The 57,671-nt window shown below is 47.4% G+C and carries 52 protein-coding genes (2 of these 52 cut by a window edge); 15 read left to right on the forward strand and 37 right to left on the reverse strand.

Annotated elements, in window-relative coordinates:
• Nucleotides 1-1,395, forward strand: partial view of an ATP-binding protein gene (locus tag QNJ26_04845; GenBank protein ID MDJ0984850.1) — the 3' portion only. The gene continues 69 nt to the left of window position 1, outside the view; only the last 1,395 of its 1,464 coding nucleotides appear in the window; the start codon falls outside the window, past its left edge; the stop codon is at nucleotides 1,393-1,395.
• A 75-nt stretch (nucleotides 1,396-1,470) separates the two neighbouring features.
• Nucleotides 1,471-2,853: a sigma-54 dependent transcriptional regulator gene (locus QNJ26_04850; GenBank protein ID MDJ0984851.1), complete on the forward strand. Its 1,383-nt coding sequence runs from the start codon at nucleotides 1,471-1,473 to the stop codon at nucleotides 2,851-2,853.
• Between the two features lie 59 nt (nucleotides 2,854-2,912).
• Here the strand turns inward: QNJ26_04850 and QNJ26_04855 are convergent, their stop codons facing one another.
• The 8 genes from QNJ26_04855 to QNJ26_04890 all read right to left on the reverse strand — a co-directional run bounded on the left by QNJ26_04855 (nucleotide 2,913) and on the right by QNJ26_04890 (nucleotide 8,602).
• The gene (locus QNJ26_04855; protein MDJ0984852.1) at nucleotides 2,913-3,620 is read right to left on the reverse strand and encodes a tetratricopeptide repeat protein; all 708 of its coding nucleotides are present in this window, start codon (nucleotides 3,618-3,620) and stop codon (nucleotides 2,913-2,915) included.
• Between the two features lie 169 nt (nucleotides 3,621-3,789).
• Nucleotides 3,790-4,788 (reverse strand): adenosine kinase, encoded by a 999-nt coding sequence (locus QNJ26_04860; GenBank protein ID MDJ0984853.1) that lies wholly within the window; start codon nucleotides 4,786-4,788, stop codon nucleotides 3,790-3,792.
• Nucleotides 4,789-4,806: 18 nt separating this feature from the next.
• Nucleotides 4,807-5,244, reverse strand: coding sequence for an SH3 domain-containing protein (locus QNJ26_04865; protein ID MDJ0984854.1), 438 nt, complete (start codon nucleotides 5,242-5,244; stop codon nucleotides 4,807-4,809).
• A gap of 152 nt (nucleotides 5,245-5,396) precedes the next feature.
• Nucleotides 5,397-6,032: a metallophosphoesterase family protein gene (locus tag QNJ26_04870; GenBank protein ID MDJ0984855.1), complete on the reverse strand. Its 636-nt coding sequence runs from the start codon at nucleotides 6,030-6,032 to the stop codon at nucleotides 5,397-5,399.
• Nucleotides 6,033-6,140: 108 nt separating this feature from the next.
• Complete coding sequence (locus QNJ26_04875; GenBank protein MDJ0984856.1) at nucleotides 6,141-7,070, reverse strand: radical SAM protein; 930 nt, start codon at nucleotides 7,068-7,070, stop codon at nucleotides 6,141-6,143.
• Nucleotides 7,071-7,233: 163 nt separating this feature from the next.
• Complete coding sequence (locus QNJ26_04880; GenBank protein ID MDJ0984857.1) at nucleotides 7,234-7,929, reverse strand: transcriptional repressor; 696 nt, start codon at nucleotides 7,927-7,929, stop codon at nucleotides 7,234-7,236.
• Nucleotides 7,930-8,096: 167 nt separating this feature from the next.
• Nucleotides 8,097-8,342, reverse strand: a complete 246-nt coding sequence (locus tag QNJ26_04885; protein ID MDJ0984858.1) for a zinc ribbon domain-containing protein — start codon at nucleotides 8,340-8,342, stop codon at nucleotides 8,097-8,099.
• 134 nt (nucleotides 8,343-8,476) lie between these two features.
• Nucleotides 8,477-8,602 carry a hypothetical protein gene (locus QNJ26_04890; protein MDJ0984859.1) on the reverse strand — a complete coding sequence of 42 codons (126 nt, stop codon included), beginning with the start codon at nucleotides 8,600-8,602 and terminating at the stop codon, nucleotides 8,477-8,479.
• 113 nt (nucleotides 8,603-8,715) lie between these two features.
• Between QNJ26_04890 and QNJ26_04895 the strand changes: the two genes are divergently transcribed.
• Nucleotides 8,716-9,894 carry a GNAT family N-acetyltransferase gene (locus QNJ26_04895; protein ID MDJ0984860.1) on the forward strand — a complete coding sequence of 393 codons (1,179 nt, stop codon included), beginning with the start codon at nucleotides 8,716-8,718 and terminating at the stop codon, nucleotides 9,892-9,894.
• 126 nt (nucleotides 9,895-10,020) lie between these two features.
• Here the strand turns inward: QNJ26_04895 and QNJ26_04900 are convergent, their stop codons facing one another.
• Both QNJ26_04900 and QNJ26_04905 read right to left on the reverse strand, forming a co-directional pair.
• On the reverse strand, nucleotides 10,021-10,428 hold the full coding sequence (locus QNJ26_04900; GenBank protein MDJ0984861.1) for a DUF3568 family protein: 408 nt from the start codon (nucleotides 10,426-10,428) through the stop codon (nucleotides 10,021-10,023).
• Nucleotides 10,429-10,532: 104 nt separating this feature from the next.
• Entirely contained in the window at nucleotides 10,533-11,033 is a 501-nt protein-coding gene (locus QNJ26_04905) for a hypothetical protein (GenBank protein ID MDJ0984862.1), read from the reverse strand.
• A gap of 246 nt (nucleotides 11,034-11,279) precedes the next feature.
• Between QNJ26_04905 and QNJ26_04910 the strand changes: the two genes are divergently transcribed.
• Nucleotides 11,280-12,242, forward strand: a complete 963-nt coding sequence (locus tag QNJ26_04910) for a DUF2333 family protein (GenBank protein ID MDJ0984863.1) — start codon at nucleotides 11,280-11,282, stop codon at nucleotides 12,240-12,242.
• A gap of 150 nt (nucleotides 12,243-12,392) precedes the next feature.
• Here the strand turns inward: QNJ26_04910 and QNJ26_04915 are convergent, their stop codons facing one another.
• Both QNJ26_04915 and QNJ26_04920 read right to left on the reverse strand, forming a co-directional pair.
• Entirely contained in the window at nucleotides 12,393-12,689 is a 297-nt protein-coding gene (locus QNJ26_04915) for a PilZ domain-containing protein (GenBank protein MDJ0984864.1), read from the reverse strand.
• Between the two features lie 854 nt (nucleotides 12,690-13,543).
• A complete protein-coding gene (locus QNJ26_04920) occupies nucleotides 13,544-13,783 on the reverse strand; it encodes a DsrE family protein (protein ID MDJ0984865.1) in 240 nt (79 codons plus the stop codon).
• 169 nt (nucleotides 13,784-13,952) lie between these two features.
• On the opposite strand from QNJ26_04920, the gene QNJ26_04925 reads away from it, so the two are divergent.
• On the forward strand, nucleotides 13,953-14,399 hold the full coding sequence (locus QNJ26_04925) for a hypothetical protein (GenBank protein ID MDJ0984866.1): 447 nt from the start codon (nucleotides 13,953-13,955) through the stop codon (nucleotides 14,397-14,399).
• Here QNJ26_04925 and QNJ26_04930 read toward each other — a convergent pair.
• The 5 genes from QNJ26_04930 to QNJ26_04950 form a co-directional block, all read right to left on the reverse strand.
• Nucleotides 14,366-16,051, reverse strand: coding sequence for a M48 family metalloprotease (locus QNJ26_04930; GenBank protein MDJ0984867.1), 1,686 nt, complete (start codon nucleotides 16,049-16,051; stop codon nucleotides 14,366-14,368). The two genes, QNJ26_04925 and QNJ26_04930, sit on opposite strands and share 34 nt — an antisense overlap.
• A 244-nt stretch (nucleotides 16,052-16,295) precedes the next feature.
• Nucleotides 16,296-17,993 (reverse strand): DNA repair protein RecN, encoded by a 1,698-nt coding sequence (recN, locus tag QNJ26_04935; protein ID MDJ0984868.1) that lies wholly within the window; start codon nucleotides 17,991-17,993, stop codon nucleotides 16,296-16,298.
• 270 nt (nucleotides 17,994-18,263) lie between these two features.
• Nucleotides 18,264-19,826, reverse strand: a complete 1,563-nt coding sequence (locus QNJ26_04940) for an FGGY-family carbohydrate kinase (protein ID MDJ0984869.1) — start codon at nucleotides 19,824-19,826, stop codon at nucleotides 18,264-18,266.
• Between the two features lie 268 nt (nucleotides 19,827-20,094).
• The gene (locus QNJ26_04945) at nucleotides 20,095-20,808 is read right to left on the reverse strand and encodes a GntR family transcriptional regulator (GenBank protein ID MDJ0984870.1); all 714 of its coding nucleotides are present in this window, start codon (nucleotides 20,806-20,808) and stop codon (nucleotides 20,095-20,097) included.
• A gap of 302 nt (nucleotides 20,809-21,110) precedes the next feature.
• Complete coding sequence (locus QNJ26_04950; GenBank protein MDJ0984871.1) at nucleotides 21,111-22,118, reverse strand: NAD-binding protein; 1,008 nt, start codon at nucleotides 22,116-22,118, stop codon at nucleotides 21,111-21,113.
• A 537-nt stretch (nucleotides 22,119-22,655) separates the two neighbouring features.
• On the opposite strand from QNJ26_04950, the gene QNJ26_04955 reads away from it, so the two are divergent.
• The 5 genes from QNJ26_04955 (at nucleotide 22,656) to QNJ26_04975 (ending at nucleotide 29,256) form a co-directional block, all read left to right on the forward strand.
• Nucleotides 22,656-23,315 carry an XTP/dITP diphosphatase gene (locus QNJ26_04955; GenBank protein MDJ0984872.1) on the forward strand — a complete coding sequence of 220 codons (660 nt, stop codon included), beginning with the start codon at nucleotides 22,656-22,658 and terminating at the stop codon, nucleotides 23,313-23,315.
• 1 nt (nucleotide 23,316) lies between these two features.
• A complete protein-coding gene (locus QNJ26_04960) occupies nucleotides 23,317-23,898 on the forward strand; it encodes a nitroreductase family protein (protein MDJ0984873.1) in 582 nt (193 codons plus the stop codon).
• 107 nt (nucleotides 23,899-24,005) lie between these two features.
• Nucleotides 24,006-25,979, forward strand: a complete 1,974-nt coding sequence (locus QNJ26_04965; GenBank protein MDJ0984874.1) for a phosphoenolpyruvate carboxykinase (GTP) — start codon at nucleotides 24,006-24,008, stop codon at nucleotides 25,977-25,979.
• Between the two features lie 110 nt (nucleotides 25,980-26,089).
• The gene (locus tag QNJ26_04970; GenBank protein ID MDJ0984875.1) at nucleotides 26,090-27,349 is read left to right on the forward strand and encodes an AmpG family muropeptide MFS transporter; all 1,260 of its coding nucleotides are present in this window, start codon (nucleotides 26,090-26,092) and stop codon (nucleotides 27,347-27,349) included.
• A gap of 155 nt (nucleotides 27,350-27,504) precedes the next feature.
• Nucleotides 27,505-29,256 (forward strand): DUF6178 family protein, encoded by a 1,752-nt coding sequence (locus QNJ26_04975; protein MDJ0984876.1) that lies wholly within the window; start codon nucleotides 27,505-27,507, stop codon nucleotides 29,254-29,256.
• 42 nt (nucleotides 29,257-29,298) lie between these two features.
• Here QNJ26_04975 and QNJ26_04980 read toward each other — a convergent pair whose 3' ends face one another.
• From QNJ26_04980 to QNJ26_05020, 9 genes are all read right to left on the reverse strand, one after another.
• Nucleotides 29,299-30,444 (reverse strand): IscS subfamily cysteine desulfurase, encoded by a 1,146-nt coding sequence (locus QNJ26_04980; protein ID MDJ0984877.1) that lies wholly within the window; start codon nucleotides 30,442-30,444, stop codon nucleotides 29,299-29,301.
• Between the two features lie 188 nt (nucleotides 30,445-30,632).
• Complete coding sequence (locus QNJ26_04985) at nucleotides 30,633-31,184, reverse strand: HEAT repeat domain-containing protein (protein MDJ0984878.1); 552 nt, start codon at nucleotides 31,182-31,184, stop codon at nucleotides 30,633-30,635.
• A gap of 278 nt (nucleotides 31,185-31,462) precedes the next feature.
• Nucleotides 31,463-33,016, reverse strand: coding sequence for an ASKHA domain-containing protein (locus tag QNJ26_04990; GenBank protein ID MDJ0984879.1), 1,554 nt, complete (start codon nucleotides 33,014-33,016; stop codon nucleotides 31,463-31,465).
• Nucleotides 33,017-33,170: 154 nt separating this feature from the next.
• On the reverse strand, nucleotides 33,171-33,917 hold the full coding sequence (locus QNJ26_04995) for an NAD-dependent deacylase (protein ID MDJ0984880.1): 747 nt from the start codon (nucleotides 33,915-33,917) through the stop codon (nucleotides 33,171-33,173).
• A gap of 96 nt (nucleotides 33,918-34,013) precedes the next feature.
• Entirely contained in the window at nucleotides 34,014-34,853 is an 840-nt protein-coding gene (locus QNJ26_05000; GenBank protein MDJ0984881.1) for an MBL fold metallo-hydrolase, read from the reverse strand.
• Between the two features lie 222 nt (nucleotides 34,854-35,075).
• Nucleotides 35,076-35,897, reverse strand: a complete 822-nt coding sequence (locus QNJ26_05005; GenBank protein MDJ0984882.1) for a 50S ribosomal protein L11 methyltransferase — start codon at nucleotides 35,895-35,897, stop codon at nucleotides 35,076-35,078.
• Between the two features lie 34 nt (nucleotides 35,898-35,931).
• Nucleotides 35,932-36,609 (reverse strand): CBS and ACT domain-containing protein, encoded by a 678-nt coding sequence (locus tag QNJ26_05010; GenBank protein MDJ0984883.1) that lies wholly within the window; start codon nucleotides 36,607-36,609, stop codon nucleotides 35,932-35,934.
• A 42-nt stretch (nucleotides 36,610-36,651) separates the two neighbouring features.
• Nucleotides 36,652-37,608, reverse strand: a complete 957-nt coding sequence (locus tag QNJ26_05015; protein MDJ0984884.1) for a histone deacetylase — start codon at nucleotides 37,606-37,608, stop codon at nucleotides 36,652-36,654.
• Between the two features lie 149 nt (nucleotides 37,609-37,757).
• The gene (locus QNJ26_05020; GenBank protein MDJ0984885.1) at nucleotides 37,758-38,507 is read right to left on the reverse strand and encodes an AAA family ATPase; all 750 of its coding nucleotides are present in this window, start codon (nucleotides 38,505-38,507) and stop codon (nucleotides 37,758-37,760) included.
• Between the two features lie 308 nt (nucleotides 38,508-38,815).
• Here QNJ26_05020 and QNJ26_05025 point away from each other — a divergent pair, with 308 nt between their 5' ends.
• The 3 genes from QNJ26_05025 (at nucleotide 38,816) to QNJ26_05035 (ending at nucleotide 43,001) form a co-directional block, all read left to right on the forward strand.
• A complete protein-coding gene (locus tag QNJ26_05025; protein ID MDJ0984886.1) occupies nucleotides 38,816-39,970 on the forward strand; it encodes an acyl-CoA dehydrogenase family protein in 1,155 nt (384 codons plus the stop codon).
• Nucleotides 39,971-40,776: 806 nt separating this feature from the next.
• Complete coding sequence (locus QNJ26_05030; protein MDJ0984887.1) at nucleotides 40,777-41,241, forward strand: hypothetical protein; 465 nt, start codon at nucleotides 40,777-40,779, stop codon at nucleotides 41,239-41,241.
• 62 nt (nucleotides 41,242-41,303) lie between these two features.
• Entirely contained in the window at nucleotides 41,304-43,001 is a 1,698-nt protein-coding gene (locus tag QNJ26_05035; GenBank protein ID MDJ0984888.1) for an AarF/UbiB family protein, read from the forward strand.
• A gap of 11 nt (nucleotides 43,002-43,012) precedes the next feature.
• Here the strand turns inward: QNJ26_05035 and QNJ26_05040 are convergent, their stop codons facing one another.
• From QNJ26_05040 to QNJ26_05065, 6 genes are all read right to left on the reverse strand, one after another.
• Nucleotides 43,013-43,309 carry a PilZ domain-containing protein gene (locus tag QNJ26_05040; GenBank protein MDJ0984889.1) on the reverse strand — a complete coding sequence of 99 codons (297 nt, stop codon included), beginning with the start codon at nucleotides 43,307-43,309 and terminating at the stop codon, nucleotides 43,013-43,015.
• Nucleotides 43,310-43,523: 214 nt separating this feature from the next.
• Nucleotides 43,524-43,775 (reverse strand): DUF2845 domain-containing protein, encoded by a 252-nt coding sequence (locus QNJ26_05045; protein MDJ0984890.1) that lies wholly within the window; start codon nucleotides 43,773-43,775, stop codon nucleotides 43,524-43,526.
• Between the two features lie 59 nt (nucleotides 43,776-43,834).
• Complete coding sequence (zupT, locus tag QNJ26_05050) at nucleotides 43,835-44,647, reverse strand: zinc transporter ZupT (GenBank protein MDJ0984891.1); 813 nt, start codon at nucleotides 44,645-44,647, stop codon at nucleotides 43,835-43,837.
• Nucleotides 44,648-44,949: 302 nt separating this feature from the next.
• On the reverse strand, nucleotides 44,950-45,642 hold the full coding sequence (locus QNJ26_05055; GenBank protein MDJ0984892.1) for a sulfite exporter TauE/SafE family protein: 693 nt from the start codon (nucleotides 45,640-45,642) through the stop codon (nucleotides 44,950-44,952).
• Nucleotides 45,629-46,069, reverse strand: coding sequence for a hypothetical protein (locus QNJ26_05060; protein ID MDJ0984893.1), 441 nt, complete (start codon nucleotides 46,067-46,069; stop codon nucleotides 45,629-45,631). Before QNJ26_05060 ends, QNJ26_05055 begins: the two co-directional genes overlap by 14 nt.
• A 109-nt stretch (nucleotides 46,070-46,178) precedes the next feature.
• Nucleotides 46,179-47,852: an electron transfer flavoprotein-ubiquinone oxidoreductase gene (locus tag QNJ26_05065; GenBank protein MDJ0984894.1), complete on the reverse strand. Its 1,674-nt coding sequence runs from the start codon at nucleotides 47,850-47,852 to the stop codon at nucleotides 46,179-46,181.
• A gap of 327 nt (nucleotides 47,853-48,179) precedes the next feature.
• Here QNJ26_05065 and cysS point away from each other — a divergent pair, with 327 nt between their 5' ends.
• The gene (gene cysS, locus QNJ26_05070; GenBank protein MDJ0984895.1) at nucleotides 48,180-49,574 is read left to right on the forward strand and encodes a cysteine--tRNA ligase; all 1,395 of its coding nucleotides are present in this window, start codon (nucleotides 48,180-48,182) and stop codon (nucleotides 49,572-49,574) included.
• A 466-nt stretch (nucleotides 49,575-50,040) separates the two neighbouring features.
• Here the strand turns inward: cysS and QNJ26_05075 are convergent, their stop codons facing one another.
• The 4 genes from QNJ26_05075 to QNJ26_05090 all read right to left on the reverse strand — a co-directional run bounded on the left by QNJ26_05075 (nucleotide 50,041) and on the right by QNJ26_05090 (nucleotide 55,340).
• The gene (locus tag QNJ26_05075) at nucleotides 50,041-52,530 is read right to left on the reverse strand and encodes a vitamin B12-dependent ribonucleotide reductase (protein ID MDJ0984896.1); all 2,490 of its coding nucleotides are present in this window, start codon (nucleotides 52,528-52,530) and stop codon (nucleotides 50,041-50,043) included.
• Between the two features lie 642 nt (nucleotides 52,531-53,172).
• A complete protein-coding gene (locus QNJ26_05080) occupies nucleotides 53,173-53,712 on the reverse strand; it encodes a hypothetical protein (protein ID MDJ0984897.1) in 540 nt (179 codons plus the stop codon).
• Nucleotides 53,713-53,726: 14 nt separating this feature from the next.
• Nucleotides 53,727-54,818 (reverse strand): porin, encoded by a 1,092-nt coding sequence (locus QNJ26_05085; GenBank protein ID MDJ0984898.1) that lies wholly within the window; start codon nucleotides 54,816-54,818, stop codon nucleotides 53,727-53,729.
• A 117-nt stretch (nucleotides 54,819-54,935) separates the two neighbouring features.
• The gene (locus QNJ26_05090) at nucleotides 54,936-55,340 is read right to left on the reverse strand and encodes a response regulator (protein ID MDJ0984899.1); all 405 of its coding nucleotides are present in this window, start codon (nucleotides 55,338-55,340) and stop codon (nucleotides 54,936-54,938) included.
• A 287-nt stretch (nucleotides 55,341-55,627) separates the two neighbouring features.
• Between QNJ26_05090 and QNJ26_05095 the strand changes: the two genes are divergently transcribed.
• A complete protein-coding gene (locus QNJ26_05095) occupies nucleotides 55,628-56,278 on the forward strand; it encodes a response regulator transcription factor (GenBank protein ID MDJ0984900.1) in 651 nt (216 codons plus the stop codon).
• 68 nt (nucleotides 56,279-56,346) lie between these two features.
• Here the strand turns inward: QNJ26_05095 and QNJ26_05100 are convergent, their stop codons facing one another.
• Nucleotides 56,347-57,671: the 3' portion of a PAS domain S-box protein gene (locus QNJ26_05100; GenBank protein ID MDJ0984901.1), read on the reverse strand. The gene runs 235 nt beyond the window's last position; the window shows 1,325 of its 1,560 coding nt (coding positions 236-1,560); the start codon falls outside the window, past its right edge; the stop codon is at nucleotides 56,347-56,349.

Consider the following 57,671-nt stretch of genomic DNA (forward strand, 5'->3'; position numbering starts at 1 on the left):
CTGGTGGTTATTTTTTTGGCGACCATTATATTCTCAGCGCTTAATACGCATTGGGTAAAATCCATGCAGCGTAAAAAAAGCGAGGACTATGCGCATGTAATGATCGAAAATCTGAACCACCAGGTTTTTGTGCAGTTCATTGTTCCCGTGGGGTTGATGTACGGTAAAATCCGATTGAGCAACCGGGAGCAGTTTGAGCGCATGGACAACGTGGTGCGCAGCACAATGCATAGCTTTGAGGTCGACAAGATCAATATCTACAGTATGGACAATGAGATCTCTTATAGCTTTGATCAGTATTTGATCGGTCGTCAAAACTACGGTGGCACTGGTTATTTGCAGGCGCGGTCGGGCAAATGGAACCACAAACTGGTTCAACGGGGAAATTTTTTACAAATTTTGCTGGGTTTTCCTAAGAATGTTCAACTAATCACCTTTGCCCCATTGCGCTGGGAACCGCAGCTGGGCAAAATTTCAGGGCAGATCCTTGGTGTGGTCGAGATTGCGCAGGATCTGTCTGAAGATTATAAAACTATTTTTCAGATACAGATTCTGGTCGTCATCACCAGCACGCTGCTGATGGGCGCGCTTTTTGTGGTGCTGGTGTTTGTGGTGAAGAGGGGTGAAGGGATCATTCAACGACGGGCCATGGAACGGTTGCGTCTCAAAGAGCGCTTGGCCCACGCAGAGCGTCTGTCATCTTTGGGCGAAATGGCTGCCGGAATTTCGCATGAGATTCGCAACCCGCTGGGCATTATCAGAAGCTCTGCCGAACTGTTAAAGAAAAAAATAGCCAAAATCGATCCACAAAATACCTTTCCGGATATCATTGTTGAAGAAGCCAGCCGTTTAAATTCAATTATTACTGATTTTATCAATTACGCCAAGCCCAGAAATCCGAATATGGCGCCCTGCCGGGTGGAAGACATCATCGATAAAAATTTAGCCTTTCTAGCGGTCCAGAATAAGGAAATGGGCCACGTCATCAAGACTAATTTTCAAGACGACTTGCCGGAAATCATGGCTGATTCGGCCATGCTGTATCAGTCGTTTCTGAATATATTGCTAAATGCCATGCAGTCGATGCCGGATGGCGGCAGGATCCTTGTTGAGGTCAGTTCCAATGACCATCGGGTAACGATGCATTTTGATGATGACGGCCAAGGTATTCCGCCCGAGAATATGAATAAAATTTGGGATCCGTTCTTTACCACTAAAGAGCAAGGTACCGGCCTGGGATTGGGCATTGTCAAAAATATCATCGAGTCCCATGGTGGCAGCATACAGATAGTCAATCGACCCGTCACTGGAGCGCGGGTTACCGTTGAGCTGCCGCTCAAGCCAGAGACGAAAAATGAGGCACCACAGGGCGAAAAGGCTGCAGAGCGAAATTGATATTTGGCTTTAACTGAGGTCATATGTGTGACAACCACTAACCCCAAAAATGATTCAAACCAAAGCTAATTTGCCATGGAAACCATTCTTATTGTTGATGACGAAAAAAATTATCTGACCATTTTAAGCGCACTTCTGGATGAAGAAGGCTATGAGGTGTTAACTGCCCCCGGGGGTCAGGAGGCGTTGGATCTGCACAAAACTGCTGATTTGGATCTTATTCTCACCGATATGAAGATGCCCGGGATGGACGGCATTGAATTACTTGAAAAAGTAAAAGCAAATGATCCAGATTTGCCGGTTCTCATGATGACGGCCCACGGCACGGTGGATAAAGCAGTTGAGGCCATGCAGAAAGGGGCCTATACCTATATCCTGAAGCCTTTCGACAATGAGCGTTTGATCATTTATGTGAAAAAAGCCATCGCCATGTATCAGGTGGTCAAAGAAAACCGCCGCTTGCGCGATGCGGTTGAATCCCAATTTCGTTTCGATAACATTATTGGTAAAAGCAAAAAAATGCGGGATATTTTTGATACCATCCAGAAAGTGGCACCCTCTGGAGCAACGGTTTTAATTGAAGGCGAAAGCGGTACCGGAAAAGAACTGATTGCGCGGTCCCTTCATTTTAACTCAACCCGGCGTGAAAAACCTTTTGTGGCTGTAAATTGTTCGGCACTTGCTGAAAATTTGTTGGAAAGCGAGCTTTTTGGCCACGAAAAAGGCGCGTTTACCGGGGCGGTGGCCACCAAAAAAGGCCGTTTCGAGTTGGCCGACGGCGGGACTTTGTTTTTGGATGAAATTGGGGAATTATCCCCAAATTTACAGGTTAAATTGTTACGGGTATTACAGGAAAAAGTTTTTGAGCGTGTAGGCGGTGTCCGAACCATATCAGTGGACATTCGTATCATTGCTGCCACCAACAAGGATCTGAAACAGGAAATGATGAACAATCGGTTCCGGGAGGACCTTTTTTATCGACTCAACGTGGTTCATATTGTTTTGCCCCCCTTAAAAGATCGTAAAGAAGATATTCGACTGCTGGTGAATCATTTTATAAAAAAATATGCCTCTGAGCGCAAATCCGAAGCGCCGGTCATGGGTGTTGATCAGCAGGTTGACCGGCTTTTTTATGACTACAACTGGCCGGGAAATATTAGGGAACTGGAAAACGTCATCGAACGGGTGATGATCTTGTGTGCGGGTGACACCATCCGGGTTTCCGATCTCCCTAAAGGTTTTAAAGATAATGTTTACAACACATTGCATCTTGAAGGCATACCGGCTAATGCCAAACTCTATGACACGCTGGCCATGATTGAACGCACCATGATTGAGCGTGCCCTGAAAATGAGCAACAACGTTCAATCCCATGCGGCTGATTTGCTGGGGATTGGGAAAAGCGGTCTGAATCAGAAAATTAAAAAGTACAATCTAGAAGTGGGTGTTAAGCATTAAAGCGCTGCTACCAGGCAACTGAACGGTTGGCTTGAAATGTCGCTTTGTTGGAGCGGTCTTCAGGAGGATGATTCACGATTTTGAGCACTTAATTCCTCTTGAACCATGTCAAAATAAAATGAGTTTGGGTAGTCATCCAGGATTTTTTGAAGCGCTTGTTGGCTTTTAGCGGCTTCGCCTAATTTTTGGTAAATCCAACCCAGGTTTAACAACGCATCCTCCCGAACCATCGAATCCGTGTGTGTGGTGGCACGTTCAAAATAAACAGCTGCATTTTGCGGATCATCCATTTGTTGATAGGCATACCCCAGACTGTTCAAAATTAGGCTGTATACGGCGTTATCGTCCTTAAAGTCATTAAGGGACTGCTTGTAAAGTGTTATGGCCTTATCATATTGGCTCGCATCGTAACTGATGTTAGCGTAAATTACCCGGGCCAGTTTGCCCCCCGCATTGCCACCGTACTTTTTGATCAGATTCTGGAAAGCTTGCGACACTTTGGTGTATGCCTCTGCGGATGATGATGCTGCTCTCAATGTCTGATATTCAGACTGGGTTTGCTGCAGACTTGAAAAGGCCTTTATCTCGGCGCGCTCTGCAAAATAACGGTAACCCAGAAAAATTAAGACAAAGGCCGCAATTGCCAGGAGCGCGTAAGATAGGTGATTTTGATATTTTTTGACAAAGGCAATTGCCTTTCCGGTAAAAGTTATGAATTCATCCGGCTGTTTTAATAGCTCTTTACGGGTTTTGTACTTTGCGGCCATTTAGCCTCCCAAAATATCATTTTGTTCAGATCGAAACTTATATCATACAGCTATGGATAAGCGCACGCATTATTTCTAAAAATGGCAGGAGTAATGAAGTACTGGAGTGTTGGTTTAGCATAATTTGAAGTGTCATTGAATATCTATTTTCCAGTACTCCAGTACTCCATCACTCCAATAACTTCCGGATTCTTTCCCAGCCCGATTCGGGTATATTGGCGCCAACGACCTGGCAGACCTCAAAACCACAAGCCGAGCCCAGCTGGCCGCATCGTTCCATAGAGTATCCGTTGACCAGCCCATATAAAAAGCCAGCGGCCCATAGATCGCCGGCTCCAGTCGTATCAATCACAGCGGCTCCGGTTTGGGGTTGTATTCGAACGATCTGATGATCACTGGCAATGAAGCTGCCGCGCGCGCCGACTTTTAGGACAGCAATCTGGGCTTTTTCAGATAGGGCGCCAATGGCTCGGGACTCGTTTTTATGCCCGGTATAGGCCCTGGCCTCATCCTCATTGGCAATCAAAATGTCGACAAATGATTCAACAATATGGTCAACCAGCTCGCGGGATTCTCCAACCACATTATAACTGGCCAGATCCAGCGAAATTTTTGCACCGCACTGCTGGGCCGTATCTAAGACCTGTAAGATTAAATCTGGATTGAATAGCAAGTAGCCCTCGATATGAACAATGGCGGCGTTTTCAAAGAATTGCTTGGTTATATCTTGTGGTCTTGTTTCAGCCGAAGCACCCAGGTAGGTGAACATGGAGCGCTGCGCATCGGGTGTAATGATGGAAAGTACCCGGCCCGTAGGTGAGTCTGAACGCAATAGTAATGGCTCAACATTTTGACGCTTTAAATCGTTTTCAAAGAATCGTCCCATTTGTTCGTTGCCGCATTTGCCCACAAAGCGGGCTTTTCCGCCCAGTTTGCCTACCCCGACAACTGTATTGCAAGCGGAACCTCCCGGAACCAGGCTCGGTGGCTGCGTTGTAAGCGATACGGTTTCTTCAATGAATTCCTTACTGACATATGTCATGCCACCTTTGACGGCGCCGGTTTTCTGCAAAAAATCTTCGTCTTCATGGGCCAATATATCGACCAATGCCGAACCCACACCGACAATCAATTGTTTTTCTTTATCTATATTGCCCAATGGTTTCACGTATGTTGATCTACCCCTTTACCAGACCAATGCTTTATGGATCCAACCTTTATCCCCATCAGAATGCTCGATGTTTATCCAGCTGCCCTGGCGCTTGAGGACTTTAAAGGGTATGCCTTTTTCAACCGTGAAAAGCACATTGTGAGTGGTGCCGGGACCGGATCGAATATTGCATTTATCATTTTTTGTTATCACCGCCGGAATTTTGCCTACCAGCGACTTATGTACCCAGCCTCTGTCATCTTCAAAGTCTTTAAACTGGTACCATTCGCCGGATTTGTCAATTACCAGTAGCGGGAAAAATTTCTCTACCTTCCATAAAATGTTGTGACGCGTGCCCGGGCCGGAACGAATATTGGCAACCGGAGCCTTTACTGCCAGGCGCTCTGCAAATGCCGTGGCGGAGAACACCAGTACCAGCAGCAAGATAATGACGGATCGGACGTTAGCTGGCATCTATTTTCCTCCTCATTAATCTCCTTAGAACCCCGTCTCATATTGATGTTAGCATCATCGAATTCGGCTTTGAGCCTCTGTTTCCGGTACGAAAATGACTGATTGTTAAGCGATTCAGGTGCCGGTTGTCAAGCCCGAGCCACCAAAGCAGTCTATACAGAAAAAAAGATCATTTCCGGCAGCTGAACACATGTTAATTGGTTGCCATATACGGCGCCGGTATCGATACCGATTTTGTTGGTCTGTACTAAGGGCTCCTTAAAGGGCGTATGTCCAAATATAACGCGTTTGCCAAAGTTGTAGTCAGAATAAATGAATTCATCCCGGATCCAGAGCAGGTCTGCTTCTTTCTGAGATTCGAGTGGGATTTTTTCGCGAAGACCGGCGTGTACAAAGATATAATCTTCGGTTTGATAATAAAGACGTAACCCACTCAGAAATTCAAGATGCGCCGCCGGCACCGGGTAATCTTCAGATGCATCCCGGTTGTTCAAATAAGCGTCCAGGGTTTGTTGGCCGCTGTTTAGCAGATAGGTAAACCGATCTATACCGTCTAAATAATTTTGCAGCATATCCTCATGGTTACCTTTTAAGAAAATAATGCCCGGCGAGCGCTTTTTTAAATCAATCAAATAATCCAACACCTCGATGGAGCCTGGCCCCCGATCGATATAATCACCGATAAACAGCAACTGGTCCTGTTCCATATCTATCGGAATTTTATCCATGAGTGCACACAGCTTATCATAACAGCCATGAATATCACCGACGGCAAAAATTTTTTGCATATGTCCCATTATTTCACAAATTCACTGGCCAGACAAATTTTCAGGCGCTGAAAAATGAACCATACCGATCCTTGCTTGCAATTGACAGATTGTGCAGCCAACCCTTTCTTACATAAAGTGTCGTCTCGGTTGATCAAGACGGGTGATGCCCTCTTCGGTTGCGGCCTGCAAAGCCTTTTGGTAATCCACCGGCGAAAGGAAGGTATTCAATCCCTTTATCTCGGCAGCACGTCCGCAAGGTCGATACTGGGCCATGATGTTGACATAGCTGTCAGTTGATATTTCCCCGGCAATGAAACGCATAATTTCTCGCGTGCCTGCCATGCCACCGGGTAAAACCAGGTGGCGGATGATCAAACCTTTTTGGGCAATACCGGCATCGTCAGTTACCAGATCGCCGACCTGGCGGTGCATTTCCTTGAGAGCCTTACAGGCCACTTGCGCATAATTTCCTGCCTGACAGGCGCTTTCGGCAATATCCCGATCCCAGAATTTGAAGTCCGGCATGTAAATATCAAACACGTCTTCTAAAAGTTTGAGTGTTGAGGGGCGATCATAGCCGCCGGAATTATAAACCAGCGGGACATCAAGCCCCTGTGGTATGGCAATTTCAAGGGCAGCCAAAATTTGCGGGACCACGTGTGACGGTGTGACAAAATTGATGTTATGGCAACCCTGTTGTTGTAATGCAAGCATGATGGCTGCCAGTTGATCGTCCGTAACTTCCTGCCCATGGCCCTGGTGGCTGATATCAAAATTTTGGCAAAATAAACACATCAGGTTACAATGGGTAAAAAAAATGGTGCCGGAGCCATGGCTCCCCACAAGGGGAGACTCTTCACCAAAATGTGAGTTGTAGCTGGAAACCCAGGCCAGTGCGGCGGTATTGCATACGCCGGTTTCCCCGCCAAGCCGATCAACGTTACATTTCCGTGGGCAAAGGCAGCAGGAACTTAAAAGCTGTCGGGCGGCTTCAATTTTTTTGCTTAGGGCCCCATTTTTAAAAGTTTGAATATATGCAGGTTCAAAAGATTTCATATCGCAAGCGTTTATCTTTTCAACTTAAAATGACTATTATGCTGGATAATAAATAAGCTTTCACCACCAAGGCCCGAAGTTGAGAAAGGGATCTTAAAATTGATCTGTAACAATTTTGTGTCTGTGTTTATTTAATAGAGCTCAATTCTGCACGACCAATGGCTTATCGGATCTTTTCATTCGATCTTACTGGCTCAACGCGAATTTTTTGCGCCAAGCCCTTTCCGAGCACATAGCGTTTATAATCGGCTGCAATCGCGATTTGCCCCCGGTTATCGTTTGAGATGACTTCAATTTCATCGCCAAGCCGCAATCCCATCGACAGCAGCCGCATGCGGGCGCCGACCCCTCCATCGAAGTCTTTGAGTACCAGCCGTTCGCCGGGTCTTGCCATCATCAGGGGCATTAGTTGAATACGTTCTTTGAGGCAGGTGTCACAGATGCCATAGATTTCCATTTTGTGCTGCAGCATGTGGAATCCCCGAGACGCAGCAATTTTGATCTGTAACTCTTCCAGGTGCTTGTCTTCAAACTCGATAATTTTTTTGCATTTCGTGCAGACCATATGGTCGTGATGTTGTCCCAGATGGCGATGTTCATAGCGCAAATCGCCGTTATCAAACCGGCTTTTTTGGGCAAAGCCGAAACGGCACATCAGTTTCATTGTGTCGCGCACAAACTCAGCATCAAGGTTGAGGCCATGGGCGCCTAAAAGATCTACCATTTCCTCGACGGTGACATGTCTTTCGGTCTGTAAAAAAACTTCCAGTACCTTGAAGCGGTCTTCGAAATTATCGATTTGTTCCTGCTTAAACAGTTTTTTAAACTGTTCTTTTTCTTGAATGTGAACTTGTTTCATTTCAATTCCCCAAACGGGCTGCTGAATCATGCGTCGCGGGTTCTGGTGCAGATAGGCTCGCAGGCGCTATTGATCGCTATAAGTAAAAGCAATCAACTAGGCCCGATGAGTTGGTTTGTCATGAGGCAGGTACCGAATAACCGGGTGTTCTGGGGAGGTTATTGAAATCAGGCTTCGTGTCCCGGTATTTCATATGTGGTGCAACTGCCGCTGGGGCAGTTGCGCGTCTGTGCGCTCGCGCCTTCACTTTTACCCGAACCGCTTCCTATACTGTGGCAGGAGGCGCTCATGATTCTTTCAAATTCTTCAGAACCGCAGTGAGGGCATTTGAGCTCCACCTCTTCTTTTTTTTTCATGACCAATATTTCAAAACAATCATTACATTTCAGACATCTAAACTCATATAGTGGCATTTAGTTTCCTTTAATTGTTGATTTTTTTGAACGATTTTCGTTTTGGGGAGCGACTTGGCTATCGTTCGAAAATGACCGCACCGGCACACGTCGATACCGCAAATCATCGGGCTCTGCCGTGTTCCCAAACACCGCTATAATATGCTTTTCTTATCCCGATTGTCAAGCTGTCGGGTTAGGATAACACCGATGCCATAGCCCGCTGCGCTGATCTCTGAAAACCGGTAGCCAACCAGATGGTGGTGCACCGCACATATCATAACAGGGTCTTCAGAAAAAAGGTGACAGCGATGGTCTTTGATCTTAAGTTTAAGCAGGCAAAAAACATACGGGTGACCACCCGATAATTTCCAAGAGGATGTGCGGATTTAAAATGACCCAACCGCAACCGACATCATATGCTGTTGCCTGGATAAACAGCATTAGCGAAGTCGATCCGGTTCAATGGGATGCGCTGGCAGAGCCTTTGACGACACCATTTTTAGAATGGGAATGGCTTCGCGAAATGGAGATTTCCAAAAGCACAACCGCTGAGACCGGCTGGTTGCCGCAGCATTTAACGATCTGGTCAGGTAATCGCTTAGTCGCGGCGGCACCTTTGTACATCAAGGCACACAGTGCTGGTGAGTTTGTGTTCGATCATACTTGGGCGGATGTGGCGCGCCAGTTAAGCATCTCATACTACCCCAAGCTTGTGGGAATGAGTCCTTTCACACCAATGATTGGCTACCGTTTTTTAATTGCAGCTGATGAGGATGAGGATCAGATCACACGACAGATGGTTATTGAGATCGAGCACCTTTGCAGCCAATTTGGACTTTCAGGCTGCAGCTTTCTTTTCGTTGACCCGCAATGGCGAAAATTAATGATCCGTTTGGGGTTCATTAGCTGGCTGCACCAGAGTTTTTCTTGGCACAATCAGGGTTACCGTTGTTTTGATGACTATCTAGACGTTTTCAACTCAAACCAACGTCGCAATATAAAGCGGGAGCGCCGATCAATCGAACATCAGGGGGTCTATTTGCAAACTTTTGCGGGCGATGAAATTCCACCAGCTCTTTTAGCCGCAGTTTACCCGTTTTATGAGAGCACCAATGATAAATTCGGCCCCTGGGGGTGCAAATATCTCAAGCAGCCTTTTTTTGAGGGACTGGCAAACGGTTTTCTTCATCGGCTTTTGCTTGTGGCCGCGTTTAAAAAGGCGAATCCGGATACACCCATCGGGCTATCGCTTCTGGTCCACAAGCGTGACCGACTGTTCGGAAGGTATTGGGGCTGTGCTTACAAAATTGACTCTCTTCATTTTAACGCCTGCTATTACAGCCCGATTGAATGGGGAATTGCCCACGGCATCAAGCGATTTGATCCGGGCATGGGCGGATATCATAAAATACGGCGGGGTTTTAAGGCGGTTGGCAACTATAGTCTGCACCGATTCTTTGATGAGCGCCTTGAGCACGTTATGAATTCTCATATTGGGCACATCAACCAACTGGAACAGGAGCAGATAGATGAGTTGAATGCAGAACTGCCCTTTGCTCAAAACGTCTAATTGAGTAAAAACGCTCAATTCGTCGTTAAATGATCATACGCTGTGCGATATTCGCCATAATCGATTTACCAATAACCGATAACCAGTAACGAATAAAGCGTATTTGATTCTTGAATCAAATACGCTTTATTGCTTGATACGTTCGGCGATAAACTCATGAATTTGTTCGGAGATTTGCCTTTTCCAGACCCCAACGTGACCCGTTCGAACCGAAACTTCGGACCACTCAGGGTCAATGATGCGAACACGTATTGTCATCGGCGTACCATCTACGCGCTCGGATCTGATGGTGGTTTGGGTGCCGTCAGTTGTCTCTTCCAGAATAGGTTGGCTCAGGTCCGCTAAAATTCCTTGAACCACATTGAAGGTCTTCTCATACGATGCCTGATACGTGCGGCTCAGTTGGCCGTTCACATAAGCAAAAGTTCCCGCGCCAGCCCCTGCGCCGACAATGAGAGCGATGCATCCGGTTGTCAACAGCAGGTGCGCCAGGGTGATGAGTAAAATTAACCTTTTGCGGATTTTAAGCCTCATTTTCATTCCTCACATTCTGACCCTATCCAGATCATTGGTAGCTGCTGCAGGCAAGATCGCGGCCGAAGCACTCCGATCAGCTATTGATTTTATTGGCACGCGGCTCAGGGAACGCCCCTTAGTTCTGGCGGAAGGGGGGGGGTGACCACCAGTCGATTTGCTCTGTCGAGTCGCACTGGGGTATGTCGCTGGGCGGAAAACCAAATGCCAACTCGATCGCCACCGGGGCCCACGATATAAGCGCCCTGGGGTGCTACTAGATGAACATACCGCATGCGATACGTCCATTTTTTGAGTCTCTCATGGTTAAAATCGACCTGGCTCCACCTTTTTTCACGCAGATCATAACTAGAATGAATACCGATAATGGCATCTGGCACGCCCTCCAGTCCGCTGTAATAATACACATGGTCAGGTAAAACCTGAGCTTTCTCAAACATTTGGGTGATGTCATGACTGGACTGCAGCTTACCATAGTTGGAGGATCCACAAGAACAAAGTAGCCCTACCAGACTGAAGCCAATGGCAATTAAAAACCATAGGTGCATCTGACCTGTCGGTGTCTTGGTTTTTATTTTTTTCAGGGGCGAAGCGTTCAATAGCATAATTGATTTTCCTAAACGTAAACAGCATTTACAGCCCGGATAGAACTGACAAAATTAATCCTGAATTAAGAGTAGCATTTTCGCAATTGGTGTCAAGAGACAACTGAAATCCAATCGAGAGCATTGCGCTCTTTTCAGTCGGGCTGCGGATAGGGGGAATGTGTTGACACCAGGTTGCCAACCCGTTAATTATAAAAAATTCAAACTCGGCTTTCAAGACTTTCGACTTCAAACTGAGCAGGCATGATGAAAACAAAACTGTTACCAAAGATGACCACATTTGGCAAATGGGCCGTTATCATATTGCTGGCCTTTATTTTAATCTGGCCGCTGACGGTTTGCATTTACTGGGGAATTTATAAAGGCTATACCGCCATCGATGCAACACGGTTCCCATGGAACAGCGCAACAATTCATTCCACTCTCGATAAGGTTCAGCCGGACTCAAGCGAAGCCAAAAAGGGGATTGCGCTCAGTACCGCACTGACAAACCGGCTGGAGGCGGAGATGGCCTCCACTTTTGGCTGGTCGGTCAATGATTTGATTGTATCCCCAACCCGCTGGTTGGATAACCGTGCCAATCGGCAGCGGGGGGTGATATTTGCCACGCGGATGCTCATCAATTTTTATTCAACGAACCTGGCCAAATACGGCAAGGTCGATGCCGAAAATGCCTCACTTAAAGAAGCACGGGAAAAGTTTTTTGCCTTTAGTGAAGACAGTTGGTGGTTTCCATCTACTGAAAGCCAGTATCGTCATGGTGTTGAATTAGTTCGTAAGTATGAAGACGATTTGGCGGCTGGCAACGCGGTCTACAACATGCGTTCAGATGATATGTACAATATGCTCACCTTCATTATCGGCAATCAGTTTCTCGATCAGCCCCTTGGACTTTTGGTGCAAACCAACGATGAAGTGCCGTATACCCAGCTGGATGACCGCATTTACTATACCCAGGGAGTCGTTTTGGTTCTGCGGGATTTTATTCGATCGTTCGATACCCTTTATCCGGAGATAAAGGAAAAAGGCGGTGAAGAAAATGTGCGCATCGCTTTTCGGGATATGGAGCAGATTTGCACCTTTGATCCGCTGATTGTTATGCGGGGGGATCATGATTCAGTGACCGCCGACCACCGCGGCAAGGTGGCCCGCTACCTGATCTCACTCAGAGAGCGCATAAACGATTTGGCCCAATCCATCCGCAGATAGCTCACGCACATTGGTTTGCCGGTTGAGCCGGTTTAGCCCGTTGAGCCCGAATAAAGCGGAAAACCGCTTAATTCTATTTTTTAACCGGTAAACGGGCTAACCGGTAACGGGCTCAACCTAAGAATACCAGATGCATTTTTAAGGTGGGTTCTAGTAGTATTTTATGCCGACACCATAGTAATAGTACGAAGCGCCGTCGGACAATTTTTTGCACCACATGACTTGTGCCCGATAGACATCATGACCTGAAGAATAAGGAGAGTTTTCGATTCCTACAAAGATATCCGCCCCGACCCGGGGGGCAAAATCTGATTCAAAATACATGCCGCTTCGGCTGTAGTTGTACATCCGACCTTCATGGTACTGGCCGGCCGGATAATTCTCAATCAAAACCATTGCCTCATGTTCAAACCGGGGTGTATCTCTTCTTTCTGGATTCGGTTCCATCTAACACCTTCCGTTAGTGCTCATCCATGGTTTTCACAAAAGACATCAATCATCGTTGCCGATTTGCCGAACCCACCTCGACGATCGCATTTTGAAAGCATCTACCAAAAGGCACGTTGATTTTTTTGGCAATGTTTTATACGCCGATGTAGATGGCAAATGCCACGAAAATTAAAAGGGCACTGACGACGGCTAGGAGCAAGGAAATCAAACTTTGTTGCATACGCCAAATTCTCCGGTGGGGATTATCCTTATGGAAAAACGATTTTCCTTTATGCTTAGCATAAAACGTGCCGAAATGACGGTTTTGTGAGAAATTAAATAATACTCAATGAATGCGGTCGCTCGGCCTGCGCACGAAAATCAAAAGTACCTTTGGTTTGTGGAAATTTTTCCATAATATCTGGGCAACACTTTTCCTATTATCAGCAAAATTGCGGAGGCTAAATATCAAGCGGGTCATATGGTTTAAAATGCGAGTTGGATCTATTCAGACGGATCAGGGCAGGAGAGGGGTGTTCTAGGTCAAATAACACTTCCCAATGGACGAGGGTGATTCACGACGAATCACCCTCTGAGCATTGGGTGACAGTGTGTTAACACACTGTTGCCATAATTTATCGGCAATTATTTTTTAAACTTTACCGTTTTTGAGGCACCCGCCACTCGTCATACGGCATTTGGCTGACAGAGCGAAAGCTGGCTGCGTCTCATTTGTTTGATGCACATTTCAGATCTTAAAATGTGAACACTTTTGACTGTTTGGACAGTTCTATTAATTTAGGTGCGCCTGCAAGTTGTGCGGTCTCAATCAGCTCGTTTTCGCCGACCTGGCGATTTTGGGCACACGGGATTCAGACATAGAACGGAACTTCGTTTTTGACCAAATCGGCAAGATAGGTTGCCGCTTCATCACCAGTAGGGGCTGCCACAAAGTCCGCCATGCCCTGTTTCGCCAAAAATACCGCGTCATCGGTCAAGAAAATTGAAACCGCATTGCCATCCTCGCGAGCAACCTTTGCCAGCTGCAAGGTGCGGGTGACTCGGGTCGGATCTTCAAGGCCGCGCGTCAACACAAACAAAAATTTTTCCATATGTGATGTCCTCCTTTTAAGGTAAGCTGCGGTCAGACTACAAAAATTTGACACCCTTTGCAATCGTGAGAGGGATTGCTATATTTAAAACGGTTTTTCGGTATTTGCAATTATCTCCGACTAAACGGGGTACAGGGTGTTTCATCAAAGACAGAAAAGGGCTTAAGGAATGTTACGGCAAAGATTGCCGGTTTTTATTGGACTATTATGGCTGGGTATGATTGTGGGCATTTCTTTTGTGTCGACGCCGTTAAAATTTCAGGCTCCCGGTGTGACACTCGGAATAGGCCTTGAAATTGGTCGGCTGGTTTTTAGCGTATTTAATAAAATAGAAATTGCTTTTGCTGTTTTACTGCTTTTGCTGGTTATTGCCGGTCAAAGGAGAGATAAAACGTTTTTGGCGCTCGGGGTTGTTTGGTTGGCACTGGCACTTCAAACCTTCTGGTTGTTGCCAGCTCTGCTCGACCGTATCCAAATGGTCCTTGAGGGCCATCAGTTGCCGACGTCTTCGCTACATTCCATTTATGTCGGTCTTGAAGTCTTAAAGGTGCTGGCGCTTGCAGTCTATGGTTTTCAAAATACTTACCATTCTACCTTTCCAGGAACAAAGACGTAATCTCTTGCCGCTAGAGTATCTTTTTTTTCACTCGGCCCCCTGGCCGGGCCAACGGTCAGGATGATTTTTTCAGTACCCTGCAGCAACGGTTTGTTATTTCCGTATTTGGTGCTAAAGGTTAGGTGGGCCCCCCACATATCTTCGGTTAACAAATCTTTTTGATGCTCGAAACGGTGTTCACCGGCTTTATCGGTTATTAGCAGTTTCAAGGTCGCCACGCCATTTTTGACCTGGTCCAGCTGCAGTATGGATTTGTCATCTAAATAGACATACACATTATTTTCTTTTCCATAGATTTGATGATACTTCAGATTTAGCTGTACAGCTGGTTTTGCATTGCGACTAAAAACAAAATGGCTGCCGGCATTAAAATATCTGAACCGGGTTTTTTTGACGCGTTTGAGACGTGAGCTGTCCGGATTCGCTTGAGGGTTAAAACGCATGTCCGGATGCAGATTGACGGCCAACTGGCTAAATTGCAGCTTTTTAATCAATGTTTCAAGGCCCTTGCGGCTATTTTTGTGAATATCAAAATATAGTGCTACCATTGAATCGGCCTGATGGACATAATCATAGTGATAGCCGATCAGAGACTGAGGGCTGCAGGATTCGCCGGGCAGTGCCAAATTTAGTGCACCGGATATCCCGCCACCTGCAGGACCAGCCAGCGCGCCGGCCAAGGTCGTCAATTTTTTCATGGCCTCTGAATACTCTTCATCCTGGATACATTCATAATATTTTTTTAAGCTATGCCTTTGCTCGATATGCGCAATTGCATACGCCAGGAGCGCTTCCAGTTCGTCATCGTCATCCAACGAGTCAAAAAGGGCGGTGGTGATGATAATTTTTCCGGTGGGGATTGCAAAGGCATTGATATCGCTGCTGCTGGCCAAGAAAAAAGCGTAATTGTAGCCCAGCAGCTTAAACGGCCAGTTCTTCAGCACGTTTTTGCCAGTTTCAGAAAGATGGATTTGTTTCGGGGATTCCTTTTCAATGGGCTCGTAATTGCGCAACCGCATCGCCCACTCGGCCTCGATGGCTTTTTCTACAGCCAAATCGGGCAAATAAACAACTTTTTTAAAGCAAAATCCACTGGGACGGTAGCCCTGTTGATCGGCATCTTCGCGTTTCATCCGAGCCATCAGGGATGGATCGGGAAAATGATTGCATGACCAAAGGTGGTAGATCTTACTATCTGGATCTAAGACGACATACTTGTGGTTTTCATCACCCAGCGTTTCAAGTAAAATATGTTGGATAGCTTGGGGGGTTGATTGTTTCAAGAATTCCTTGCTGAATCCAAATCTAATGTTTCCGGTTCCCAGGGCGGGATGGGACAGCTCAAGCGTAACCTCCGAGGGATCAATATTGACGTCGATAATTGTGGCGCTTAGTTTTTTATCCTGGAAAAATATTCTGCTGATGGTTTTTTCATAAAAGTACTCATGGCCCCTGTGCCGGCCGAAACCGAAATTGAGTTTGTTCAGTTGGGGCATAATTTGAATATCTTTGTTTAGGACATCTCTGATGATTTGAGCGTCGGACGCTTGCGCTAAAGAGACTTCGGCGCTGGCGATGGTCGGCCAGGTCCAGTTGAACCAAAACAACATCAGGCTCAGCGCAAGCTTGCCAATAACCTTTTTATCTAGCACGATATTAACTCCTGCGGTATATAAGAAAATCTGCCGGCACCAATATAAAAACCCACCTCTTGATTGCAGAAATGGGCTTATTGCAATAAATGGCATGGGTATGGTGCTAAAGGGCAAAAACCGTTTATCAATCTCCATCATAAAAAATGCCAGGCTGCGGGTCAAGGGTGATGTTGTATTTTCCCTTGCAATGCCCCTGATGGAACGCAAAGCTCATATTTGAGTGATTTTAACGCTGGTTTGATCACTGCTCTAAAAGCTCTCGAGCATGGGCGAGGGTCTTCTGGGTAATTTTTTCACCCCCCAACATCCGCGCGATTTCTTTATAACGGTCCTCGTCGTTTAACAGCCGGATGGATGTGCGGGTCCTGCCGGCAGAGACGTTTTTTGAAATTCGAAAATGGTGTTGGCCGAATTTGGCTATTTGCGGCAGGTGAGTTATACAGATGACCTGATGATGTTTGGCGAGAGCGGCTAATTTTTTTCCCACCGCTTCAGCAACCCCCCCACCGATACCTGCATCCACCTCATCAAAAACCACCGTCTCAACCGAATCGTTTTTAGCCAGCAGGGCCTTTAAGGCCAGTATCACCCGCGACAGCTCGCCACCGGAGGCGATGCTGGTCAAGGCTTTCAACGCCTCTCCGACATTGGGTGAGATTAAAAATGTGGCCCGATCAACACCTGTTTCAGTGATCAAGTGTTTGTCAAACGTCAAATGAGAGTCGGTTTTTTGGTCTGCGCCTATGGGCTGTAAATCCACATTAAAATTGGTTTTGGCCATCTTCAGGGTGGCCAATTGATCCATGACCTTTTTGGCAAAGCCCTTGGCTGCTTTCTTGCGTTTATCAGACAACTTTAAAGCAAGATCTTTAAGCTCGGTGTGCAACTTTTTGGCTTCAGCTTCGGTCTGTTTTATCTGTTCTGTGATATTTTCAACGCTGGCCAGCTCTTGCTTAATGGCGTTGCTTTTTGCGATGACAGCATTCAATGTGCCGCCGTATTTGCGCTTGAGCTTATTAAGGATGTCAAGCCTTTCCTCGACAGCTTCCAGTTGTTGGTCATCCACTTGAATTGAATTAAGGTAGCTTCGCAAACCTTCAATCAGATCCTCGATTTGATAACGGGTATCTGAAAGGCTCTGGGCTTTCGATGCCAAATGGGCATCGATCTGACCAACGTTGGTCAGCTCCTTGCTGACAGCCACCAATTTTTCCATAACCGAACCGGGTTCACCATAAAGCGTTTCGATACTGCTGTATACGGTTTGATATAGTGCTTCAGCATTTTTTAATCGCAACCTTTCCTGTTCGAGGTCTTCATCCTCACCAATGACGGGGTTGGCAGCTGTGATTTCTTTGTCCTGAAACGTCAGCAGCTCAATGTGTTCTGCTTGACGATTCCCGACGGCCTTTAACTTTGCCATTTCTTTGAGCACTGCCAGCATTTTTTGAAAACACGTGCCGACCGCCTCGCGTAAAGCCAGCAGATCACCAAATTGATCCAGAATTAAAAGATGTTGTTCCTCTTTTAGCAGCAGTTGATGGGCGTGTTGTCCGGAAATACTGGCTAAATTTTCAGTGATGGTGTTGAGCAATTGAATGGTGGCCATGCGGTCGTTCAGGTAAACCCGATTGGCATCGTTGCGGGCTATGGTTCTTCTGACCAACAGCCCCTCAGAAGGATCATATCCGTGATTGGTCATTATTTGAGCTGCCCGGCTGGACGAGGCTATTTCAAAAAGAGCCTCCAATTCGGCATTTTCGGCGCCGCTGCGAACCAGATCGGTGGCTGCCCGGCTTCCCAGCAACAGATTGACAGCATTGAGGATGATCGATTTGCCCGCTCCGGTTTCCCCGCTGAGGATGGTCAATCCATCGGAAAAACCGATTCGCAGGTCATCGATAATGGCAAAATTTCGAATGGAAAGCTCTTTTAGCATGAATTGAACAATGGGATTTGGCGTTTCTTCTGGTTTCGGTCCTGCCAGAAGCGGTTTTGCCGTCCAGATGAACTGGAAGGATTTATGGCATAACCCTTAAAGTTTGTAAAGCGGATTGACGGGATATCATGTTGGGTTGTAACCAATTAAAATAACGTAAATTTTACAAATATTTACCGACACATAGATGCTTAGCAGCCGCTGGGGGTCAAGATGGCGGCCGCCACTGGGCCATCGGTGCGACCCAGAGCAGCATGAAACCCATTCCGACTATTTAGGATACCCGGTGATATCACGGATGCGCTCGTACAAGGGCTTTAACCGCCGGTACATTTTTTTGTAAACATCATGGTAAAGCGCATTATACAGGGCATGGTGTTGTTGATTCGGCGCAAAAACCTCGCCGACATGGGTCATGGCGCCCACGGCAGCTTTAAAGTCCGGATGAAGCCCCAGACCCACTGCCGCATCGATGGCGGCCCCTAATCCGGAGGTTTCATAAACATGGGGTTTGGCCGTCGGCAGGCCAAATATGTCAGCGGTCAGCTGAAGGGCACTGCGACTCTGGCTGCCACCACCGGAGACCCGCAACTCGGTAATGGGTGTTTTGCTGCGCTGTTCAATGCGTTCTTTTCCTTCACGCAGGGCATAAGCCAGCCCTTCTAAAATCGAACGGTACAGATGCGCACGCGTATGAATGTCACCAAAGCCGATAATAGCACCTTTGGCCTCCGGTCCCGGCATTTTAAGTCCGGGGGTCCAGTAAGGCTGCAGCATCAATCCCATGGAGCCTGGTGGAATGGCCTCCACCAGCTTATCGAATAGGGTTTCTGGCGCGATTCCCTGGCGCGCCGCTTCGCGCTGTTCTTGCTGCCCAAATTGTTCTTTATACCACTTGACCATCCAGTAACCCCGATATACCTGAACTTCGATGGTATAAAAGTTGGACACAGCTGATGGATAAGCGGGCAACAGCCGAATGGGTTCGATATATTTTTTATGGGTGACATTGATGGTGGCGGTGGTGCCGTAACTCAAGCAGCCAATTGAAGATTTCAGGCTACCGGAACCAATGACTTCACAGGCTTTGTCTGCGGCGGCTGCAATCAACGGCAGGCCCTGAGGAATGCCGGTATCGCCGGCCGCAGCTGTGGTGATTTCTCCAAGGGGTTTTGCCGGCGGGACCAGATCGGGCAGAATCGATGGATCGATACCCTCCAGAACCCGCCACCGCCAGTCCCAGCGGGAAGGCCAGCGCAGGCGTTTGTAGTCAAAAGGGATAAAGGCTACCTGGCAACCGATTGAATCGACAAATTTTCCGGTCAGTTTGTAAGTTAGGTAACCGGATAGCAGTAAAAATTTATGGGTTTTTTGCCAGATGTCGGGTTGATAGGTGCGGATCCAGTTGGCTTCGGATTCCTGCTGAAGATAGCCAATCGTATCTGTCAGGCGGGCAATTTTAAAAATGAATCCCCAAGGCCCCCTGACCGGCGGCAGGCCGTATGTTTTGCGCTGATCCAGCCACATGATCGCAGGTCTCAAGGGCTTACCATCTTTATCAATATTGACAACACTGCCACGTTGGGTGGTTAAGGCCACTCCGGCCACCCGGTTTTTATCGATATCAGGATGCTGCCATATCCGCTGACAGGCTGTGACCAGGGCCTGCCAAAATACCTCTGGATCCTGCTCCGCCCAGGTCGGTTTTTCTGAAAAATAGGGGACAAAGGTTACGGCCTCTTTGGCCAAAAGCTGACCGGCAGTATCGAAGATCATTGCCTTGAGGCTCTGAGTGCCGTTGTCAATGGCTAGGATCAGGTCTTTGGTGGGCATAATTCAAGGATTCGTTTTTGGTGTCAGGTTTCAGTGTTCAGGTGTCAGTTTTCAGAGGTCAGAGGCTAGACGGCAGATGGAGAGTTTGATTTACAGACGAACTTTCTGTCCTCTGTTTTCTGTTCTCCGTCATCTGTTTACTGACACCTGAAACCCGACACCTGAAACCTTTAAGCTGCGCTTCTCGCAACTTTATATGGATTGCGTGTGACCGCATGGACATTATTTTTGCAGAAATGGCATTGATACATTTAATAAATAGAACAATTTATAATGGCATCTTTGTATCCGACCCATGGACCTCATGCCAGATTTCGATACTTTTTTGCATGGCGAATCTGACAACTTCTTCGACCGTATCTGTATTTTGCGCCACCGCATCTGAAAGGTAGCTGTAATATTGAAGCGATGCATTGCGAGATATTTCGGATCTGAAGTAGAGGATGGCCATTTTTTTAAACACAGAAGCAAAATCATTGAAAATCAGCGCGTATACCGGGTTGCCGGATAAACGAGTTATCTGCATCTGCAATTCCCAATCATATTCTGCAAAGGTGGTCTCGCTGTTAGCGGGATTGGGATGATGGGAAAGGTAGTCTATCAGTTTTTGCGGCTGATACAGTGCTGCCAGACGGGCAACTGGGGGCAGCAGCGTTACCCTGACTTCCAATAACTTAGTTATAAACCCATTGGGAAGATATTTAGCGTATTTGGCCAGCGTGCCGATCATCCTTAGACCGCCCTCTAACCAGTAATCATTGACCACTGTGGGTTTGCCGTGGTGGATGGTAACCCAGCCTTCGCTGGCCAGACGCTGCAGCGTCTCCCGCAGCGTGGGGCGAGTCACGCCAATTTGACCTGCCATAGCCCGCTCTCCGGGCAATGGTGCTCCCGCCGGGTAAGTTCCATCCAAAATGGCGGTTACCAGAATACTTTCGACATAATGAGTAGCTCGTATTGGGGGCCCAAGCTTAGGTTCCATTATAATACCCTCCCTTATGTTTGATGCTTAAAAGCAATCTGGTTAGAGGTCATACCACTTATGATCGACCCTATCAACCTTTTTTATCGAGATTAATATATTGTAAATATTGTTAATATAAATTTTAATCGACTTAGGGTATAAAGCTATTCGATAAGAGGTCTTACCAGTAGGGGGTAGAAATAGGGCTATTTTTTATGTCCAAACTTAAATGGGGAGAAGGTGGATTTTACGGTGGCTTTGTATGAGTCGACCATAATGGGTGCGTAGAATGGCTTCAGCGTCCGGGGAGAGGCGGCATTTTAGAAAACATCCTGTGCCCGTGCAATCTCCTCAACCGCGCCCATGACGATCAAAGTTGTACCGGTTGTCAACAGACGGGTGGGTGGCGGGTTAAACTCAATATCTTCGGTGTTGTCTTTGGCACCCAGAACCAGCAAGCCATAGCGCTCTTTAAGACCACAGGCACGAATTTCTTTTTGGTTAAATTTGGATTTTTCCGAAACCGTTAATTCATGAATTCTCAGATTGCCCTTGCCGCTGCGCAGCATATGATCCAAAAAATCCACGGCTGTGGGTCTGATCATTTCAGAAGCCATCCGCAAGGCGCCGATCGCATTGGGGCAAACGACGGCATTAGCGCCGGCATTAATGAGTTTAGGGTGCAAATTCTGGTTGGACATGCGGCTGATAATGCGAATACGTTGATTCAGCATACGGGCGGTCATGGTCACATAAAGGGTATCTTTATCAGAAGGCAATGCGATCACTATCCCGGCAGCGCGTTCAATACCAGCCGCCATCAAGTTTTCATCCTCGGTGGCATCCCCTTCGATATACAGCAGCTCACAGATGGTTTTGCAGCGCTCAATTCTTTCCGGGTCGGTTTCGATCAGCACCGCCGTCTCGTTGTTTTTGCACAGTTCGGCAATGACGCCGCTACCGGTTTCGCCCCCGCCGCAGACAATATAATGATCTTTTAATTTGTCGATTTGCTTTGCCATTCTTTTTTTCCTTAAAAATCCTGAAAGTTCACCTTCCAAAAATAAGGCCGTCAAAGAACTGATACCGTACAAGATCATACCCATGCCAAAAGTGATCAACACCATTGTAAAAATTTGGGCTGTATCGTTTCCGGTCACCTCGATAATTTCGCCGTAGCCGACCGTGGTCAGCGACACCACTGTCATATAAAGGCAATCCAGAAACTCGGGCTCACCATCGAAAATAATATAATAGCCCAGGCTGCCGACCAAATGAACAACAATAATTAACGCCAGCAAAAAATATAATCGTTTACGAATGCCCATAAGTTTAACAATCGAAATTCCGGATATGGTCCTGTTTCCAGTATGCGGTGTTCATGACACGATAGCAGTCAAATTTCAAGGGGAAAGGATTTAAACCCAATTCCGCATTACTTTTGATGCAAGATTCAGCTGACAGCTGCGTCTTGCACGAGTTGGAGGCTTTTGTATGCAAGGCATTTAAGGGTGAGGCAATCCGCCTGAGGCGGACCGATGGACGCCTGAGGCTTGTCCGCCTATGGCGGACTCGCCCGCGGAGTGAAAATAAATGCGATAAAATAGTTTTTAACCATCTTGCCTCCTGTGTATAGACGTTAACGTATAAGTTTGTTTATTGGACCGGTTAATAAAGGGCAAAATAAATTTCGCATTAATTTTCATGCAAGATTCAGCTAAGATCTTTACAAAGAAGCCCCCATGCTTTAATCTAAAGAGCTACACCTTCCTGACCGTTGAAATCCGAAATTTTTCAACCTGAATATCAAGCGCCAAAAGCCCAACAAAAACTGCCGATGCAAGTTTGCCGGCAGCGAGGTTACCATGAACAAAGAAATACCGCTGGTGATTGCAACTGGAAATCCGGGAAAAGTCGTCGAGATAAACGATTTGCTAACCGGCTTTCCGATACAGATCAAAAGCCTTACTGATTTTGGTCCGATTCCGGAAGTGGAAGAAGATGGCGAGACCTTCGAGGAAAATGCCTATAAAAAATCCAGCTTCACGGCTAAAATACTGGGCATACCGGCCCTGGCCGATGATTCAGGTCTGATGGTAGACGCATTAGGAGGAGCGCCTGGTGTTCGGTCAGCTCGATATGCCGGCGCAAATGCCAGCGACGAACAGCGGGTTGCTAAGCTGCTCAAAAATATGCAAGGTCAAACCAATCGCAAAGCGGCTTTTGAATGCGTTCTTTCGATTGCTGTTCCATCCGGCCCAGCGCTTACCTACGAGGCGCGCTGTGAAGGGCAGATTGCCGACGCACCTGCCGGACATAAAGGCTTTGGCTACGATCCGATATTCTTTTACCCCCCCTTAAACAAGACTTTCGGTCAAATGACCATTGCCGAAAAAAGCCATGTGAGCCATCGCGGCAAAGCCTTGAACGAACTCAGACAAGAGATGGATAAAGTTTTGATCTGGATTCGAAGGCACATACCGCCGGAAGAAAAATTTTTGTACGAGCTAAATCCGGAGGAGTGAGATGATTGCTGATCTGATCAAGGCCAATCGAAGCTGCCGTCGCTTTTACGAAGAACAGCCGATTGATTTAGAGACGCTGGAATCGCTGGTTGATCTGGCGCGACTGTCGGCCTCGGGGGCTAATCTGCAGCCCTTAAAATACATTCTGACCTGTCGGCCCGCATTAAATGAGGAAATCTTTAGGTGTCTGGGCTGGGCCGCCTATCTAAAAGATTGGCCTGGACCGGAGCGTGGAGAAAGACCCGCGGCGTATATCGTAATTCTGGGTGACAGCAACATCAGCAAAGAATTTGGGGTCGACCACGGAATTGCTGCTCAGTCAATATTGCTGGGCGCCAGGGACATGGGGCTGGCGGGATGCATGCTTGGCGCCATTAATCGCAAGGATTTGCGAAGCGTGCTCGATATTCCGGCTCATCTTAAAATTTTGTTGGTGCTGGCACTCGGCAAGCCCAAAGAAGAAATTGTGCTTGAAGACGTTGGGCCCGATGGTAATATCCGCTATTGGAGAGATGAGCAATTGGTGCATCATGTGCCCAAGCGATCGCTGTCGGAAATCATCATTGTATCGCACGCAACTTAATTTGACGAATATTAGCTCGGAATTGCCTGGAACACCCTTTTTGACCATCCGGCGTTTCAATGATAGACTAAATATTACATTTAAATATTTAACAAAGGAGAAAGGGCATGGGACCTTTTAAAGACTGTATCGACATCGTAACGGAATTGGGTGGTGTCACTGATTCAAAAGCGGCCCAACAGGTGTTTGAAGATACGATCGATGCGGAAAACTTAGCAAAACTTAAACGCATTCAGAATCCGGACGTTCTAAAAAAAATTGCCAATGCCATCAAGCTCTGTCAGCCGGACGCTGTTTTTATCGATACGGGATCGGAGGAAGATCGTCAATTTATCCGGGAACTCTCCCTAACAAAAGGCGAAGAAAAACCATTGCCCATGAACGGCCATACCATTCACTATGACCTAAAAGAAGAGCAAGGGCGTATTATTGACCGCACATTTTACATTCACAATCAAGGCGAAGAGGTTAGCTCGCTGGCAAATAAAAAAGATCGCGCTGAGGCATTGGAAGATATCCGGCAGAAAATGACCGGCATCATGAAGGGTAAAAAGATGATGGTCGGATTCTTTCTAAGAGGCCCGGTGGGCGCCCCCGCATCCAACCCGGCGCTTGAAATTTCCAGCTCGACCTATGTGATGCACAGTGCCGCCATCCTTTATCGCAATGTATATGATGCCTTTGATCGGGAAGTCGAAAAGCTGGGGCATTTTTATGCCAATATCCACAGTGAAGGTCTGAACCGGCCCGAAGATCTGCCCAATGCCCGCGTATATATGGACCGCAGCCATCTGACCACCTATAGCTTTAACTGCACCTATGCCGGCAATACGTTGCTGATGAAAAAGGGCAATCACCGCTTTTCAGTGGACCGCTCTGTGTATGTAAACAAAGGCGAGCAGATTGCCGAGCATATGTTTATCACCGGCATCGAAGGGCCCGGCGGGCGCATCACCTGGATGGTGGGCGCGGCGCCCAGCGGCTGCGGCAAAACCACCTCAGCCATGGCCGGTGACCATTTCGTCGGGGATGACTTGGCGCAGATGTGGATTGCAGATGACGGCAGCGTGCGTTCCATCAATCCTGAATGCGGAATTTTTGGTATCGTTGAAGATGTCAACTGGGAGGGGGATCCTTACCTGATGAAATGTTTGCGTCATGAGGGCACCGAGGTCATCTGGTCCAATGTGCTTATTGATGAAAATAGGGTGCCCCAGTGGACCGGTAACGGGGAGGAGCCGCCACCGGCCAAAGGCCACAACTTCCAGGGGCCCTGGGAAAAGGGCATGGTCGATGAAAACGGCAAAGAGATTCCCATGTCACATCCCAATTCCCGCTGTACGCTTTCCAACAGCGCTCTGGAAAACTATTCGGACAAAAATGAGGCCGCTGAAGGGGTTGAAACCCGCATCTTTACATACAGCGGCCGTGATAGTAACACCATGCCGCCGGTCTGGGTATCAAAAAATCCCGATGAGGGTGTTGTTATCGGCGCCTGCATCGTATCGGCTGCAACGGCTACGGAAGTCGGGGCCACCGGTGTTCGCCGTCAGCCGTGGGCTAATGCGCCTTTTACCCCCGGATCATTGGGCGAGTACATGGATGCGCAATTTATTTTCTTTAACAGCGACAAAATAAATGATGATAAACGTCCGATTCTGGCAGGGCTTAATTATTTTTTAACCGATGAGGCGCGGGGCGGCAGCTCCCAAAAATTGCTGGGTGAAAAAAAAGATGTCAAAGCCTGGATGGCCTGGCTGGAGCGCCGCGCCCATAAGGAAGTGGATGCCATTGAAACGCCCATCGGCTATTTGCCCAAGTATGATGATCTAAAGCGGCTGTTCAAAGATCGTATCGACAAAGCATATCCTGAAGACCTCTATAGTAAACAGTTTTCATTATACATTGATAATATCGTAGCGCGCATTGATTTACAGCAAGAGGCTTACAGCCAAGAGCCCCATATTCCGGAGCACTTTTTTGACATACTTAAGAAGCAACGCTCAGAACTCATGGCCCTCAAAGAAAAATACGGGCCGATTGTAACACCGCAGCAGCTCGAAAATAATAAACCATCATAAACCTGGCCTCATTTATTTTTACCACGAAGTTCACGAAGGATACGAAATTAAAATCTTAAAATATTGACATCTATCTTCGTGGTTTTTCGTGTGCTTCGTGGTGAATGGGAATGCCCGACTTGAACCTGCCGATTCAACAATCCACAATTAACGTCATATTTAGCCGTCGCATGCTGGTGGCCTTGTTCATGGGGTTTTCCGGCGGGCTTCCGTTGCTGCTCACCTGGGGGGTATTACAGGCCTGGATGACGGAAAAAGGCATTGATTTAACCTGGATCGGCATGATCTCCCTGTTTCAGATTCCGTACGCCTGGAAATTTCTGTGGGCACCTCTTTTAGATCGGTTTGTACCACCGTTTCTCGGGCGTCGCCGTGGCTGGCTTTTAATCGCCCAGGTGGCGTTAATGGCTGCCATCGTGGGGCTGGGATTTTCAGACCCCGTCAGCAAACCCGGGCTGATGATTGTGGCAGCAGCTCTGGTGGCCTTTTTCAGCGCCACCCAGGATATTGTTATCGACGCCTATCGGCGTGAAGACCTGGCTGATGAAGAACTGGGTTTGGGCTCCTCAATGTACGTTTATGGCTACCGGCTGGGCATGCTGCTGGCCTCCGGTGGCGGTCTGATCATGGCTGATCACATCCCCTTCTCCCACGTTTACTTTATTATGTCCCTGTTCATGCTGCCCGGTATTTTAACGACGCTTCTGACACCGGAGCCGGAGGCGGTGGCCGGCATACCCCAAACCATGAAAGAAGCAGTGGTCGATCCGTTTGTTGATTATTTCAGACGTAGCGGCGCCATCTGGATTTTGGTTTTTATTCTGCTGTATAAGGTTGGTGATACCATGGCGAGCGGCATCACCATGCCGTTTTACTTGGAGACCGGATTTTCCAAAACAGAGATCGGGACCGTCGTCAAATTTTTCGGAACGGCAGCAACTCTGATCGGTGCATTTTTTGGGGGGGTATTGCTGTTAAAGCTGGGCATCAACCGCGGCCTCTGGATATTTGGGATCCTGCAGGCCCTATCAACCGCCGGTTTTGCCATTTTGTCCCGAATCGGTTATAACATTGCCATGCTTTCAGGGGTCATTGCATTTGAGAACCTGAGCAGCGGCATGGGCACCGCCGCCTTTGTGGCGTTTATGGCCAGCATTACCAATAAAAAATTTACCGCCACCCAATATGCTCTGCTGACAGGTATTATGGGTCTTTCCAGACAGCTGGCATCCTCGGTGACCGGTTTGATGGCCAAACATATGGGATGGCAAAGTTTTTTTGTTTTCTGCACCCTGATTGCGATCCCCGGTATGCTGCTGCTTTTAAAAATTGCGCCCTGGAATTCGCGACCCGAAGATGAGGGCGCTTAGCATTGGAGTGATGGAGTCATTAGCGTTCCGTGTTGCGAGTTGTAAGCCGAAAGACGCGTGACGCCCAACTCGCAACCGGCAACATCAGACGGATTCCGGCATTGCAATCTATCAAAAACGGCCCGACATTCTTAATGCATATTTGAAGGGATACCATGCCCAAAGAGCAACAAGACCATAAGACCCTTGAACGGGTGCAGCAGCTTCAGGAAAAAAGAAGACAAATCATGGAGCTGCCGCCTGATAAGGCTCTTGATCAAATTTTGAAAGATCGCCAGCCGGCAGCTTTGGTGCACTCGTTTCCCGAACAGGATTTTTATCTGATGGTCAATGAAATTGGGCCGCAGGATTCGCTGCCACTCCTTTCACTGGCCACCAACAAGCAGTGGGAGCACATTGTCGACCTCGAGACCTGGCAAAATGATCACATTGACCTCAATTCGGTCACACGCTGGATGAATTTGCTGATGGAAGCTGATGCACAGCGATTTATCAGCTGGATATTAAAGGATCAGCTAGAATTTATTGAGTTTTATCTGTTCAAAAATCTGGAGGTCAGAATTCGGGAACATGATCAGGATCCAACCGAATTTGGCAATGACTTTTTTACGCTGGATGATGTCTATTATTTAAGGTTTATCGCTATGCCCGCTGAAAGTGAATCCGAGAAGCTGCTCGATAAACAGCGGCGTAAATTATTAACCCAATTTGTGCAACACCTGGCCTCTACAGATCATCATATTTACCAAAACGTTTTTATGGAAGCGGCCCATGTCATACCTGCTGAAACTGAAGAAGATTGCTATCGCTGGCGAACCATGCGGCTGGCGGAAAAGGGCTTTTTGCCCTTTGACGAAGCGGTCGGCGTCTATCAACCGATTAAGCCTGGGGAACTTGAAAGCAAGCACAATAAATATTTACCGCACGCCTCCCAACAGATTTCAACTCTTCCGGTACCGGTCTCTCCGCTGCGTGAATTAAAGCAAGACAATTATTTCACGCGAGCATTACAGAAAATTGACGCCCCCAACATATTGCACCTGCTGCAAACCGAGTTCGCTCATTTGTGCAATCAGGTCGTCGTTGCAGACCGCAGAACCATTGGTGAACGTGATGCGCTGCAGGAAATTGTTAAAAAAACCAGCGGCTATGTGAGCATCGGCCTGGAGCAACTGTTAAAAGACCAAAAAGACGATGATGCCCGGGCCGCCGCACTGATCATTCGGCACCCGCTGCAGGACATATTCCGAGCCGGCTTTGGTGCGGCCTTGAAACTGAAGTGGCGGGCGGAAAAATGGCTGTCTAAATGTTGGTTTGCGCAAGCTGATTTGCGATTGACCTTTTGGGGTGAACGGTGGATGGGAGTTGTCGGCGGTCTTCTGGTCAAAAAGCCGCTGTACTACGACAATTATCAATCCGGCGTCTTGTACCGTGAATTTGCCACGGTCGACGATATCGACAAATCCGCAGCGATTTTTGACGAGGTAGTTGCTGTTGATGACCTGTTGTCTGTAATGAACATCGAGATGGATAAACCGGCCCAATATGGATTTTTAACGTACAAAAATCTTTTGCTAACCCTCTGGGCGCGGCATTATTGCCATATGAAGGGTGACAAACTAAAACCACTGGCGCTCAAGCAGTTCCTACCCTTCTTTGAGAAACTGTTGCCCCAAGGGGCTGATTCCGGCACCACGGCGGCCCGTAAGATTCCAGACGAAATGAAAACCACCTTTTTAAACTGGCTGGCGGCCAAGACCGGTTTAAAAGACTATGAGCTGACCGATCGTCTTGGCCAAACCTTTGAGGATCTTTTCAACGAGATTGAAAGCGAATATGGTCAGGTCGCCCCAGTAGATATTGATCCCCGTTTTGTGCATTTATTTCTGTTGTCGGCAAATAAGTAACTGTCGTATTTATTTTTGATGTGCCTTCTCAGTCCTCAGTCCTCATTGCTCAGTACTAAAGTTTTTTACGGCTGCACAGATCACCTGCAGCGCCGAGTCGATGTCGGTCGGGGTGGTTTTTCGCCCTGTTGTTAAGCGTAAGGTGCCCTTGGCCCACTCCAGTGGGACGTCCATCGCCTCGAGCACCGCAGAAACTTGCACGATATCCGAATGACAGGCGGCACCTGCCGAAGCGGCCACTTCATCTCCAATGGCGTCCAAAATGCGGTTGGCCTCATGCCCTTTGAAAGAAATGCTAAGGGTGTTGGGCAGTCGCAGCTGCAGATGGCCGTTCACGCGCACTTTGCCACAGTTTTTTTTGAGGCCCTCATAGAGCCGATCGCGCATAGCCTGCATGTGGGCCCTGTTTTTTTCCAGATCGCGCGCGGCAATTTCACAGGCCATGCCCAGACCGACGATTTCCAGCACGTTTTCCGTGCCGGGACGCACCGCTCTTTCCTGCCCGGCGCCATGCATTAATTTGGCGGGCACCAGTCCCTTGCGGATGTAAAGGGCACCGACACCTTTGGGGGCGTAAACCTTGTGCCCGGCAATGGACAGCAGGTCGACGCCCAGGCGGGTGACATCCACCGGGATCTTGCCCACCGATTGGGCCGCATCAGTGTGCACCGCTATATCGTGTTTTCGCGCCAGCTCAGCGATAGACTCAATGGGCTCGATAGTGCCGACCTCGTTGTTGGCGTGCATGATGGATATCAAAATGGTTTCCGTTTGAATGGCCGCCTCCACATCCGCTGGTTTTACTCGGCCGAATTCATCAACCGGTAGATAAGTCACCACAAATCCGGCGATTTCCAAAAAACGACATACTTCGATGACAGCGGGGTGCTCGATTTGGGAGGTGATGATGTGCTGGCCCTTTTGGCGCAGTGCTTGAGCGCAGCCGATGATCGCAAAATTATTGGACTCTGTGCCCCCGCTGGTAAATATGATTTCTTCCGGCTCACAATTGAGCAGAGCGGCGACCTGCTCACGGGCCCTGGCAACGGCCTGTCTGGGCTTGTTGCCGTAGTAGTGCGAGCTGGAGGGATTGCCGAATTCTTCTTCGAAAAACGGCAGCATGGCCTCAATGACTTCCGGGTCATGGGGGGTGGTGGCGTTATAGTCCAGGTAGATGGGTTTTTTCATAGGGCCTCTTGATTTGAAATTGACATATAAAATGGTAATGCGCTTTCTGGATATAGCAAAAAAAATCCTCGTTTTGAACGAGGATTTTGAGGATTACTTTTTGAGATTAGAAGCCCAACTTGGTACCTGTCTTTTAGAAATGGGCTATGGCGATGAGATTTTACGTTTTTTGGGCTCAGTGGATGACATTATACAGATGGCACCGACGGGCTGTGCAGCACATCCTGCAAGCAGGCCACATCCAGCGTCATTTTGGAGCGTTTGTTTTGCTGCAATTGTCTGACGATCAGACGGGCAAAATTTCGCACACACGCAAAGCGATTGGTTGCAAAAAAGTGCTCCAGGGCGGCCAGCACCTCCCGATCATCATATAACCCTGCATTCATGGCCGCTGCGATGCGGACCTCAGTGTTGGGATCCCGCAATCCGCTTAACACAGCCTCTCTGGCGGTTCCACATTCCATTAAACTCAGATTTACCAGGGCCCAGCGGCGCTGGATGGGGTCCGGCGAATGAACGGCATAATCGATGAAGCGCTTGTGGACTTCTTCTGCATTATTTTTCAAAATGTCGAGTAAGGCTTCCCTGAATTCATAATCTTTGGTTTCAACCGCATTTTGACAGAGCGCGTCCAAAACGCTGCTGCCCATGGTGACCGGTTGATTCTGGTCCTTGGTTGCCATATATTCTTGGCGGGTGGATGCCTTTTTCATACAACCTTTCAATTGCTGTTGATTCATGTGCCCCTCCTTTCTGAAAAATGGTCTTTTGCTGCCGTTATTTTTCTAATTGATCAAATGTTTTGCAGATATGATGCCACGGATGTGAAATGGTGATACGTCTGAGGTGAAATTTCGATAAGATATTAATATTAATTAATTTTTTTGTTTAATAGGGACCGCTTCGGCAACTTCTTGATAGGCGGTTCGGCCCGTTAAACTGTATATCAAATTGATACTTTGTGGTATAAAGCGTCTACTTAGTTGACAATTGCAATGAGGGCAGTTGTGCGGATTCTTTATCGAGGAAGCGAATGCTTAACGGTGGGAAAGAGACTCGGATTCGTATGCGGTAAAAATTTGGCGGCACTGAAGCGGTTCATAAATTCCTGATTGACATTTAGTTCCAGGTAGGTGATGCGCTCGCGGATCTGATAAATTTCGTCATGATAAGCATCGGATTGGAGGGCCAGGGTAGCGCCGCCCAAGGAGCTGTTTCCCAAAGTTTGGTACCGATCCCGCGGCAGGTCCGGCAGCATTCCGATGGCGATGGCCGATTCAGGATTGATAAACGAGCCAAAAGTACCGGCCACATAAAATTTTTCCAGTTCCAAAAGCTTCATGTTAACCGACTCGGTGATGGTTTCTAAAATGGTATACATGGCCGCTTTAGACCGTATGAGACTATCCAAATCAGCCTGGCTGATGGTCAAGTCAGCGCCGGTAGCCGAGGCTTCCGCCGGCACCACCACCAAATGTGACAGACCGTCTATTTTTTTTATTGCCGTGCCGCACACAGCCGGCAGCAATTTGCCGCGCACATCGATCATGCCACTGAGAAACAGCTGAGCGGCCAAGTCGATGACCCCCGAGCCGCAAATACCGGTGGGCGGCAAATCATCAATCGTATGAATTTTAAACGTATGGCTGTCGGGATCCACCGCAATTTGATCGATGACCCCCGGGCTGGCGGTTGTCCCCATACGCGTAACACCGCCTTCCAGTGCCGGTCCGGCCGCTCCCGCACAGGCAATCAGCCAGTTTTTGTTTCCGAGCACAACTTCAGCATTGGTGCCCACATCTACCAGGATAGAGGTCTGTTGGCTCTGGTAAATTTTGGAAAAAAGAACGCCGGCAATCAAATCTCCCCCGAAGTAGCTTCCAATATTGGGAAAAATCAACAGCCGCGCACGGGGATTGACCCGCAGGCCCAGTTCCTCGGCTTTGATGACGCCGGGTTTGTTGACCACCGGGATATAGGGCTCCCGGATAATCCAGCGGGGATCGAGTCCCATCAACAAGTGGGTCATGGTGGTGTTGCCGGCAACTGCCATAGCATAGATATTTTCCGGCTGCAGATTTTGTGAGGTGCACAGATCCATTATACGGCTGTTCAAACCACTGATGATCAGGTCATTTAAGTGTTTGAGCCCGTCTTCTTTTTCAGAAAAATGAATCCGGCTCAAAACATCCGGACCGATGCTTTCCTGGGGATTATCAAAAACAGATTCAGCCAGATACTTGCCGGTGGCCAGATCCAAAAGGCGCAACACCACCCGTGTGGTTCCCATGTCAACAGCTAAGCCAGCACATAACCGCGGATCCTTTGCATCTAGTATATCGGTCAATACCCAGTGGTGTTGCTCTTTAAAAAGAACACAACGAAGGTTAAATTGGGCTTGGCGCAAGATAGACGGTACGGTTTTTAAAAGATCCAGATCGATACAAATGTCGGGACTGTTGAGGCGGGGTGTTAAGGCTTGCACAAGTCGCTCGGTATCGGCAGTGTTATCTTTAAGGCGCGGTTCATCTAATTGAACAGTTTGAATCCAGGGAGTGCCGTTTTTACTCATGTTTTTCTTTGATTGTCCTTTAGGCAGGATTGTATTGAGGGGTGTAACCATAAAAGGTTTCAGGTTTCGGGTGTCAGGTGTCAGGGGATAACCAGATCTTCAATTCTCCTTTATTTCTTTCCTGACACCTGAACACTGACACCTAAAACCAAAATTAAATAAATTTTTCCAATTCCGCCACAATTTGGTTCATGGTATCACCGGCAGGTCCTTTGATAGTATAGTCGCTGATGTCACTGGTTAATGGGGTTTTTTCCGGATTAATTTCGATCACGATTGCCCCGGTCTCTTTAGCCACTACCGGCATAAGGGCGGCTGGTTGCACCATGGCCGAGGTCCCGATGACCAGCATGACATCGCAGTCAGTTGCTACCTGGCGGGAACGCCAAAGCGCTTCCTGTGGAATCATCTCACCGAAAAAAACGGCATTGGGGCGCAAAATGCCCCCGCATTCGCAGTGAGGCGGTATGTTACTAACATCAACATAGCGGGTTTCAATGTGCGTATTGCATTCCATGCACCGTTGTGAGGCAAAAGTCCCATGAAATTCAATCACGTCCGTGTTGCCGGCCATTTGATGCAGCCCATCAATATTTTGGGTGATGACCGTTTGCAGTTTTCCCAACTCTTCCAGCCTGGCGAGTCCTTTATGACACTCATTGGGCCGCGCTTGATCGATGACATCTTTCATATCTTTGATTAAAAGCTGCCAAACTTTGGCCGGATCTTGCACGAATGCATCAATATGAGCTACTTCCATGGGGTCCATTTTTTCCCACAACCCGCCCTTGCCCCGAAAAGGCGGAATCTTGCTTTCAATTGAAGCGCCCGCACCGGTTAAGGCAGTTACCATACTGGCCTGAGCCAGATCGGCCGCCGCTTTTTTGATCAAATCATCCATATATCGCTTCGCTTTAGTTAAATGGTCAAATAAAAATATTCGTTGAATAGGAAAAAACGATGTAACGATTTTACTAATTAACCAATTAACCAGCCACTATAAATTGAAAGTCATATCGGTGGCTATGCCGACGCACTGGATTTTAAAGCCCCTGCCATCGAAATGACGCCGGCAGCTATTGACCATCTCATCCATCTGATCATCGGTGCGCTCCTGGTTGATATGGAACAACCCCAATTTTTTAACCCCCGCCTCTTCGGCCAATTTGAGCACATCGGTGTAAACCGAATGCCCCCATTCAATAAACGTCTGGTACTCTTCAGGGGTATATTCACTGTCATGAATCAGAAGGTCAGCTCCGCTGCTAAATTCGACATAATCTTTAAACTGCCGGCCACCGGCATGTCGATACCCGAGCTCGTTGTCGGTCAGAAAGACAAAGGTTTTACCGTCTTCGACGAATTTATAACCGCTACCGCCATTGGGGTGACTGATGGGTATGGGCGTGACAGATAGTGATCCTATTTTAAATTCCTGGGGGCAGGCTTTTTCATAGGTTATCTGGGCCTTGATGTCGGCATATTTGACCGGAAAATTAGGGGGTGCCATGACAGTTGATAAAATGGCTTCGACAAACTGACTGTGGAATGGGCAGCCGTGCATCAGAAGTTTTGCATTTTTAGAATACAGCGGCTTGAAGAAAGGAAAACCCATCAGATGGTCCCAATGGGCGTGGGTGAATAGAAAATTGATATTGAGCGCACCTTCTTCAACCAGTTTGTTCCCAAATCTGCGAATACCGGTGCCGGCATCAAGCGCAATAATATCACCACTTTTGGTTCGAATCTCCAAACTGGTCGTATCACCGCCGTATTTCAGATACGATTTGCCTGAAACCGGAATGGAGCCCCTCGATCCCCAGCATGTGATCTGCATCTTGAACCTTTCAGGAAAAACGCAGTTTCCTTAATAATGATATATGACTCATTTTACTAAAGCATTTTGCGCCACAAAGACGCAAAGATCACAAAATTTTTGAGGTTAATCCACAAATATTACTCTTTGTGTCCTTTGTGACCTTGTGGTTTTAAAACATTCTATTCACAACCCTGAGGAACGCAAAACGATAAATTCATTCTTGCTCCCGCTCATTGTTCCTTAATTGTCAAATTCACCATAAAATGTATGCCAGATTCCTTTATGAGTCCAGCTTTTTAATATTTTGGCCGGCAAGCGTTCTAAGTCCATTTTTACCTGCTTGGCTTCACTGCGCATAAGACCGGAAAGTATAAAACACTTTTTGGTCCTAAACGCCTTCGATTGAATTAGCTTTTGCATGACCGCATAATGGACATTGGCCACTACAAGTTCCGCCGGATAGTCAATGAAGTCTTCGGCATACCCTTGCGTAACCAGTACCTGCTGTTCAAGGTGATTTAAGCGGACGTTTTTTGCTGCGGTTGTGGCTGCCAGCAAATTCAGGTCAACTGCCAAAATGAGTTTGCAGCCCAGTCGTGCGGCAGCCAAGGCCAAAATGCCGGTGCCGGTGCCTAAATCCATGGCGTGCGTAGGTGAATGCCTTCGGCAGGCCAACTGGAGCGCATCCAGGCAATCCCTGGTAGTGGGGTGGGTACCGGTGCCAAAGACCAGCCCGGGATCTAAGATGAGCGATAATTTATCCGACTGTTTCGGATTTTGGTTTTCCCACGGTGCCATAATCTGAAAAGGGCCGTGATCAAAAGAGCTAAATACCGATCCTTGCCACTGCGCATAGGGCATGTGATAACTGTCAATATAGGACAACTGTGGCTGGGTACGCAGAAGATCCTGGATATCTTCAAATGCGGGCTGAGAAAAGAAGAGAAATGAAAAATTATCTTCTTCCCAGTTGCCGATAAAATGTCGCTGTGGGATTTTTCTCTGTGAGGTTAAGCGGCCGTTCAGGTGGTAAATATACAGATCATCATATGGGCACGACATGGATTTATCTCGATGAGAGTGCGGGTATTGGGCACTAGTCATTTTTAGGCAACTGGTCTAGATACCATTCCATTGGGTCCAGCAGAGTAAAACCGAGGTTTTTTAATTTTTCTTTTATAAGCGCTACATTTTGGGTCAGCAGATAAGGAAATACGGCGCGCTTATTTTTTTCCCAGTACCGGGCCACCAGAACGCTGCCAAAAGAGATGTTTTCCTCGGTGATGGCATCGACGATTTTCTTCAACTGGCCGACTTTTTCCTCTACCAGGATACACAGCAAAGTGCCCGGCTCTCCAATTCCCAGCACATTGATAAAGGCCCGCAACAGGTCCCTAACAGAGATAATACCGGCAAGTTTACCCTGTTCATCAACAACCGGCAGGGCACCGACGCGGGCATCCTGTATCATTAACAGCGCATCTTGAATGGTGTAGGCCGGAGAAATGGTGATCGGATCTTTGGTCATAATGTCTTTTATTTTCAATTCTGCGAAATTCTTCTTTTCTTCCTCGCTGGGAACGGTCTTGAAAAATTTATAGGGCAGTGCACTTCTGATATCCCGATCTGTTACAACACCTATGAGACGGTTGTCGGCTTCGGTAACCGGCAGATGGCGTATCTTATTTTTAGCCATCAATTCCTGGGCTTTAAAAATACCATCGTCAGGTGTAACGAATATCACTTTACGGGTCATGGAGTTGCTGACGAACATAATCATTTCTCCTTACAAAGCCTTTAATTTCTGCTCAGTTAATCATTGAGCATTTAACAAAACCTTTACATGATTGCGGGCCAATTCCGGCAGGCGCCGGATTGAATAGCCACCTTCAAGTACCGATATCAGGCGGCCCTGAGCATACTCGGCAGCCATTTCAACCAGCTTTTCGATAACCCAGGTGAAACCGTCTGTGGTCAGCTTTATATCCGACATATTGTCTTCAATGTGGGCATCGAATCCAGCTGAAACCAGAATCACCTGTGGTTTGAAATCAGCAAAGACCGGTACCAAATCCCTTTGCAATATCTGCTGGTATTCGGTATCACCCTGTCCGGGCAGCATCGGTGAATTTTTGGTAAATCCATGACCGGCATCTTTGCCCAGTTCGAATTCACGACCGGTACCCGGATAGGCGAAAGTTGGATGTTGATGGATGGAATAGTAAAATACCGTCGGATCGCGTTCAAAAATGTGCTGGGTTCCATTTCCATGATGAACGTCAAAATCGACAATACCAACCCGCTCGATTTCCCATTGTTTTTGGATATAGCGGGCGGCAATCGCAATGTTGTTAAAATAGCAAAACCCCATGGCCTTGTCGATTTCCGCATGGTGACCGGGTGGCCGCACAGCACAAAAGGCATTATCCAGCTCGCCCTCCATTACCAATCGGACCGCCTCCAGGACACCGCCGACCGCCAATAAAGAGACTTCGTAAGTTGCCGAGCACATTTGATTGTCGGGGCTGTCAAAAATATTATGGCCGCTGCTGCATGCTTTCTCAAGTCGCTTGATGTAATTGGGGTCGTGCACGGTTTCAACCCATTTTAAATCCGCCGACACGGCCTTAATCAATGTCAACTGCTCAAGCAGACCTGCATCTTTAATGCCGCTATATACGGCTGGAAGCCGATCCGGAATTTCCGGATGATAGTTTCCGGTCTGGTGCTGCTGGTATCTTTCATCGTATAAAAAGCCGGTTTTATTGCTCATCGATTTTGGTCTCTGTGTCGCCCTTTCTTAATCAAGGCCACTGTGAAGTAATGCTGTGTCGATTATGGAATGCGCAAAGCCATTTTTGTTCTAATATAATCCTTTTTCCTTGACGACAGATTCGCTATGCGCTCTGCCCGATGCGGTCGTCAGGCAACGATTTTGTCAAAAATTTCAAATGCAGCCCTAACCGATTTGCTGTCTTCGGGCATTTCAATGGTCGGGCGTCCCTGGAAATCAAAGTCATAGACCAGGTCATCTGACGGAACGGTTCCGATAAGCTCAATATTGGCCTCTTTAAGTTTGTCCATGACCGGTTCAGGCGGTGCCTCTCGTGCCTGGTTGATCACCACATAACTTTTGCCAACACCGATTTTCAAGCAACGGGCCAGTTCTTCGATGCGCACTGCTGCCTGAAGTCCGCGTCTGGAGGAATCCGACACAATTAAAAGAATATCCACATCTTTGGTCGTTAGGCGGCTGATGTGCTCCATGCCAGCCTCGTTGTCCATGACGATGTAAGGATAATTGCCGGACAGACGTTCAAGGTAATTGGTGAGCAGGGTGTTAGCCGCGCAATAACAGCCGGCACCTTCCGGCTGGCCCATCACAACCAAATCAAAACCCTCGGCTTCGACCACGGCTTCTTCAAGCTTCATTTCCATGAAGATGTCTTTGGTCATACCGCTGGGGACATCCCCTTTTTTCATGTCCTCGCGGGCGTTTCCCAAAGTGTTGCCTAGTTTGAGTCCCAAAACTTCATTAAGGTTGGCATTGCAATCGGCATCCACTGCCAGAATCGGCGTTTTGTTTTTTTTCAATAAAAATTTTATGAGCATACCGGCCATGGTGGTTTTACCGGTGCCACCTTTGCCGGCAAGTGCGACTGAATAAGCCATTGTTGTCAACTTCCTTTCAAAAGAATTAGAGCTTTAAAAAGTAGGTTAAGTTAGTTTATGGCTCCAGTCAAGGGTGTATTTGAAGCTATCTCAAAAATAGTAGATTACGTCCAAGGGCAAGGCGAAAACCGATTCAAAAGTGGAGCATACACCACAGTATTCGAGCATTTTGAATCGGGTTTTAACACAGCTCTTGGGCGTTAGATGCATTTTTGAGGTAGCTTCCAAACAGCTTGAAAATCAGCCGTTGATATGATAATCCCAATTCTCGTTATTCTAACATAACAATCTGTATGCGGAGGATATATATGGACTTTGAACTAACCAAGTCTCAAAAAGAGATTCAAAAAGCAGCACGGGAATTCGCAAAAGGCGAATTCGATAAAGATCTGGCCCTGGAGTTGTCCCGCAAACATGAATTTCCCACTAAAATCTGGAAAAAAGCATGTGATTTAGGATTTGTGGGGGTCCATTTTCCTGAAGCCTATTCCGGGCAGGATCTCGGCGTTCTTGAAAATATAATCATTGCCGATGAATTTTGTGCTCGAGATTCATCCATCGGCGCTGCGATCATTCTATCCAGCTTTGCATCGGAATGCGTGCTGCGTTTCGGCAGTGAAGCATTAAAGCAGAAATTTTTACCTCCGGTTGCCGAAGGTCAGATGCTATCCAGCGGTGCCTTTACCGAGCCGGGCCACGGATCAGACATAACTTCCCTGGACACCACCGCAGTGCGTGAAGGAGATGAATGGGTCATCAACGGCACTAAAACCTTTATTACCAACGGGGGAATGGCAGGGTTTTATTCTGTGATGTGCCAGACGGATTCGGAGTGTCAGCCCTCCTATAGAGGCATCAGCCTGATCTTGGTGGAAGCCGAGCGTGAAGGTATTACAGCCGCCGATGTTGGCGATAAGATGGGCATCCACATGATGACCACCGCCGAGGTCAATTTCAAGGATGTGCGCGTGCCGCTTGACAATCTCATCGGTGAAGAGGGTAAAGGGTTTTACCAGGTGCTTGAATTTTTTGACGAAAGTCGCATTTTGGTGGCGGCTCAGGCGTTGGGCACAGCCCAGGGCGCTTATGATCGCGCTCTGGCCTATGTGAAAGAGCGCGAGCAGTTTGGCCGAAAAATTGCCCAGTTTCAGGTCACCCAACACAAACTGGCCGACATGATCACCAAAATAGACCTTGCCCGGCTGATCACGTACAAGGCCGCTTGGAACTTTGATAAGGGTCGCATTGATCCCAAACTGACCTCGATGGCCAAAATGTATGCTGCCCGAACGGCAGTTGAAGTCGCAGATGAGGCCATTCAATTGTTAGGCGGGTACGGTTATATGACGGAGTACGAAGTTGAACGTTTTTACCGCGATGCTAAAATCTGTGAAATCTATGAAGGCACTAAGGAGATCCAGAAGAATACTATTGCCAGCGCCATCCTCGGCAAAATCAAATAATTCCCATTTCCAGTCTGGAAACGGCTATTTTTTCCAATCTCTGCGTTAGACTCAAATTTTGATCCGCGATATACTATGTGTATGTCTGTGGTCAAAATTTGAGTCTGCCTTGACCTTGAAAAAAATATCTCGATTCCAGACTGGAAATACAATCTATTTACAAATTATCATTTCTCAGAGTAGCATTTTAAAAACATCAATTTACTTCCTACAATATCTCTCTTGTTCTTGTAGGTCACCAAATGCCTTTGATGTAATCTACTATTTTTGAAATAGGTTCAGATTTTATATTCAAAAAAATCTCTCAATTATAGCCGGAAATTCACTTAATTTTAAAATCCTCGAATCAATTTTTACCATCAAATATTGAGTCCCTCGCTGACCCATGTAAAATATGCCAAAGCACTTATCCCGCCTCTAATTAGAGTCAGCCTTGACCTTGAAAAAAATATCCCGGCTCCAGACAGGAAATTTACTTTATAATCATTCCTTTTAAAACACATCTACCGATCATTACATCGATTACTACAATAAGCGCGTTTGCTAACTAAGTCATTTAATCAGGTTTGCCAGTAGCAAGGAAAACAGACGGGTTCTGTTTAACAAAAAAAGTGTTTGATGTTATTTAGCCGGCAAACGGGATAACCTGCCAAAGGCTGACAAGCGGGAAACGGGTGCAACCGTTTTTGAGAGTTGTTTTTTAGCAATCCTGTTATATAATTGGGTATTATTTGCAAAAGATCTTTTCGGTTATGAATTCTATAAATTCTTAAATCGGATTCTACAGGAGAAGAAGGGAGTTCAGAATGTTTGAAATGTTAAAGAAGACGTATTTGGCTGGAGCAGACCTGGCGCACAAAACCTGGGATGAAGTAGAAGTGCTTTCCAAGGAACTCGTCAAAAAGGCAAAGATGTCTGATAAAGAGGGGTCTAAATTTTTGAAGGATATGAAAAAACGCTATGATGACACCCAGAAAAAGACGGGCAGTTACATAGAAAAAGTGGTTAAAGATATCTTAAAAAAGATGGATATCGCCACCGCTGCCGACATAAAGGCTTTGAAAAGGGACATCCGACAGCTCAAGAAAGCAACCGGAACGGCGAAACCTAAAAAACGTGCTACCAAAAAGGCCGCCAAAAAACGCAAGGCGCCTGCCGCTAAAAAACGTAAGACCACCGCGACCAAAAAGCGGGCCAAGACGACAGCCAGAAAAACCACCAGTCGTGCAAAAACCAAAACTCGCGCTCGCACCACCAGGGCCAAGAAGTAAACTGCCGGCAGCAACGCCAAGATGGCCAAGAAGCGCAAAGACGTGCGTCCCGAAGGATTCAGATGCTAAGTATTCGAAAAATAGGCGTCATCGGACGGACGTATCGACATTTGAATCGCTATCGGCAGATTCTAGCAATTCTGTTCAAGTATGGGTTCGGGGATCTGCTGGACCGGCTAAGTATTGACCAATACATTAGCGCCGGGCTGTCGGCCATTTCAAGAAAACGATCTGACCGGGTTGAAAAACTATCACGGCCCCAGCGGCTGAGAATGGCATTCGAAGAGCTGGGGCCGACCTATATCAAACTCGGCCAGATCCTTTCAACACGCCCGGATCTGGTGCCGGCAGATTACCTCACTGAACTTACCCGGCTTCAGGATGAAGTCCCGCCATTTGATTTTGAAGATGTCAAAACGGTTATTGAATCAGAATTTGGTGCATCCGCTGAAGAATTGTTCAATCAGCTCGATGATCAGCCGCTGGCATCCGCTTCCATCGGTCAGGTGCACAAAGCTGTAACTAAAGATGGAGAGTCCGTTGCCGTCAAATTTCAGCGACCCGGCATCCAGAAGGTCATCGAGGTCGATCTTGAAATTATGCTACATTTGGCTACTCTTGCCGAGCGCCACATCAAAGAGTTTGAAATCCATCGGCCGGTTAAAATAGTCGATGAATTTGCGCGTACCTTAGAAAAGGAAATCGATTATCGCATCGAAGCCACCAACATGGAGCGCATTGCCCGCCGATTTCTGGACCAATCCCATATCTACATCCCGGCAGTTTTCAGAGAGCTCTCTACATCACGTGTCCTGACGACCGAATTGATCGAGGGCATTAAGGTATCCAATATTGCTGGAATCGCAGAATCTGGACTCGATCACAAAATCATTGCGGACCGGATTGTCGGATTGGTGCTCAAACAAGCCTTCGATCATGGCTTTTTTCATGCCGACCCTCATCCTGGCAATATTTTTGTCCTGGCAGACAATGTTATCTGCCTGGTAGACTACGGCATGATGGGGCTTGTAGATCGCGCCACACGTGAAACATTTGTCGATTTGATAGACAGTGTGGTGCATCAGCAGGAGGTCAGAACCGCCCAGGCGCTGTTAAATTTGACCGATTGGGACGAAGAGCCGGATATTCGCTCACTTGAAAGGGAAATCGCTGATTTTATGGGGCGTCATTTCTACAAGCCTCTAAAGCATATGGAAATCGGAAAGCTGCTGCAGGATTTGCTGCACTTAACAATGCGCTTTCGCCTGCGGCTGCCGCCCGATATTTTCCTGATGATCAAAGCGTTGAGTTCGATTGAAGGAGTGGGCCGGGCGCTGAATCCGGAATTTGACCTAATTGCGCATGCCAGGCCCTTCATCCAGCAAATAAAGCTTGAACGTTTCAGCCCCAAACGGATGTCCACTGACGTATACGAGATGCTGTCGCGGCTGGTTCAATTTCTACAGCAGTTTCCCAAAGATTTGATGGATCTGACCGGCATGATCCGACAGCAAAGACTGAGTCTTCAACTGGAGCACAAAGGGCTTGAAACCTTGCTGGCCACCCAGGATCAAACCAGCAACCGTATATCTTTTGCGATCATCATTGCCGCTCTTGTGATCGGGTCGGCGTTGATTGTTATATCCGAAATTCCCCCGCTTGTTTACGGTATCTCATTGATCGGTATTATTGGATATCTGGTCGCTGCCATCATGGGAATCTGGCTGCTGGTGGCGATCGTTAGAAAAGGAAGGCTGTGAACATCTTCGGCCTAACAGAATTTGGCCCCAACACCAAACAAATGGGTCGACTGTTTATGGGTCAATAATTTTCGCCATACGACTTTAGCAAAATGTCCATTGTTACTGCTGCTAAAAGGCAGGTTGTCAGATGTGATGCGGATTTTGCGACCCGGTTGCTGGGCATAGGCAGATTCGAAATACAGGCCGCTTTTACTATAATTTTGCAGGGTGCCAGGATAGTGATACCCTGTACGCTTGTCTTCAAGCGTAATGGATGCCTTATATTTGATTCGCTTGTGTCTATTTTGGATAGTACGGTCAGCCATTCGTCACCCTGCTTATCTTCGCTTTTTTAATGAAATAATCTAAGACAGTTCGAACCGGTGTCAAAGACAAATTCTTAAAAACAAACCGCCCACAGCTATCCGCACACGAGATCTTTTGCTCTAAGACTGCTGCTGGCCTACCTATCAACCGGTTGCTGATAAGCAGGTGTTAGACGCCACCTCTAAAATAGGGAGCGCCCGAAATCAACCCCCATCAATGGCTTTCCAAGATACGCACGACCTTTCCATCTTTGAATATAACGGTGAAGGATTGGGAAGGACCAAAATCGTACACCCATTGGTCTGGTGTCTGAGTGTTGGGTTCACCGCAATCATCTCTTACATCAACAGTTGAATCCCCGATTCGCACCACACCTTCATCGCACATCATCGTCGGCGTTTCTTCAGCCGCAAAAATACACGTGGGATTGCTCAACATCATCATCATAAATGTTAAACTAATCAAATATATCTTTCGATTTATGATATTGCCCTCAACAATAATTATTTAATAAAAAGAAGGTATTACATAAAAAGCAGCAGGCTTAAAGCCATGACAGCCATCCCCAGGATGAGGCCGTAAATAGAAAGATGATGTTCGCCGTATTTTTGGGCGGCCGGCAGCAATTCGTCCAGCGAAATAAATACCATGATACCGGCAACCCCTGCAAACAGGACGCCGAAAATAAAATCGCTAAAGAAATTTAGCAGAATAAAATATCCGATGAGGGCACCGACGGGCTCGGCCACTCCGGAAAGAAAGGAATAGAAAAAGGCCTTCTTTTTGCTACCGGTAGCATAATAAATTGGGACCGATACCGAAATACCCTCCGGGATGTTGTGAATGGCGATGGCCACCGCGATGGACAAACCCAGGGCCGGATCAGACAGGGCGGCTGCAAATGTTGCCAGGCCTTCAGGAAAGTTATGAATGGCAATGGCCAAGGCGGTGAACATCCCCATTCGTAAAAGCTTGCGGTTTTTGTCATGGACCTGTTCCGAACCCATTTCTTCGATACCGCGGATTTCATGGGGATTTTCAAAAGACGGTACCAGCTTATCGATGATAGCGATTAAAAAAATTCCGCCGAAAAAGGCGGCCACCGTTATCCAGGTAGCCTTGGCAGGGTCGAACTCTTCAGCGAGTGCATCCCTGGCCTTGGCGAAGATTTCGACAAAGGAGACATATATCATTACGCCGGCAGAAAAACCCAAGGCCAATGAAAGAAATTTTGTATTGGTGCGTTTGGCAAAAAACGCTAAAGCGCTGCCGATACCGGTGGCCAGCCCGGCGAACAAGGTGAGACCAAAAGCAATTAATACATCTTCTTCAAACATAGCAAGGCTCCAGTTTTACGATGATACAAAGATGCCGATCAGAACTGGTTTTACTTCATTTCTCTAACTGTGTTTTCTAAGTATACTCATTTTTGAAATCAAGGCAATAATAGTTTTACGGTCTATCAAAGTGTAAATTTGACCGTATCCTGTGAAAACAAGAAGTGGCTGCAAAAGCCCAGATTAGGTTCAAGGGCAAGGCTTCCCGCGCATTGGAAGTGGAGCGTACACGGAGTACGTGAGCATTTCAATGCGAGGGAATACATCGCCATTGGGCCTTAGATGGGGTTTTGCAGCCACTTCTAAAAGTGAATGGCTTTAATGACAAATACAAGACCGACGATGATCATCAAAACCGCACCCACTTTGTAAATTAGGGCTCTTGATTTAAGCCAACCCATATCGGCCAGTTTGGCCACCAGAAACAGCGCCGGAACGGTCCCGAGCCCAAAAGCGGTCATCAACCCCATACCGGTCAAAATACTCTGCTGTGTGGAGCTAGCATCCATACCGGCGCGGGTGGCGCCCAGCAGCGCCGTATATACCGGGCCGCAAGGCAGCAACCCTAGCAGCAACCCCAGCGGCAGATAGACCAGGGTGGATTTTGCCTTTAGCAAGCTTCCAAATCCCTTGAGTATAATCCCCCCTGGACTGGAATGATCCCCGAAGACCCTGCCAAGTGGAATCCAGCCGGCCATGGCCAGCCCCATCATCATAATCAAGACGCCCGTGAGGATCATCACGCTTTTTTGAATTGTGTCGATGTGAGCCGTTACCATGGTTAGGGATCCGGCAGCGGCCACCACCCCTCCCAAGATGGCGTAGGTACAAATTCTGCCGAGGTGATACAGCAGCTGGGGGATGAAGATACTTTTTTCTTTGAGGTTGAGACTAAAGCTGACCACAATCGGTCCGCACATGCCAATGCAATGGCCAAAACCGATGGTAAAACCGGAGGAAAGATACAGCAGCAATAGGGTATCAGTAGATGACATCGAAGATAAATTGGGTTTGGCCCGTACCGGGGATGGTGATTGTTGCCTGCCAGGTTCGGCGGCCGCTGGGGCATTTGACGATAACACCATCGCCCGTATAGGTATTGTTGCCGGCGGGTTTAAGCTGCACGCGATTGGGGCCCATATTCATACCCGGCATACCCAGATCAATATAGGGCGCCTCAGTCGATTGAGATGGTTTTCCCGTTAGGGTAAGCTTAAACGACAGGTCCTGTAGCGCTTTTACAGGCCTAGGGGCTACCTCAAGAGTCACCGAATTTTCTGAAAGCGACTGCGTGCATGGCCCGGCATGTAAATCGCAATTGATCATCTGTTGGTATTTATCACCGGCTGAAACGATTTCTGGTAATGCCAGCAAAAAAGCGACAAAGAATAAGATGGCAAAATTAATAAAAAAATTTTTCATTTTTACAGCACCTTTCTGCTTTCCCTCAACAAAACATCCGCGGTTACAGCCCTGGCAAGCGCGGATGCGTAAAATGCATTTCTATCTGTCTTCTGACTTCTGTAATAATCTATAATAGCGTGTATCCCGGTCCTTCCCCGCCCTCCGGGCACGTCCAGGTGATATTTTCAAAGGGATCCTTAATATCACAGGTTTTGCAGTGCAAACAGTTGGAGGGATTCAATTTCAAGCGTTTATCGCCGGTTTTATCATCGGTTTCAATTTCATAGACTTCTCCCGGGCAAAATCGGGTGCAGGGGCTGCGATACTTGGGATAACAGGTGTTAATACAAAGATCAGTGTCGTGCACGATGATATGCGACGGCTGGTCTTCGCGGTGTTTGGTCTTGGACAGATAAACACTGGTAAGCTTGTCCACGAACAGCTCGCCGTCATAGATTTTGGGATCCACGGTCGTAATGTCCGCCTGCTCGCCATTGAGCGGTTTGAGCGTCGTATAATCTTCCTCCAGCGGCATTTTATCCACAAAACCGCGCCCGCCGGTAACGTATTGAGCGCCCAGGTGAATAAACTTCATCGGGTTGGTTTTTGAAAGGGCCTGGTAAAAATTGCGGCCCTCGTACAGCTGTTTTTTAATATAGCTGTTTTCAAACAAGTCGCCATAGGTTTGCAAAGTTTGCTCGTCAAAGTTTTGTTTCTCCACCGCTGAGATGATGGCCTCCGCCGCCAGCATGCCGGATTTCATGGAAATATGGATGCCTTTTAATCCCGGCATATACTGAATACCAGCGCTGGCGCCGACAAATAGACCCCCGTCAACTGCCAGTTTGGGCAATGTATAGTATCCGCCGGTGGCCACTGCTCTGGCACCAGCTTCAACAACCTTGCCGCCCTTGATGATATTGGCGACAAACGGGTGGCTTTTGAATTTGATAAAGGTATCATACAAATCCAGCAGGGGATCTTCATAGCAAAGTCCTGTCAGAAATCCCAAGGTTAGACGGTTGTCGGCCATCTCGTAGATAAACGCGCCACCGGGAATATACAGCCCGATGGGATAGCCCATCAGGTGAATATCGTTACCTTTACTGGTTTTAAAATAATTGGATTCCTCAGGCAGCTCAATGACCTCTTCGATGCCGGTCTCAAAAACCTGGGGCATCTTGCCTTTCATCAGGTTTAGCTTCTTATCGATTTCCTTGAAGAGGCTGCCGCGGGCGCCTTCCCCGAATACGGTAACTTTGGCTTTTAAATCGATGCCAGGCTCAAAATTTGATTTGGGTTCCCCGTCGGGTCCAATGCCCTGGTCACCAGTACGAACGCCGACAATGGTTTTTCCGTCTTCAGCGTAAAGGACTTCTTTGCCGGCAAACCCGGGAAAAATGTTAACCCCCATCTCTTCGGCCACCTGCCCCAGCCAGCGGGTGAAACGGGAGAGACTGATGATCAGACTTCCCGTGTTGTGCATAGGTTTGGGTACAAACGGCACCGGGATGGCTGAGGTTTCGGTTAAATAATAAAATTCATCTCCCCGAACTGTGGTTTCAACGGGGCACCCCTTGTCCGCGTAATCCGGCATGAGCTCATTGAGCGCAATTGGATCCATGACAGCACCGCTTAGGGCATGCGAGCCAATTTCGGCACCTTTTTCGATCAGGGCCACTTCCAGCTCCAGATTTTTCTCTTTGGCCAATTGCATCAGTTTAATGGCACCTGCTAGACTGGCCGGCCCGCCGCCGACAAACAGGACATCAAAATCGATACTTTCACGTTCTACGGTCATGTTTGATACTCCTATGTGTGCTAAATGGTTTATTTATGCTATTTATAGACGCTAAAGGTCTGCACGCAAAAACACAAAAAATGATGTTTAGCATACTCCGTTGTCTTTGTAAATTGTGTCCTGAGATTTTAATTTTCCTTTTGTGCCTTTCTGGTTCCATCGTTGAATAGATGTATTATGTTAATAATCAATCAACATTTTAGTTTGATTCAACCAAGATTTTCTCATTGAAACGATGAATTTTATTGAATCCGAATCGTGTTTTTTGCTAAGTAGCTTTCTCAAACATGCGAACAACTACTTTTTACTCATTTCAGTTCAAATGCCATGCATGTATATCTATACAATTCACTGACGCGTAAAAAACAGCTTTTTGAACCAATTGATACCGGTGCCGTTGGGTTGTATACCTGCGGCCCGACAGTGTATAATTACGCCCATATCGGTAACTTGCGGACCTATATTTTTGAAGACATTTTAAAGCGGGTGCTGCTCTACAATGGGTATGCGGTCAAGCATGTCATGAATATCACCGATGTAGGCCACTTAACCGGTGATCGCGATATGGGTGAAGACAAAATGGAAGCGGGCGCTGCCCGCGAAGGCAAGAGCGCCTGGGATATTGCCGAATATTACACCCAGTCATTTAAAAAGGACATTGAACACCTCAATATTTTGGCGCCGGACATCTGGGTAAAAGCCACCGATACCATACCCGAGCAGATTGCCCTCATTAAGACTCTGGAAGAAAAGGGCTACACCTACCAAACCGCTGACGGCCTATATTTTGATACATCCAAATTTAAGGATTACACCAAACTGTCCCATCAGGATCTTGAGGCCCTTAAGGAAGGCGCTCGGGTCGAACGCAACCCGGAAAAACGCAATCCCACGGATTTTGCCCTCTGGAAATTTTCCCCGCAGGGTTCAAAACGGCAGATGGAATGGGACTCCCCATGGGGCGTGGGCTTTCCCGGCTGGCATCTGGAATGCTCAGCCATGAGCATGAAATTTTTAGGTGAGCAGTTGGACATTCACTGCGGCGGCACCGATCATATTGATGTTCACCACACCAATGAAATTGCTCAATCTGAAGCGGCCACGGGCAAACCTTTTTTCAATTTCTGGATGCACGGCGCTTTTCTGATCATTCAGGGTGGGAAAAAAATGGCCAAAAGCGAGGGAAATTTTCTGACACTTGAAAATGCGTTTCTGAAAAAGGATATCAATCCGTTGGTTTATCGCTTTGCATCATTTTTAACCCATTACCGCAAACCCATGGAATACAGCGATGAGGGCATCGAAGCCGCCCGTAATGGCCTGCTGCATGTCCAAAATCAGGTGCGCCAAATAGCCGCTGCCGGCATCGACTCTGAAACTGGTATTAACACTGAATTTAAAAATAAATTTACTGAAATCATCAATGATGATTTGAATATGCCCCGGGCGATGGCCGTGATCCAGGAAATGCTAAAAAGCAAAATCAGTGATGCTCAAAAGTACCGCACGATAATGGATTTTGATCGGGTGATGGGATTGGGCTTGGATCAACTTGATCAAGCCGAAGCCCTACCCGAGGCAGTTGAAAAACTGGTTGCTGCCCGCCAGCAGGCCCGGCAAGAAAAGGATTTTGCAACTTCCGATCAGCTGCGCGCCGAGATCGAAGCCCTGGGCTATCAGGTCCAGGACACCCCAGACGGTATGAACGTTGTCAAAAAATAATCCCTCTTTGCCCTCATAACCAAACGGCAGCGCCTCTTAATGGCGCTGCCTTTTTAATAGGGTTGAAATGGTTTTAAAGCTTTAGCTATATCTACCTTTTAATTTAAGGTGCCTAATTCTGTATCTTGAACTATGTATCCCATCATGAATTATAAAAGTAAAACGGGTATCAGGGGCTTTAGATTTTGGAGGAAAAAAGTAGAAATGGCCTTAAAGATTTAGATATTGTTTGAGGGCTCCCGCATGCTGCGGGATTTTACATCTTGATTTCATGTATTAAGGTGTTCAAACGGCGTGAAATTTTCTGAAGAAAAGTTAAAGTAAAATGGGTATTAGAGGTTTTAGATTTTGTTCGATGACAAGGCGTATTTCAGTTTAATAACGGAGCGTACACGGAGTACGCGAGTATTTTAAACTGGAATATAACGCAGTCAGCGGGCAAAAGATGAAGCCTCTAATACCCATTTTAGCCGCATTTATTGAACCCACAGAAGTGGCAAAGTATACATCCTTCCTCAAAGCTGACGGTCTGGCCGCATTCAGGGCATTTTTCACCCAAAAGGCTGTGCTCGGTTTTGCGACTTCTAACGGCATTGCCGGACATATATCTGTTTTCCAGCACCCGGGCGATGGCATCGGGTATGGACAGCACCAAACCACCGTTCTGGAAAATCGGATGTTCCCCCCCGATTCCTTTTAACTGGTCCACGATGTCATTGACTTTAACACCTGATCTAAGCGCCAAAGATGCCAGACGCCCAATGGCCTCTGTTTTAGCGGTGGTCGAGCGACCGGATTTACCGATGGTGGCAAACACTTCAAAAGGCTGGCTGTCATATTCAGTAACAGTTACATAAAGATGGCCGTATCCGGTTTTCATTTTGGTCGTAAAGCCTTCAAGCGTATCAGGTCGTTCTTTGACGGCGGTCAGGAATTTGCTGTTCAGCTTTTCGTTGCGAGAAAAGGACAGCACCTGGTTTTCTTTGCTGCCGTCCCGATAGATGGTGACCCCCTTACAGCCCAGCTCATAGGCCAGGTTGTAGACCTTCATAACGTCGTCTTCGGTGGCATCATGAGGTAGGTTGACGGTTTTGGAAACGGCATTATCGGTATATTTTTGAAATGCTGCTTGCATCCGAATATGCCATTCCGGTGAAATATCATGGGCCGTGACAAAGACCTTTCGGACCTCTTTGGGTATTTGTTTAATTTTTCTGATACTGCCTCTTTTGGCAATTTCATCCATTAATTCGCGGCTGTAAAAGCGCTGCTCATTGGCCACTTCTTCAAAATACGGATTGACTTCGAGCAGTTTATCATTGTCCATGACGTTGCGCACGAAGCTTAGCGCAAACAGGGGCTCAATGCCGCTTGAGCAGCCGGCGATAATGCTCAGTGTGCCTGTGGGCGCAATGGTGGTTGTGGTGGCGTTGCGCAGTTTGATGCCCTGGTCCTTGTAGATGCTGCCTTCCCAATTGGGAAATGCGCCGCGCTCTTCGGCCAGATGCTGGGAAGCTTCGTGGGCATTTTCCTGGATGAATCGCATGACCGATTCGGCAGTTTCCAAAGCTTCTTCAGAGTTATAGGGAATTTTGAGCTGATACAGCATATCGGCAAACCCCATCACCCCCAGGCCGATTTTGCGATTTCCGTGAACCATCTCATTGATTTCCGGCAGCGGATATTTGGATTTGTCGATGGTGTTGTCTAAAAAACGGACGCTCCAGCCGATAACTTTCTTTAGACCCTCGAAATCGATCTTCGGCCCATCACCATTTTCGAGCACAAATTTGGCCAGGTTGATCGATCCCAGATTACAGGCCTCCATGGGCAGCAATGGCTGCTCACCACAGGGGTTGGTGCTTTCGATATCACCCAGTTGCGGTGTGGGATTGTCGCGGTTGATGCGGTCCAAAAATATGATACCCGGATCGCCGTTTTTCCAGGCCTGCTTTATCAGCGTTTGATAGACTTCAGCAGCATTTAAGCGATTGACGGCTTTTTGATCGCGGGGATCGATCAGATCATAGTCTTCCTGTTTATCGATGGCTTCCATAAAATCATCAGAGACCCCCACGGAGATGTTAAAATTATTGAGCTCGCTGTTGTCTTCTTTGCTGAAAATAAATTCCATAATATCCGGGTGGTCGACCCGTAAAATAGCCATGTTGGCTCCGCGGCGTGTGCCGCCCTGTTTGACCTGCTCGGTGGCGGTGTTAAAAATCTTCATAAATGACACTGGACCCGAGGCCACACCGCCGGTGGTGCCAACCGTGCTGTTTTTAGGGCGCAACCTTGAAAATGCAAACCCGGTACCACCGCCGGATTTATGAATCAGGGCTGCATGATGCAAGGCCCCAAAAATGCCCTCCATGCTGTCTTCCACCGGCAGGACAAAGCAGGCTGCCAGCTGTCCCAACCGGCGTCCGGCATTCATCAGCGTTGGTGAATTGGGTAGAAACTGACCATCGGTCATCATGGTGTAAAAGATTTCCTCCCACTTTTCGACCTGCTCGGCAGAGGGCGTGCCATATTTTTTTTCAGCTTTGGCAATGTGTCTGGCAACCCGCCGAAACATTTGCTCAGGGGTTTCGATCACTTTGCCTTTGCGGTTCTTTTTCAAATAACGCCTTTTTAACACTCGCTTGGCGTTGTCAGAGATGTTCAGACGGTTTTTTATAAAAATCGATTTGTCCAGTCGAATCGGCGATGGTTTTGTCAGCCCGAATTCCATTAACTTGGCTTCAATCATTTTTTCGATGAACGAAACCGGAATGGTGCTGATTTCCAGATTCGATATTTCTTTGCGTAGGGAGCGACTGATTCCCATGGCCTGATCGCTGTCGATTGGGTTTTCACGGATGAGAATGTCGCTAAACAGCTGATCGTCCCAGGTGTAGGTGCCTAGATCAAAACTGCCTTCGTTGGTCACTAAAAATTTGCCTTTACGCCCCATTACGCTGCTCCTGATTCAAAGATGATGTTTGATGGAATTGGGTATGGCCTTCTTTGCTAAAAGAATAAAAAACCCCCAGCTATCGGAGCGATAGCTATCTTACCCGGTATGGCAGTGAGGAGTTTTATTCTTGTGATAAGATGCGACTCGGCTAAATGGACATCGTTTCGGTGTAACAAATGTGGCTGGACATCACCCGTTTAGGTTTAGCTCTGGTCAGAGCCTAAGGTCACCCGGTTTTCCGACTTAGCCTATCATTTAGTGCAGTTAACATTTATCTCATACAATATGTTGTATGTCAAGGGAAATATAGCCGCATTTCACAGGTACTAGTCATTTTTCAGATTCAACAATAAGTACTCGATCCGAAAGGTAAATGGGTTGGCAAAATCTTTTTGTAAGATGTTTTTATATGATGCGACTAAAGCCGGTATCCAAATTGGGACAAAAGACGATCGGCCGGTATAAAATTTATGAACTAAAAAATTTTGGAATACAAAGACCGAAGGTTGGATCTAACCGGTAAAAAGTAAGGCAGGGTCTTTTTCAGGCCCTGCCTATAGGCTAAACCCCTATTGTGAATCACCTGAATGCCCTGACGGGTCGTTCAGGAAAAACAGCAAAAACGATTTGCAGTACAGCTTATTGTCCCTGTTGTTTTTTCCATTCCTGGTAGGACTTCCACTCTTTCCATTCCAGGAATTCCTTGTATTCAGCCGCACCCTGTGATGTTTTTTTCCATTCCTGAAATTCCCGGAATTCCTGTTGCTCTTTTTTCCATTCCTGAAATTCCTGAAATTCCCGAGCTGCTTCCGGCGTGACCTGCTTTCCAGCGGATGTCTGTCCGGCAGCTATTTGCGGCGACTCGGCAGAACTGTCCGATGCTGTCGATGCATCTTGATCGGCTTTCTTAGAAGCTTGCTGCGATTCTTCATCTTTGTCATCTTTTTCAGAAGCGTCTATGGTTTTATTGCCCTTAAATTGCGGGAAGGCCCCACCGCGTTTGGAGTCATAGACGACCAGAGCGCCTTCTTCACCGGTGAGAACGCCGGGGCCTTCTTTCATTTCACCCGCTGTTTGATTGAATTCAGCGGGCCGGCCTTTAGCCCCGCAGCCCATCAAGATGGCAATTGCCAGACCCATCAATATAAGCATCCACAGGATTGAATTGTTGTTAACCATATTCACCTTTCTGACTAGAATTTTACCCGGCCACCGATCATGACCGCATGGAGATCTTCGGCATTACCAATTCCAGGGCCGCGTTGGTCATCGTCACGGTCCAGATCATGCCAGCGGTAAGATCCGTAAAGCTCGACGCTTTCCCATACGTTCCACACCGCGGCAACACCGACGGAGGTGGCTTCATCATCTTCTACATCCACATCCTCAGAGTAGGTATAGTCGACCGAAAAAGCCCATTTGCCGAATTTATAACCCACTTTGCCGTAAATGTTCCAGGGTTCCTCATCTCCGGATGTATCATAGCGGTTGGCACCGGAAACGGTCAAGTTGATTCCGGAATTGTGCAGAAAAGAGATCGAGCCGCTGTATTGCTTAAATGGATCGCGATTGGTGTCGGCGGGCAACCAGCTGGCAGCGGCCGCCAGTTTACCAAATCCATCCCATTCATAGGCAAAGCGCCCGGCCAAGTCCCAGGATTGGCCGTTCATGTAACTGGCCGAGAAATAGACCGGCCCGAATTTGGGTGTATCATAGCGCACGCGGTCCCGGCGGCTGAAGCCGTCAAAATTGCTGAAAGCACTGCCGACGGATGTGATAATATTATTATCATCATCGCGGAAATTGAAACCACCGGCCATATCTTCGATGGAAGAATAGTTGACCACAGAAGTGCCGGACAGATCTACTTCAGAGGTGCCGTTGGAGGCCGTGTCTCCCTGACCGAGCCAGAGCCGGCCGAAGGTGTTGTGATTCACATAAAACTCAATTTTACGCTCGTTGAAATCCACATCAGAGGTATCATCGTTTTCACCGATATCGATGTCGGTATCGTTTGAGGCGTTGGACTGCATTTCAACTTCCCAGACAATGCCGACGCGCCAGGCATCATCAAAGTCATTGCCGCCGGTGAAACGAAAGCGGGTGGACGAGTTATCGTTGTCGACAAATTTGATATCGTCATCTTCGCCGTTGTCACCCCAGAGGGCGGCGCGGTTGATCTGGCCGGAAATTTTAAAATCCACCGCCTGGGCGGCAGGTAAGATTAACAGCATGGTCAGGGCGATTGCCAATGTAAAAAGGCCTAATTGTGAACAATTTTTCATCTTGAACTCCTCCTTGGTTAAGGTGTTACAGGCGTATTGTTTGATTTAAAATGCATTAGGTGCTTTCGACCACCTCCTTTCATTTTTACTAAGTTTTTTATAAAACGCAGTCACAGTTCATTTTTTGTTGAAATGGATACGCCGGGATGTGCCGGCATCCGCTAAAATCGATTCAAGTAACGTAAGAATATCCGCGCCGGTCCAATCGTCTTTTGGAATCAAGTATTCGACACCTGAATCATTTGCAGCCGCCTGATATTCCGGCGAATCGTACATGGCAAAAATAGCAATGATGATTTCCGGGTACACAGCCTTGATAGTCTTGGCTAAATCAAGGCCATTTTGATCGGGCAAATAAATATCGATAAAGACCAATGCGGGTGTGGTCATTTGCAGCCTGATCTGCCCCTGGTCACCGGTCGAGGCTTCATGGATCTCAGTACGAGGAAAACGATCATTGATGATTTTGCTGAGGGATTTTCTAAACGGGATATTCGGATCAATGATTAGGATTCTAAACATGCAGGACTGGCTCCTCTGTTGAGTGAGGTTACTGGTCGATTATCCCTCAAAAAGATGGTGTTCTCAGATTCCTATATCGGACAAACCGTCGACACCATGGCATCTCATATGTACTAAAGATTGCCGGCTTGATAAATTGGCGAAACAATGTATATTGGGCAAAATAAAGCTGTATTTTGGGTTGAATCGGCCTGTATACTGAGGTCTATAAAGTCTTTATAATTGTCTGAAAAAGACGGTATACACAACTGATTGGGGTAGGGTAATACAGTATCCAGGTAGGCGATATGGATAAGACAATCAGAATTGTTCTGGTAGAAGATCATACGATTCTCAGGGAAGGATTACGGGCCCTTTTTTCTGCTGATCCAAAATTTGAAGTCGTCGGTGAAGCCGCCGATGGTCGCGAAGCAATACGCCAGATTGAAAAGCTGGTGCCGGAACTGGTGGTGATGGATCTGTCGATGCCGCGTATGACCGGTATGGATGCCATCAGAGAAATCAAACGGAAACATCCCGCCATAAAGATCATTGCCCTGACCGTTCATAAAGCGGAAGAATATCTGCGGACTACCCTGCAGGCGGGAGCTGACGGGTATGTCCTCAAAGATGCCACCCATGTAGAGCTCATGCTAGCCGTCCAAAACGTCATGAAAGGCAAAACATATTTGAGCCCCGGTGTTTCCGAGCAGGTGATTGAAGGATACCTGGAAGGTAAAGACAGCCGGACACCCAGCCCAAGGCTGAGTCTACTTTCACCGCGAGAGCGGGAAATACTAAAACTGATAGCGGAAGGTTATAAGAATAAGGAAATTGCATCCGATCTTTTCATCAGCTTAAAAACGGTAGAAAAACACCGGGCAAATCTGATGAAAAAACTGGACCTGCACAATGCCGCTGCGCTGACCACATTTGCCATCGAGCAGGGACTTGTGTAGCGCTAAGGGGGATTGGGGTGGTGGCCACTTGAGATGATCTTACCCGAACACATCTGAAATCCTAATTCTCAACGCTCATCGGCCCAGACAACCTGTATGGTTGTACCTTTCTCTGCTGTTGAACTAATCTCAAAACGTGCGCCGGACATTTCGGCTCGCTCCCGCATACTGGCAAGACCAAATCCTCGCAAAGAAGTTTGAATGTCCATGGCCTGGTGCAAATTAAAGCCGCGACCGTTATCCTGAATGGTCAAATGGATAGCGGGATCGGCTTTTTGTAGCTGCAGATAAACGACATTGGCCTTGCTGTGTTTGGCGACATTATTCAAGGCCTCCTGCATAATACGGTAAATTGTCGTTTTCAGATATAGGGGGATGTCGGTTTCATCAATGTCAATATTGGTCTCAATCCGAATTATAGGGTAAACATTTTGAAATTCGCGGCAAAACCATTTGATGGTTGCCAGAATACCCAAATCATCCAGAATGGAAGGGCGTAGGTCTTTTACGATTCTGCGGACTTCTTCAATGGTTTTCTGCGTCAAAGGGATAACGGCCTCCAGAGATCCAAGGTCCACGGGATTGGCTACGGAACGCAGTTCGCGCATCGCGTTTTCCACACTGAATTTAATAGCGCTGAGAGCTTGCCCAATACTGTCATGTAACTCCCGGGCAATTCTTTTTCTTTCCTTTTCTTCAGCCGATAAAAGCTGGTTGGACAAAACCCGCAATTCCTTATCTGATTTGCGTAATGCCTCTTCAGCTCTGCGGCGCTTACTGATGTCGGAGACAATTCCTGAAATGGCCGGACGCCCTTTATAGGTAATCTGGGACAAGCTTCGTGCGACCCATATGGTATCGCCGTTTTTTTTCAGGCCTCTGCTTTCATATTCAACCGGCACTTTTTCTCCATTAAGGCGCTTTTCTCTTAGTTGTTCGACCAGCTGCCGATCGTCCGGGTGGACCAGATCCAGGGTGTTCCGGCCGATGAGTTCGTCCTTTGAATAGCCGTAGATATCGGCAAATCTGTCATTGGCAAATTCAATTCTATTGTCCTGGCTGATATAGACGCCGATCAAAGCGTCCTCGACCAGGGTGGCATATTTGAGCTCGGATTCGTACAAAGCCAGCTTGGCCTGTTCGCATTCTGATATTTGATTTTTTAAGCTCACATTGATTTTTTCCAGTTCGGCGGTGCGCTCATTCACACGGCGTTCCAAATCATCACGGGTTTCCTGCAAGGCGCATTCGGCCTGCTTACGATGGGTGATATTTGTTATGGCGGTGATGAATTGGTGTCCGTTTAATTTTGTTCCGACAGCCGGCTCGACGATACTTTCCAGCTGTACCCAAAAAGAAGAGTGATTGTTGACGGACAATTGCAGATCATAAA

The organism is Desulfobacterales bacterium, from assembly GCA_030066985.1.
GTDB lineage: Bacteria > Desulfobacterota > Desulfobacteria > Desulfobacterales > JAHEIW01 > JAHEIW01.

Bases quoted from the DNA above. Each gene is read 5' to 3' on its own strand.
- QNJ26_04850 (MDJ0984851.1), top strand. From the start codon at position 1,471: ATGGAAACCATTCTTATTGTTGATGACGAAAAAAATTATCTGACCATT.
- QNJ26_04855 (MDJ0984852.1), bottom strand. From the start codon at position 3,620: ATGGCCGCAAAGTACAAAACCCGTAAAGAGCTATTAAAACAGCCGGAT.
- QNJ26_04865 (MDJ0984854.1), bottom strand. From the start codon at position 5,244: ATGCCAGCTAACGTCCGATCCGTCATTATCTTGCTGCTGGTACTGGTG.
- QNJ26_04870 (MDJ0984855.1), bottom strand. From the start codon at position 6,032: ATGCAAAAAATTTTTGCCGTCGGTGATATTCATGGCTGTTATGATAAG.
- QNJ26_04875 (MDJ0984856.1), bottom strand. From the start codon at position 7,070: ATGAAATCTTTTGAACCTGCATATATTCAAACTTTTAAAAATGGGGCC.
- QNJ26_04880 (MDJ0984857.1), bottom strand. From the start codon at position 7,929: ATGAAACAAGTTCACATTCAAGAAAAAGAACAGTTTAAAAAACTGTTT.
- QNJ26_04885 (MDJ0984858.1), bottom strand. From the start codon at position 8,342: ATGCCACTATATGAGTTTAGATGTCTGAAATGTAATGATTGTTTTGAA.
- QNJ26_04890 (MDJ0984859.1), bottom strand. From the start codon at position 8,602: ATGATATGTGCGGTGCACCACCATCTGGTTGGCTACCGGTTTTCAGAG.
- QNJ26_04895 (MDJ0984860.1), top strand. From the start codon at position 8,716: ATGACCCAACCGCAACCGACATCATATGCTGTTGCCTGGATAAACAGC.
- QNJ26_04900 (MDJ0984861.1), bottom strand. From the start codon at position 10,428: ATGAGGCTTAAAATCCGCAAAAGGTTAATTTTACTCATCACCCTGGCG.
- QNJ26_04905 (MDJ0984862.1), bottom strand. From the start codon at position 11,033: ATGCTATTGAACGCTTCGCCCCTGAAAAAAATAAAAACCAAGACACCG.
- QNJ26_04910 (MDJ0984863.1), top strand. From the start codon at position 11,280: ATGAAAACAAAACTGTTACCAAAGATGACCACATTTGGCAAATGGGCC.
- QNJ26_04915 (MDJ0984864.1), bottom strand. From the start codon at position 12,689: ATGGAACCGAATCCAGAAAGAAGAGATACACCCCGGTTTGAACATGAG.
- QNJ26_04920 (MDJ0984865.1), bottom strand. From the start codon at position 13,783: ATGGAAAAATTTTTGTTTGTGTTGACGCGCGGCCTTGAAGATCCGACC.
- QNJ26_04925 (MDJ0984866.1), top strand. From the start codon at position 13,953: ATGTTACGGCAAAGATTGCCGGTTTTTATTGGACTATTATGGCTGGGT.
- recN (MDJ0984868.1), bottom strand. From the start codon at position 17,993: ATGCTAAAAGAGCTTTCCATTCGAAATTTTGCCATTATCGATGACCTG.
- QNJ26_04940 (MDJ0984869.1), bottom strand. From the start codon at position 19,826: ATGCCCACCAAAGACCTGATCCTAGCCATTGACAACGGCACTCAGAGC.
- QNJ26_04945 (MDJ0984870.1), bottom strand. From the start codon at position 20,808: ATGGAACCTAAGCTTGGGCCCCCAATACGAGCTACTCATTATGTCGAA.
- QNJ26_04950 (MDJ0984871.1), bottom strand. From the start codon at position 22,118: ATGGGCATTCGTAAACGATTATATTTTTTGCTGGCGTTAATTATTGTT.
- QNJ26_04955 (MDJ0984872.1), top strand. From the start codon at position 22,656: ATGAACAAAGAAATACCGCTGGTGATTGCAACTGGAAATCCGGGAAAA.
- QNJ26_04960 (MDJ0984873.1), top strand. From the start codon at position 23,317: ATGATTGCTGATCTGATCAAGGCCAATCGAAGCTGCCGTCGCTTTTAC.
- QNJ26_04965 (MDJ0984874.1), top strand. From the start codon at position 24,006: ATGGGACCTTTTAAAGACTGTATCGACATCGTAACGGAATTGGGTGGT.
- QNJ26_04970 (MDJ0984875.1), top strand. From the start codon at position 26,090: ATGCCCGACTTGAACCTGCCGATTCAACAATCCACAATTAACGTCATA.
- QNJ26_04975 (MDJ0984876.1), top strand. From the start codon at position 27,505: ATGCCCAAAGAGCAACAAGACCATAAGACCCTTGAACGGGTGCAGCAG.
- QNJ26_04980 (MDJ0984877.1), bottom strand. From the start codon at position 30,444: ATGAAAAAACCCATCTACCTGGACTATAACGCCACCACCCCCCATGAC.
- QNJ26_04985 (MDJ0984878.1), bottom strand. From the start codon at position 31,184: ATGAATCAACAGCAATTGAAAGGTTGTATGAAAAAGGCATCCACCCGC.
- QNJ26_04990 (MDJ0984879.1), bottom strand. From the start codon at position 33,016: ATGAGTAAAAACGGCACTCCCTGGATTCAAACTGTTCAATTAGATGAA.
- QNJ26_04995 (MDJ0984880.1), bottom strand. From the start codon at position 33,917: ATGGATGATTTGATCAAAAAAGCGGCGGCCGATCTGGCTCAGGCCAGT.
- QNJ26_05000 (MDJ0984881.1), bottom strand. From the start codon at position 34,853: ATGCAGATCACATGCTGGGGATCGAGGGGCTCCATTCCGGTTTCAGGC.
- QNJ26_05005 (MDJ0984882.1), bottom strand. From the start codon at position 35,897: ATGTCGTGCCCATATGATGATCTGTATATTTACCACCTGAACGGCCGC.
- QNJ26_05010 (MDJ0984883.1), bottom strand. From the start codon at position 36,609: ATGTTCGTCAGCAACTCCATGACCCGTAAAGTGATATTCGTTACACCT.
- QNJ26_05015 (MDJ0984884.1), bottom strand. From the start codon at position 37,608: ATGAGCAATAAAACCGGCTTTTTATACGATGAAAGATACCAGCAGCAC.
- QNJ26_05020 (MDJ0984885.1), bottom strand. From the start codon at position 38,507: ATGGCTTATTCAGTCGCACTTGCCGGCAAAGGTGGCACCGGTAAAACC.
- QNJ26_05025 (MDJ0984886.1), top strand. From the start codon at position 38,816: ATGGACTTTGAACTAACCAAGTCTCAAAAAGAGATTCAAAAAGCAGCA.
- QNJ26_05030 (MDJ0984887.1), top strand. From the start codon at position 40,777: ATGTTTGAAATGTTAAAGAAGACGTATTTGGCTGGAGCAGACCTGGCG.
- QNJ26_05035 (MDJ0984888.1), top strand. From the start codon at position 41,304: ATGCTAAGTATTCGAAAAATAGGCGTCATCGGACGGACGTATCGACAT.
- QNJ26_05040 (MDJ0984889.1), bottom strand. From the start codon at position 43,309: ATGGCTGACCGTACTATCCAAAATAGACACAAGCGAATCAAATATAAG.
- zupT (MDJ0984891.1), bottom strand. From the start codon at position 44,647: ATGTTTGAAGAAGATGTATTAATTGCTTTTGGTCTCACCTTGTTCGCC.
- QNJ26_05055 (MDJ0984892.1), bottom strand. From the start codon at position 45,642: ATGTCATCTACTGATACCCTATTGCTGCTGTATCTTTCCTCCGGTTTT.
- QNJ26_05060 (MDJ0984893.1), bottom strand. From the start codon at position 46,069: ATGAAAAATTTTTTTATTAATTTTGCCATCTTATTCTTTGTCGCTTTT.
- QNJ26_05065 (MDJ0984894.1), bottom strand. From the start codon at position 47,852: ATGACCGTAGAACGTGAAAGTATCGATTTTGATGTCCTGTTTGTCGGC.
- cysS (MDJ0984895.1), top strand. From the start codon at position 48,180: ATGCATGTATATCTATACAATTCACTGACGCGTAAAAAACAGCTTTTT.
- QNJ26_05075 (MDJ0984896.1), bottom strand. From the start codon at position 52,530: ATGGGGCGTAAAGGCAAATTTTTAGTGACCAACGAAGGCAGTTTTGAT.
- QNJ26_05080 (MDJ0984897.1), bottom strand. From the start codon at position 53,712: ATGGTTAACAACAATTCAATCCTGTGGATGCTTATATTGATGGGTCTG.
- QNJ26_05085 (MDJ0984898.1), bottom strand. From the start codon at position 54,818: ATGAAAAATTGTTCACAATTAGGCCTTTTTACATTGGCAATCGCCCTG.
- QNJ26_05090 (MDJ0984899.1), bottom strand. From the start codon at position 55,340: ATGTTTAGAATCCTAATCATTGATCCGAATATCCCGTTTAGAAAATCC.
- QNJ26_05095 (MDJ0984900.1), top strand. From the start codon at position 55,628: ATGGATAAGACAATCAGAATTGTTCTGGTAGAAGATCATACGATTCTC.